Origin of the sequence: Enterococcus pernyi, assembly GCF_045371165.1 — a bacterium.
Lineage (GTDB): Bacteria > Bacillota > Bacilli > Lactobacillales > Enterococcaceae > Enterococcus_B > Enterococcus_B pernyi.
Window position 1 is genome coordinate 1 of sequence record NZ_JBIQDM010000005.1, and the last position, 57,671, is coordinate 57,671.

Annotated in this window: 54 protein-coding genes, 1 rRNA gene, 1 other RNA gene and 1 riboswitch (1 of these 57 running past the window's edge); of the genes, 15 read left to right on the forward strand and 41 right to left on the reverse strand. The window is 38.2% G+C overall.

The features are described from left to right. The 3 genes from ACH0AK_RS07310 to ACH0AK_RS07320 all read right to left on the reverse strand — a co-directional run. Window positions 1-60: ribosomal RNA gene (locus tag ACH0AK_RS07310) — 16S ribosomal RNA — on the reverse strand; the annotation flags it as partial. An 810-nt stretch (window positions 61-870) separates the two neighbouring features. Beyond that, the gene (locus tag ACH0AK_RS07315) at window positions 871-1,233 is read right to left on the reverse strand and encodes a hypothetical protein (RefSeq protein ID WP_010736093.1); all 363 of its coding nucleotides are present in this window, start codon (window positions 1,231-1,233) and stop codon (window positions 871-873) included. 71 nt (window positions 1,234-1,304) lie between these two features. Then, window positions 1,305-1,685 carry a CvfD/Ygs/GSP13 family RNA-binding post-transcriptional regulator gene (locus ACH0AK_RS07320; protein WP_019724010.1) on the reverse strand — a complete coding sequence of 127 codons (381 nt, stop codon included), beginning with the start codon at window positions 1,683-1,685 and terminating at the stop codon, window positions 1,305-1,307. A gap of 90 nt (window positions 1,686-1,775) precedes the next feature. Here ACH0AK_RS07320 and ACH0AK_RS07325 point away from each other — a divergent pair, with 90 nt between their 5' ends. Continuing rightward, window positions 1,776-2,942 (forward strand): MalY/PatB family protein, encoded by a 1,167-nt coding sequence (locus ACH0AK_RS07325; protein WP_499796836.1) that lies wholly within the window; start codon window positions 1,776-1,778, stop codon window positions 2,940-2,942. Between the two features lie 144 nt (window positions 2,943-3,086). Here the strand turns inward: ACH0AK_RS07325 and ACH0AK_RS07330 are convergent, their stop codons facing one another. Beyond that, the gene (locus ACH0AK_RS07330) at window positions 3,087-3,671 is read right to left on the reverse strand and encodes a peptidylprolyl isomerase (protein ID WP_010736096.1); all 585 of its coding nucleotides are present in this window, start codon (window positions 3,669-3,671) and stop codon (window positions 3,087-3,089) included. A gap of 50 nt (window positions 3,672-3,721) precedes the next feature. Further along, on the reverse strand, window positions 3,722-4,834 hold the full coding sequence (locus ACH0AK_RS07335; protein WP_226076643.1) for an SLC13 family permease: 1,113 nt from the start codon (window positions 4,832-4,834) through the stop codon (window positions 3,722-3,724). A 189-nt stretch (window positions 4,835-5,023) separates the two neighbouring features. Between ACH0AK_RS07335 and ACH0AK_RS07340 the strand changes: the two genes are divergently transcribed. Together ACH0AK_RS07340 and ACH0AK_RS07345 are read left to right on the forward strand one after the other, a co-directional pair. Next, window positions 5,024-6,022: an NAD(P)/FAD-dependent oxidoreductase gene (locus tag ACH0AK_RS07340; RefSeq protein ID WP_023519245.1), complete on the forward strand. Its 999-nt coding sequence runs from the start codon at window positions 5,024-5,026 to the stop codon at window positions 6,020-6,022. A gap of 92 nt (window positions 6,023-6,114) precedes the next feature. Beyond that, window positions 6,115-6,624 (forward strand): phosphatidylglycerophosphatase A family protein, encoded by a 510-nt coding sequence (locus ACH0AK_RS07345; protein WP_010736099.1) that lies wholly within the window; start codon window positions 6,115-6,117, stop codon window positions 6,622-6,624. Window positions 6,625-6,729: 105 nt separating this feature from the next. On the opposite strand, the gene ACH0AK_RS07350 is transcribed toward ACH0AK_RS07345, so the two are convergent. The 6 genes from ACH0AK_RS07350 to tadA form a co-directional block, all read right to left on the reverse strand. Then, window positions 6,730-7,377, reverse strand: a complete 648-nt coding sequence (locus ACH0AK_RS07350; protein ID WP_023519244.1) for a TIGR01906 family membrane protein — start codon at window positions 7,375-7,377, stop codon at window positions 6,730-6,732. 4 nt (window positions 7,378-7,381) lie between these two features. Then, window positions 7,382-8,146, reverse strand: coding sequence for a TIGR01457 family HAD-type hydrolase (locus ACH0AK_RS07355; protein ID WP_010736101.1), 765 nt, complete (start codon window positions 8,144-8,146; stop codon window positions 7,382-7,384). Between the two features lie 4 nt (window positions 8,147-8,150). Next, complete coding sequence (locus tag ACH0AK_RS07360) at window positions 8,151-8,834, reverse strand: YutD family protein (RefSeq protein ID WP_019723195.1); 684 nt, start codon at window positions 8,832-8,834, stop codon at window positions 8,151-8,153. 11 nt (window positions 8,835-8,845) lie between these two features. Continuing rightward, a complete protein-coding gene (locus ACH0AK_RS07365; protein WP_041684386.1) occupies window positions 8,846-10,252 on the reverse strand; it encodes a bifunctional metallophosphatase/5'-nucleotidase in 1,407 nt (468 codons plus the stop codon). A 157-nt stretch (window positions 10,253-10,409) separates the two neighbouring features. After that, window positions 10,410-10,494: signal recognition particle sRNA small type (gene ffs / locus ACH0AK_RS07370), an RNA gene on the reverse strand. Window positions 10,495-10,534: 40 nt separating this feature from the next. After that, window positions 10,535-11,029, reverse strand: coding sequence for a tRNA adenosine(34) deaminase TadA (gene tadA / locus ACH0AK_RS07375; RefSeq protein WP_023519242.1), 495 nt, complete (start codon window positions 11,027-11,029; stop codon window positions 10,535-10,537). 131 nt (window positions 11,030-11,160) lie between these two features. Between tadA and ACH0AK_RS07380 the strand changes: the two genes are divergently transcribed. Then, on the forward strand, window positions 11,161-12,012 hold the full coding sequence (locus ACH0AK_RS07380) for a helix-turn-helix domain-containing protein (RefSeq protein WP_023519241.1): 852 nt from the start codon (window positions 11,161-11,163) through the stop codon (window positions 12,010-12,012). Window positions 12,013-12,082: 70 nt separating this feature from the next. Here the strand turns inward: ACH0AK_RS07380 and ACH0AK_RS07385 are convergent, their stop codons facing one another. After that, window positions 12,083-12,418: a hypothetical protein gene (locus ACH0AK_RS07385; RefSeq protein WP_010736106.1), complete on the reverse strand. Its 336-nt coding sequence runs from the start codon at window positions 12,416-12,418 to the stop codon at window positions 12,083-12,085. Between the two features lie 267 nt (window positions 12,419-12,685). Beyond that, complete coding sequence (locus ACH0AK_RS07390) at window positions 12,686-13,231, reverse strand: hypothetical protein (RefSeq protein WP_019723190.1); 546 nt, start codon at window positions 13,229-13,231, stop codon at window positions 12,686-12,688. Window positions 13,232-13,700: 469 nt separating this feature from the next. Here ACH0AK_RS07390 and ACH0AK_RS07395 point away from each other — a divergent pair, with 469 nt between their 5' ends. Then, entirely contained in the window at window positions 13,701-15,176 is a 1,476-nt protein-coding gene (locus ACH0AK_RS07395; RefSeq protein ID WP_499796837.1) for a helix-turn-helix domain-containing protein, read from the forward strand. A 125-nt stretch (window positions 15,177-15,301) separates the two neighbouring features. Here the strand turns inward: ACH0AK_RS07395 and ACH0AK_RS07400 are convergent, their stop codons facing one another. The 7 genes from ACH0AK_RS07400 to ACH0AK_RS07430 form a co-directional block, all read right to left on the reverse strand. After that, entirely contained in the window at window positions 15,302-16,006 is a 705-nt protein-coding gene (locus ACH0AK_RS07400; protein WP_010736109.1) for a zinc metallopeptidase, read from the reverse strand. A 77-nt stretch (window positions 16,007-16,083) separates the two neighbouring features. Next, window positions 16,084-16,416: a zinc ribbon domain-containing protein YjdM gene (locus ACH0AK_RS07405; RefSeq protein ID WP_023519238.1), complete on the reverse strand. Its 333-nt coding sequence runs from the start codon at window positions 16,414-16,416 to the stop codon at window positions 16,084-16,086. A gap of 300 nt (window positions 16,417-16,716) precedes the next feature. After that, window positions 16,717-17,667: a DHH family phosphoesterase gene (locus ACH0AK_RS07410; protein WP_010736111.1), complete on the reverse strand. Its 951-nt coding sequence runs from the start codon at window positions 17,665-17,667 to the stop codon at window positions 16,717-16,719. A 15-nt stretch (window positions 17,668-17,682) separates the two neighbouring features. Continuing rightward, complete coding sequence (locus ACH0AK_RS07415; RefSeq protein WP_010736112.1) at window positions 17,683-19,014, reverse strand: DRTGG domain-containing protein; 1,332 nt, start codon at window positions 19,012-19,014, stop codon at window positions 17,683-17,685. A 9-nt stretch (window positions 19,015-19,023) separates the two neighbouring features. Further along, the gene (locus tag ACH0AK_RS07420; protein ID WP_499796838.1) at window positions 19,024-19,704 is read right to left on the reverse strand and encodes a metal-dependent hydrolase; all 681 of its coding nucleotides are present in this window, start codon (window positions 19,702-19,704) and stop codon (window positions 19,024-19,026) included. A gap of 429 nt (window positions 19,705-20,133) precedes the next feature. Further along, the gene (locus ACH0AK_RS07425) at window positions 20,134-20,484 is read right to left on the reverse strand and encodes a PTS sugar transporter subunit IIB (RefSeq protein ID WP_226076649.1); all 351 of its coding nucleotides are present in this window, start codon (window positions 20,482-20,484) and stop codon (window positions 20,134-20,136) included. Between the two features lie 112 nt (window positions 20,485-20,596). After that, window positions 20,597-22,276, reverse strand: coding sequence for a ribonuclease J (locus ACH0AK_RS07430; RefSeq protein WP_226076651.1), 1,680 nt, complete (start codon window positions 22,274-22,276; stop codon window positions 20,597-20,599). Window positions 22,277-22,749: 473 nt separating this feature from the next. On the opposite strand from ACH0AK_RS07430, the gene ACH0AK_RS07435 reads away from it, so the two are divergent. Together ACH0AK_RS07435 and ACH0AK_RS07440 are read left to right on the forward strand one after the other, a co-directional pair. Beyond that, a complete protein-coding gene (locus ACH0AK_RS07435; RefSeq protein ID WP_226076653.1) occupies window positions 22,750-24,258 on the forward strand; it encodes an ABC transporter permease in 1,509 nt (502 codons plus the stop codon). A 12-nt stretch (window positions 24,259-24,270) separates the two neighbouring features. Beyond that, window positions 24,271-24,936 (forward strand): ABC transporter ATP-binding protein, encoded by a 666-nt coding sequence (locus tag ACH0AK_RS07440; RefSeq protein WP_226076656.1) that lies wholly within the window; start codon window positions 24,271-24,273, stop codon window positions 24,934-24,936. Between the two features lie 60 nt (window positions 24,937-24,996). Here ACH0AK_RS07440 and ACH0AK_RS07445 read toward each other — a convergent pair whose 3' ends face one another. The 8 genes from ACH0AK_RS07445 to ACH0AK_RS07480 form a co-directional block, all read right to left on the reverse strand. Further along, a complete protein-coding gene (locus ACH0AK_RS07445) occupies window positions 24,997-25,218 on the reverse strand; it encodes a CsbD family protein (protein WP_010736118.1) in 222 nt (73 codons plus the stop codon). A gap of 90 nt (window positions 25,219-25,308) precedes the next feature. After that, on the reverse strand, window positions 25,309-26,499 hold the full coding sequence (gene iadA, locus ACH0AK_RS07450) for a beta-aspartyl-peptidase (RefSeq protein ID WP_226076671.1): 1,191 nt from the start codon (window positions 26,497-26,499) through the stop codon (window positions 25,309-25,311). 203 nt (window positions 26,500-26,702) lie between these two features. Further along, the gene (gene yfcC / locus ACH0AK_RS07455; protein WP_019722929.1) at window positions 26,703-28,442 is read right to left on the reverse strand and encodes a putative basic amino acid antiporter YfcC; all 1,740 of its coding nucleotides are present in this window, start codon (window positions 28,440-28,442) and stop codon (window positions 26,703-26,705) included. 521 nt (window positions 28,443-28,963) lie between these two features. Beyond that, the gene (locus ACH0AK_RS07460; RefSeq protein WP_010736121.1) at window positions 28,964-29,569 is read right to left on the reverse strand and encodes an SIS domain-containing protein; all 606 of its coding nucleotides are present in this window, start codon (window positions 29,567-29,569) and stop codon (window positions 28,964-28,966) included. 510 nt (window positions 29,570-30,079) lie between these two features. Then, window positions 30,080-30,454: a hypothetical protein gene (locus ACH0AK_RS07465; protein ID WP_010736122.1), complete on the reverse strand. Its 375-nt coding sequence runs from the start codon at window positions 30,452-30,454 to the stop codon at window positions 30,080-30,082. 63 nt (window positions 30,455-30,517) lie between these two features. Continuing rightward, window positions 30,518-31,399 carry a UTP--glucose-1-phosphate uridylyltransferase GalU gene (galU, locus tag ACH0AK_RS07470; RefSeq protein WP_499796839.1) on the reverse strand — a complete coding sequence of 294 codons (882 nt, stop codon included), beginning with the start codon at window positions 31,397-31,399 and terminating at the stop codon, window positions 30,518-30,520. Between the two features lie 30 nt (window positions 31,400-31,429). Continuing rightward, complete coding sequence (locus ACH0AK_RS07475) at window positions 31,430-32,443, reverse strand: NAD(P)H-dependent glycerol-3-phosphate dehydrogenase (protein WP_010736124.1); 1,014 nt, start codon at window positions 32,441-32,443, stop codon at window positions 31,430-31,432. Window positions 32,444-33,209: 766 nt separating this feature from the next. Further along, on the reverse strand, window positions 33,210-34,946 hold the full coding sequence (locus ACH0AK_RS07480) for a fibronectin type III domain-containing protein (protein ID WP_153830493.1): 1,737 nt from the start codon (window positions 34,944-34,946) through the stop codon (window positions 33,210-33,212). A gap of 213 nt (window positions 34,947-35,159) precedes the next feature. On the opposite strand from ACH0AK_RS07480, the gene ACH0AK_RS07485 reads away from it, so the two are divergent. The 4 genes from ACH0AK_RS07485 to ACH0AK_RS07500 all read left to right on the forward strand — a co-directional run bounded on the left by ACH0AK_RS07485 (window position 35,160) and on the right by ACH0AK_RS07500 (window position 41,254). Continuing rightward, window positions 35,160-36,101, forward strand: coding sequence for a helix-turn-helix domain-containing protein (locus ACH0AK_RS07485; protein WP_062805586.1), 942 nt, complete (start codon window positions 35,160-35,162; stop codon window positions 36,099-36,101). A 612-nt stretch (window positions 36,102-36,713) separates the two neighbouring features. Next, window positions 36,714-37,355 (forward strand): lytic polysaccharide monooxygenase auxiliary activity family 9 protein, encoded by a 642-nt coding sequence (locus ACH0AK_RS07490; protein WP_023519228.1) that lies wholly within the window; start codon window positions 36,714-36,716, stop codon window positions 37,353-37,355. A gap of 406 nt (window positions 37,356-37,761) precedes the next feature. Then, the gene (locus tag ACH0AK_RS07495) at window positions 37,762-39,477 is read left to right on the forward strand and encodes an ABC transporter ATP-binding protein (RefSeq protein ID WP_023519227.1); all 1,716 of its coding nucleotides are present in this window, start codon (window positions 37,762-37,764) and stop codon (window positions 39,475-39,477) included. 1 nt (window position 39,478) lies between these two features. Further along, window positions 39,479-41,254, forward strand: a complete 1,776-nt coding sequence (locus ACH0AK_RS07500) for an ABC transporter ATP-binding protein (RefSeq protein WP_023519226.1) — start codon at window positions 39,479-39,481, stop codon at window positions 41,252-41,254. Between the two features lie 77 nt (window positions 41,255-41,331). On the opposite strand, the gene ACH0AK_RS07505 is transcribed toward ACH0AK_RS07500, so the two are convergent. From ACH0AK_RS07505 to ACH0AK_RS07520, 4 genes are all read right to left on the reverse strand, one after another. Beyond that, window positions 41,332-41,865: a folate family ECF transporter S component gene (locus tag ACH0AK_RS07505; RefSeq protein WP_010736130.1), complete on the reverse strand. Its 534-nt coding sequence runs from the start codon at window positions 41,863-41,865 to the stop codon at window positions 41,332-41,334. Between the two features lie 36 nt (window positions 41,866-41,901). Continuing rightward, window positions 41,902-41,999: riboswitch (THF riboswitch) on the reverse strand. Between the two features lie 154 nt (window positions 42,000-42,153). Next, window positions 42,154-42,585 carry a methylglyoxal synthase gene (gene mgsA / locus ACH0AK_RS07510; RefSeq protein WP_023519225.1) on the reverse strand — a complete coding sequence of 144 codons (432 nt, stop codon included), beginning with the start codon at window positions 42,583-42,585 and terminating at the stop codon, window positions 42,154-42,156. 63 nt (window positions 42,586-42,648) lie between these two features. Then, window positions 42,649-42,975, reverse strand: coding sequence for a type II toxin-antitoxin system PemK/MazF family toxin (locus ACH0AK_RS07515; RefSeq protein WP_010736132.1), 327 nt, complete (start codon window positions 42,973-42,975; stop codon window positions 42,649-42,651). Beyond that, window positions 42,976-43,209, reverse strand: a complete 234-nt coding sequence (locus ACH0AK_RS07520; RefSeq protein WP_010736133.1) for an AbrB/MazE/SpoVT family DNA-binding domain-containing protein — start codon at window positions 43,207-43,209, stop codon at window positions 42,976-42,978. 413 nt (window positions 43,210-43,622) lie between these two features. On the opposite strand from ACH0AK_RS07520, the gene ACH0AK_RS07525 reads away from it, so the two are divergent. Then, window positions 43,623-44,732, forward strand: coding sequence for an ABC transporter ATP-binding protein (locus ACH0AK_RS07525; protein ID WP_010736134.1), 1,110 nt, complete (start codon window positions 43,623-43,625; stop codon window positions 44,730-44,732). Between the two features lie 93 nt (window positions 44,733-44,825). On the opposite strand, the gene ACH0AK_RS07530 is transcribed toward ACH0AK_RS07525, so the two are convergent. From ACH0AK_RS07530 to ACH0AK_RS07550, 5 genes are all read right to left on the reverse strand, one after another. Further along, entirely contained in the window at window positions 44,826-45,452 is a 627-nt protein-coding gene (locus tag ACH0AK_RS07530) for a hypothetical protein (RefSeq protein WP_019722490.1), read from the reverse strand. 251 nt (window positions 45,453-45,703) lie between these two features. Beyond that, the gene (gene rsmA, locus ACH0AK_RS07535) at window positions 45,704-46,588 is read right to left on the reverse strand and encodes a 16S rRNA (adenine(1518)-N(6)/adenine(1519)-N(6))-dimethyltransferase RsmA (protein WP_226076684.1); all 885 of its coding nucleotides are present in this window, start codon (window positions 46,586-46,588) and stop codon (window positions 45,704-45,706) included. Beyond that, window positions 46,581-47,150, reverse strand: a complete 570-nt coding sequence (gene rnmV / locus ACH0AK_RS07540; RefSeq protein WP_010736137.1) for a ribonuclease M5 — start codon at window positions 47,148-47,150, stop codon at window positions 46,581-46,583. Before rnmV ends, rsmA begins: the two co-directional genes overlap by 8 nt. Further along, window positions 47,143-47,919, reverse strand: a complete 777-nt coding sequence (locus tag ACH0AK_RS07545) for a TatD family hydrolase (RefSeq protein ID WP_023519222.1) — start codon at window positions 47,917-47,919, stop codon at window positions 47,143-47,145. Before ACH0AK_RS07545 ends, rnmV begins: the two co-directional genes overlap by 8 nt. 136 nt (window positions 47,920-48,055) lie before the next feature. After that, window positions 48,056-49,378 carry an APC family permease gene (locus ACH0AK_RS07550; protein ID WP_010736139.1) on the reverse strand — a complete coding sequence of 441 codons (1,323 nt, stop codon included), beginning with the start codon at window positions 49,376-49,378 and terminating at the stop codon, window positions 48,056-48,058. A 168-nt stretch (window positions 49,379-49,546) separates the two neighbouring features. Here ACH0AK_RS07550 and ACH0AK_RS07555 point away from each other — a divergent pair, with 168 nt between their 5' ends. Next, window positions 49,547-50,140: a hypothetical protein gene (locus ACH0AK_RS07555; protein ID WP_023519221.1), complete on the forward strand. Its 594-nt coding sequence runs from the start codon at window positions 49,547-49,549 to the stop codon at window positions 50,138-50,140. Window positions 50,141-50,181: 41 nt separating this feature from the next. Here the strand turns inward: ACH0AK_RS07555 and ACH0AK_RS07560 are convergent, their stop codons facing one another. After that, a complete protein-coding gene (locus tag ACH0AK_RS07560; protein ID WP_226076693.1) occupies window positions 50,182-50,943 on the reverse strand; it encodes a Fic family protein in 762 nt (253 codons plus the stop codon). Window positions 50,944-51,283: 340 nt separating this feature from the next. After that, window positions 51,284-53,293, reverse strand: coding sequence for a methionine--tRNA ligase (gene metG / locus ACH0AK_RS07565; RefSeq protein ID WP_010736142.1), 2,010 nt, complete (start codon window positions 53,291-53,293; stop codon window positions 51,284-51,286). A gap of 277 nt (window positions 53,294-53,570) precedes the next feature. On the opposite strand from metG, the gene ACH0AK_RS07570 reads away from it, so the two are divergent. Then, window positions 53,571-53,849 carry a hypothetical protein gene (locus ACH0AK_RS07570; RefSeq protein ID WP_226076696.1) on the forward strand — a complete coding sequence of 93 codons (279 nt, stop codon included), beginning with the start codon at window positions 53,571-53,573 and terminating at the stop codon, window positions 53,847-53,849. A 91-nt stretch (window positions 53,850-53,940) separates the two neighbouring features. Further along, window positions 53,941-54,762, forward strand: coding sequence for an NUDIX domain-containing protein (locus ACH0AK_RS07575; protein WP_010736144.1), 822 nt, complete (start codon window positions 53,941-53,943; stop codon window positions 54,760-54,762). Between the two features lie 124 nt (window positions 54,763-54,886). Here the strand turns inward: ACH0AK_RS07575 and tnpA are convergent, their stop codons facing one another. Continuing rightward, window positions 54,887-55,339, reverse strand: coding sequence for an IS200/IS605 family transposase (tnpA, locus tag ACH0AK_RS07580; protein ID WP_010736145.1), 453 nt, complete (start codon window positions 55,337-55,339; stop codon window positions 54,887-54,889). A 549-nt stretch (window positions 55,340-55,888) separates the two neighbouring features. Continuing rightward, on the reverse strand, window positions 55,889-57,671 hold the 3' end of the coding sequence (locus ACH0AK_RS07585; protein ID WP_347082506.1) for a hypothetical protein. The gene runs 4,973 nt beyond the window's last position; the window shows 1,783 of its 6,756 coding nt (coding positions 4,974-6,756); the start codon falls outside the window, past its right edge — the gene reads right to left on this strand; the stop codon is at window positions 55,889-55,891.

The following is a 57,671-nucleotide window of genomic DNA, read 5'->3' on the forward strand; positions in this document are numbered from 1 at the left end:
TTGCATGTATTAGGCACGCCGCCAGCGTTCGTCCTGAGCCAGGATCAAACTCTCATAATAAAAGTTAGAACAATCTTGCGATTGTTAAGCTCAATTTGTTTGCTAGCATATTGCTTGCTTGTTAAAAATGTTCGTTGTCTTGAATTGAATCAAGACGCCCTACACATTTGGTTTGTCTTACTTTGTTCAGTTTTCAAAGGTCTACGTGACAATTGAAACACAACTGCCTCAACTTATCGTTTGTCATTGCCGTAGCAACTTTTATATCTTAGCAAACTCTCGAATGATTGTCAACTATTTTTTAAAAGTTTTTTGAACTCGTTTTTCACGAGGTCGTTTTAGCAACTCACTTATCATAACTTGTCGTATGTTATTTGTCAACACTTTATTTGGCTTTAAATTCTTACATACAAGCGTCTCACAAAGCGCTGAAATAATTCAACTTCGTTATTTTAACATGGTTTTATCCAGCGGTCAATAGTTTTTTCGATGTTTTTCTGAATATTTTCAAAAGAACTTTTTTTCGAATCAACGTTTTCTAATTTACCATGCTACACACCTAGCGTCAATACTTATTTTTAAGTAAAAAAAAGACAAGGTTTCCAATTATTTTATGATCATTCGGATTATACATGTATTTAAGTGCTTTTTTTATAAAACAGATAAAAAATCAATTGAATCCTGAACATTCTCTTCTACTTTTCTTTTAAAATAGACAAAAAAAAGAAGTTTGAAAGATATTCAAACTTCTCTGAAAGTCCTGCTTGGTTCCAAAAAATGATCTCCTATTTTATTCGTTGATTCTCAAGTAGTCAACGATACACCTGCGAACGGTATTCATTTCTCTTTGGTAGAGGTACTTGAATCAATTTAAAAAATCGGTACACCATCTACTTCATAAATCCCTAGTACCGTACGCATTTGTCCTGGATCTTCCCAATGATAACCTTCGCCTAACTGTTCTTGTTGATTTTTTTGTTCCGTTTCAAAAACAAAAAGTGGAACATTTTCTTGATTGATATGGGTATTCGTCAACTCCATCAAGTTGATTTTACTCACATCAATATGAACGTTTTCTTTTAAGAAACTAAGTATGTTTGCTAAACCAGTCTTATCATTTGAGTGGTCTGCGCATGCGAACTCTAATTTATTCTCTCTTGAATGAACTAAAAATTTTTTAGATCCATCCTCCAAATGCAACATAATTGTACCAGCGACTCTTTTGTTTGCCAAAATTTCCACCTCGATCAACTTGTTTATGGCTTACAAGAGAATTTTAGCATATTTTCAGAAAAAATACACTTTTATTTCCTTGATTCTTTTTTATCTAATTGGATCAATGCTTCCTTGATCCATATAGGTAACTGTTTTTCAATCGTTGCAAACCCGATTTTTTTATTTTTATTAGTGAAGTATCGTTTTCTTCGGTATGGGATCGATGGTACTTTCTTTTCTAAGGTACGTAACGACAGACTGATTTTATTCGAATACTCATCAATATCAATGATTTGTACAGTCACCGGTTGCCCCACCTTCAATAATGTATGAATACTTTTCGTATAACCAGATTGCACTTCTGATACGTGGATCAACCCTTGTGTCTCTTCATCTAATGAAACGAACGCTCCATATGGTTGTATTCCAGTAATTTTCCCTTTGATTATTTCGCCTATTCTATAAGTCATATACTTCCCTCTCTTCGCATTTATCATTATACTGTAAATATTAAAAAAAAAGAAGTTCTGTTCTTGCATCTAGATATGGAGGTCTTATAGATGGAACAATTTGATGAAATAGTTTCAAGACTAAACACAGATAGCGTAAAATGGGATGCCATCTCACAAACTTATCATAGGAATGATCTTTTACCTTTATGGGTAGCGGATATGGATTTTCTTGCCCCTCAAGGAGTAACAACCGCTTTTCAAAACTATCTGCAAAAAGGCATTTTTGGTTGTTCGATCGTACCGGACGGTCTCTACCGATCAGTGATTGATTGGGAAGAAAGGCGCCATCATGTGACTCTAACTAAAGACCACATTCTTTTCACTAGTGGAGTCTTAGCTAGTCTCTCCTTGGCGATTCAAGCATTTACAGCTCCAGGTGATGCAGTGTTGATTCATGATCCAGTTTATCCGCCATTTGGTGCAATTGTTGAAAATAATGAGCGTCAATTGATTCGCAGTCCTTTAAATAAAGCAGCCGATCATTTTGAAATTGACTTTCAAGATATGGAAGAAAAAATCGTCTCAAACAAGATAAAAGCAATGATTCTATGTAACCCGCATAATCCAGGTGGTCGTGTTTGGACTAAAAAAGAGCTCAAACAGTTAAGTGAACTCTGCTTAACATACGACGTCTTCTTATTTAGTGATGAGATCCATCAAGATATCGTCTTTTCCGGACATGGATTCACCTCGATTCAAACAATTGATCCTGCCCTTTCTCGATTATTGATCACATTCACTTCAGCAACTAAGACATTTAATCTAGCTGCAATAAAAAATTCAATGGTTTTCATCAAAGATCATGATTTAAAAAGTCGCTTTACGAAACAATTAGAAAAAAATCAACATCAAGAAATCAATACTTTCGGACTTTTAGGCACTCAAGCCGCTTACGAAACTGGTGAGGAATGGTTAAATGAGTTATTAGTTTATCTGGAAGAAAATGTCCAAGAAGTCATTACCTTCTTTACTAAGCATCTCCCTGATGTCAAAGTGATGAAGCCAGAAGGAACGTACCTTATATGGCTTGATTTTTCTGCCTATACGGACGATGACCGACTACTTGAAAAGAAGTTGATTGAAAAAGGCAGAGTCGTCTTGAATCCTGGGATCAGTTTTGGACCAAGTGGTCATTGCCATATGCGTTTGAATGTCGCTTGTCCAAGATCAGTATTAAAAGAAGGGCTTTTACGTATCCAACGTGCTTTAAGTTAGAAAACGAAAGAAGTCATTGGACAAAAAATGTTAGTCTTCCCTACTTTGTTACCACCCCAACCAAAAAAGCACCGAACAGCAAAAGTATTTTCTGCTTTTGCTGTTCGGCGTTTTTTAAGAGCTTGGTATGTTTAAAATTTTACTTTATTCAGAAATCTCAATCGTTTCGATCACTACATCATGTACTGGACGATCTTGTGGTCCACGTTGCGCATTTGCGATATCATCGACTGTATCCATTCCTTCAAGTACATGGCCAAACACTGTATGACGGAAATCAAGCCATGGTGTTCCCCCATTTTTATACGCTTCAATGATTTCTTTAGGGAATCCTGCTCCTTCTAATTGACTAAGCATGTTTTCTGGCACATTTGTGTTGTTGACGATAAAGAATTGGCTCCCATTTGTATTTGGACCAGAGTTAGCCATTGATAGTGCGCCACGTAGATTGAACAATTCGCGGCTGAACTCATCTTCAAAACTTTCGCCGTAAATGCTTTCGCCTCCCATACCTGTACCGGTTGGGTCGCCTCCTTGAATCATGAAATCAGGGATCACACGATGAAAAATCACGCCATCATAGTACCCTTTTTTTGCTAATTCAACAAAGTTTTGGACTGTTTTAGGTGCTAACTCAGGAAATAGTTTTACTGTAATATCTCCGCGGTTCGTTTTTATAAGAGCTTTAGGCCCCTTCTCATTCATAAGATCAAGTTGTGGAAATGCCATTTTTTCTTCCTCCTAAAAAATTCTGTCTTCCTGTTTAATCATAACATATTCTATTGATATACGGTAAAGATGAGCCACAAGAAAATCAAAAAAACGATGTTGTAGAATGCAAAGACGAATAAATACTTTTTTCTCCATTCCGGATATTGCTTGATGACTAATTTGTAAGAGATCAAACTTGCCATTGAAGCAATCAATGTCCCTAATCCTCCCAAGTTCGTCCCAATGATCAAACCCTTGATATTTTCTGTATAACTTGATAACAGGAGCGCCGCAGGAACATTACTAATCAATTGACTTGCAAAAATGCTTGCACTGACTTCATGATGCGCCACACTTTTTTCAAAAAAGGCTCGGACAACATCTACTTGTTTAATATTCCCGATGAATATAAAAAGAAAAACAAACGTAAATAATAAGGAGTAATCGATATGTTTAAAGAGTCGGCGCTCATTGCCTAGGATACTGACACTCACTAAGACTAATACGACATAATGAGGGATGATGCCACTTACAGCTAGAAGACATATTAAAAATAGACCAAAATAAAAAATGAGTTGTTTTCGCTTTAACATCATCTCTTCTGTATTCGCCAAATCGATGGTATTATTCTTGATTCTCCCATAGATCAACACCACCAATAATATGGCAGCAGCCAGTGTATAGGGAAGCATCAACTGTAAAAATTCGAACAGTTGTAAGTGTGATTGTGCGAATAAATAAAGATTTTGTGGATTACCGATCGGAGTGAACATACTTCCTAGATTACCCGCAATCGTCATCAAAGTTATGACGAGAGGAATCAATGTTCGCATGCCGATCCTTTCTACTATCAATAGACCAAATGGTACAAAAATGATCAGTGCCACATCATTCGTAATCAGCATACTACTGATAAACGTGAGAAACACTAAAATCAAAATAATCCCTCTCGTATTTTTTGTCTGGGTGATCAAATAATTGCCTAGATAATCGAAAAACTGTTGTTGCCGTATCCCTTCTACAATCAACATCAAACAAAAAAGAAGAATCAATGTGTGAAAATCGATATAAGAAAAATAATTGAAGTTTGGCGGGATGATGAACATGGTACCTATTGCTAAAAGAAAAGACAGCGTCAATACTCCGTCTTCTTTTGCATTGCTTGTTATTCTTTTAATCATAAAATTCTACCTCTTAGATTCAAACACTTCGTACTAGTAAAATAACTCTTTTTAGCTAATATTGAAAGTAAATAAACTATATGTTAGATCACTCCTTATATTTTAGTGACTGCTCGTTCCATAATTAAACTATTTGAGAAGAATTCTCAATTAAATTCTGTTATAGTGTCACCAAGGGAGGAATTTCAAATGGAAATTTACGATATTACAATTATTGGTGCAGGGCCGGTTGGCATGTTTGCAGCTTTTTATGCTGGTATGCGCCAAGCGAAAACCAATATTATTGATAGTTTGCCTCAACTTGGTGGACAGTTAACTACCTTATACCCTGAAAAATATATTTATGACATTCCTGGTTATCCAGCAATCAAAGCGGTTGATCTTGTTAATAATTTAAAGAAACAATTGACCACTTTTAATCATACATTTCATTTAAATGAAGAAGTTCTCTCACTTTCCAGAGAAGATGAGATCATCGAGATCACTACTACGAAAGGTATCCATTATTCAAAAGCTGTGATCCTGACGCTAGGAAGTGGTTCTTTCCAACCAAGAAAGCTGAATTTAGAACATGCTGACCGATACGAAAACCATGGGCTAGATTATTTCGTGAACGACTTGATGAAATATGCAGGAAAGAAAGTTGCCATTGCTGGTGGTGGGGATTCAGCAATCGACTGGGCACTGATGCTTGAACCTATTGCGAGTGAAGTTTATTTGATTCATCGTCGAGAGGCATTTAGGGCTCATGAACATAGCGTCAATCAGTTGAATCAATCCTCTGTAAATGTATTAACACCTTATTTGATTGAGCGTTTATCTGGTTTAAATGGAGAGTTGTCAGACATTCGTCTAAAAAAAGCTAAGACGGATGAAACGATTGATCTCATGGTTGACTCATTGATCGTCAATTATGGGTTCACTTCTAATTTAGAGCATTTATCTTCTTGGGGACTTGAAAGTTCCAGAAATGCGATCACCGTCCACTCTGATATGTCAACTTCAATTCCTGGTGTGTATGCTGCTGGCGACATTTGTAGCTATGAAGGAAAAGTGAAATTGATTGCCACGGGATTTGGAGAGGCACCGACTGCTGTCAATAACGCGTTACATTTCATCAATCCAAAAGAACGTACGCAGCCTGGTCATAGTACAAGCCTTTACGATAAAACATTTGGACCAAAATAACTTAGCTGCTTTTTTATAAAAGAAATGATTCTTGCTTTTTGTACGTACTACGTTACCATTATAGATAGAAAGAAGAGACGGAGGAATCAAAAATGGTCATAAAAACAGAAACCTTAGAAGAAAAAGCGCGAGATCTCCTAAAAGAACGTGGCGTAACAATTGAGGATATCGCTGAATTAGTCATGTTTTTACAAAAAGACTATATCTCAGATTTAAGCTTGGAGGATTGTGCGGAAAGTATTAACGCAGTCTTGACAAAGCGTGAAGTCCATAACGCGATCATTACTGGCATCCAATTAGATATCTTGGCAGAACAAAAACAATTGATGAGCCCTCTTCAGCATATCATTGAAGATGATGAAGGATTATACGGAATAGATGAAATTTTAGCCTTGTCGATCGTCAATGTTTATGGAACGATTGGTTTTACCAATTATGGCTATATCGATAAAGTAAAACCTGGGATCTTGAAAAAGTTAAATAGTCACGATGGCAAAAATGTCCATACATTTTTAGATGATATCGTGGGAGCAATTGCTGCCTCTGCCGCAAGCCGCTTGGCCCACCAAGAACCGGAAAAACGGAGCCGTTTGACACAATAATCAAATAAAAATAAAAATCATCCATAAAAATCGCAAAAGGATTTTTATGGATGATTTTTTGCTATATCCGAAAAAGCAATCAACGCGCTACACGAAAGTGATTGTTTAATTGTTCCCCTTTTTCAATTCTCTTTTGCCAACAAGAACCATCAAAGCGAAAAATAATTCGATAAGCACAAAAAACAGAATGAAACAATGCATGAAGTATTGCTCAGGTAACACATTGATGATTGGATCAGTTTGAGGATCAAACAACCAGTCATCATTATTGAAAAATGTTTCGTGAAAAAGAATAAAAAAACGATCAAAACCAATCAACATAAAAAAGCCAAAAACAAATGGTAGGATCATGCCGATTTGGAATGGGCGGATTAGCCGCCACAAACGCTGATTTCTTTTCAACTGGCGAAGGAACAAGCCACTTGGGATCAATGTAAGTAACAACACCGCATAATTGAGCATGAATAATAACTTGACTTCATAAAAATGATGTAAGCCACTCGCTGACATTGGAAAGTCGGGAAGTGCCAACACTTGCTCAAAAGGATTATTCAGATACCTCATCAGTTGATCATAATTTTGGAGTAATGTTGGCTGATCTACGGTAGTGTAATCCAAGATACCTAGATGCCCGATATCAAACACATATAGTGGGCGGAAATTGATCGTTATTGCAATTGCTAAAGTGAGCAACGTCAGGAACAAACTAACCATCCCCGCATATTCCACCCATTGCCATCGTTTATTTTTCATTGTTTTAGAAACTCCATTCATCTAACGATTGCAAAACGAAGGTAGCTGGTGTTGGTAGATCTGGAATGTCTTCTTCTTTGGTAAAACCTGATAACACAAGCAGTGTGTCGATACCATTACGAATCCCTGCTTGGATGTCAGTTTCATAATTGTCCCCTACCATGATGACTTCTTCTTTATTCAATCCTAAAAGTTCCACTGCTTTATCCATAATGATTGCTTCTGGCTTACCAATATAGACTGGTGTGGTTTGTGTCGCTGTCTCTACAAAAGAAACAACCGAGCCAGCTCCAGGTAATAATCCTCTTTCTGTAGGGATATTTTTATCAGGATTTGTACCGATGAACGTTGCTCCCTTTTGGATCGCTAAGGTTGCGGTCACCACTTTTTCGTAAGTCAAGTGATTATCTAAACCTACTACGACATAATCAGGATGTTCTTCTTCCCATACAAACCCTGCCTCCAAGATCAAATCTGTCAAGCCAGCTTCACCGATCACATACACTTTATTTCCTTTAGCGTCTGATTTCATGAAATCAATGGTCGCTAGAGATGCTGTATAGATCGTTTCTGGTGAGACATGGATATCAAACTCAGTGGCTAAACGTTGTGCCACTGTTCCCGGTGTTTTTGTCGTATTGTTGGTTACAAATAAAAAGGGCGTCCCATTTTCCTGTAACTGTTCGACGAATCGTTTTCCTGCCGGTATCGGCTCCGTTCCACGATAGATCGTTCCGTCTAAATCGATCAAATAGCCTTTATAATTCATAGGATCATTCTTCCCTTTGTCTAATAGTAAAATTCTTTTTAGAAGTTGATTTTGTTGGGCGTTCTGATGTTTTTTCAGTTCCCTTTGGTGTTGCCTTAGTAGTTGCTGGTTTACGATTTTTGATCACAGGTTGTTTGCGTACCGATTCAACGGGCGCTTTTTTTTCATCGATATGCGCTTGATTGTTGCGATTCGGATTTTTTTTCTTTTTACGTCGTTGGGTATTTTTTTCTTTTTTTCCACCAATGCGTTCAATGACAAAATATGCACAGCCAAAATTACAATATTCGTATAAATAGTCTTCTAATGCATCAATTCGCTGATCTGGGTGAGCACGTCGATTCGTGGCATCAAAAAAGCCTTTCAAACGTAGCTGTTCGTAACCCCAGTCACCTACGATGTAATCGTATCTGGAAAGCACTTCGCTATATCTCTCACCAAGCTTCTCAGCATTGAAACCTTCCCGGTAATCCGTTACGATACGATAAGGTCTATCACCAATCAAAAGATTCGTTTCATCTGTCAATGTGACGATTTCTCCTTTGACTTTCTCTGGCTTCGTTTCCTCGATTATTTCTTCTAAAACTGCCGTCACTTCTTCGGTCACTGTTTGTTCTTGTGAGCGATCGACCGTTTCTTGACTCTCTTTTTTGTCACTGTTGTGTTGTTTATTTTGTTTCGTCGACATGCTTTCACCACCTATTTCTCTATTATACCTTCTTTTTCATTGGTTGGGTAGTGAGCATTTAAGTAGTCTCCCACTACTGTACGAATAAATTCGGGAAATAAAAAATCGACCTGTCCAACAATTTCGATGGTTGGGAAAAAAGGAACAAACATCAGATGGTCGACCGTAGTAACGGTATAATTCTTTTCCTCTTCGATTGGTTGTTTTTGCCACAAAACTTCTCGATTGACCGCATCATACGTGATCCCACTATAGAAAATCTCACCGAATATCTGACCACGAAACCCCATTCCCCTGATAGGAAAATTCCGTAAAAAAAGGCGACTTTTTTCGATTTCCAACACTAAGCGAATCATATCTGACCCTTTCAGCGTGACGTTGATCAAATGCATCGGATGTGGCAGTGCACTATGGAGTTGATCTTGGTCAACCAGCCCCTTAGGTACGCTATTCAAAAAAAGACCACTATTCAGAAACGATGCTTCTGTGTTCCCTCTTTCTTTTACCGCTTCTAAAGCGATCTGGATAAAGGAATGTTCATCAAATAAATCAAGTGATAAGTCAAATGGTAGATCTGCCACTTTCTTTTGAGCTAAAAGACGATGTCCTTGTTCAAGATAACCGGCGATTTCTTTCTCATCCTCTACGAATGCAGTCATTGTATCTGTCGGAATCGCTTTAGCGTAGTGTCCGACGATTTTTTTATTTTCCAATGAAAGATGTACTTCCCCTACATATTGCCCAAATTTTCCGGCAGCGGCTAATTGTACCTCATTCACGACTTTCCCATCAATAAAAAGATGATGGGTATGTGATCCTAAAATCACATCGATTGCAGGGATTTCTTTTGCAATCTGTAAATCATCTTGAATGCCTAAATGACTCATTAAAACAATTACGTCTACCTGTGGACGTAATTGCTCAACTAACTCTGGCAACAGATCATAAGGCTGACGGATATCCCAGCCATTTGGATTATACGTCAAAGGAAATGGTGCAGTAAAAGCAATTAACCCAACTTTTGTTCGTTGCTTTGTTTCGATGATTTTATATGGCTTTGTCCATACTGGTGGTTGCAAAGTATTTTTATCGAATAAGTTGCTCAGTAGCACATCAAAATTCGCGTGATCATATAAATGATTCAACTCATTCTTGGAATTACCTACACCTTCATTATTCCCTATAGTTGCTGCATCATAGCCGATTTGATTCATTAGTTCAACATTGGCATGGCCATTCGTTGCTTCTGACAAAGGATGCCAACGATCAACGAAATCCCCAAGATCGACCGTGAGAGTTGTCGTATTATTTTTTTTCTCATTTTCACGCTTTTTTTGCTCAAGGAATCTTCTGATCCGTGGCCAGTTTTCAAGATGAGAATGTAAGTCATTCGTGTGTAAAAGAACGATTTCTTCCACTGTTAGTTCCACCTCACTTTTTTTCATCATACCATAGGGTTCCCCTTTGTTCACATGGAAAGTTTTTGCACAAAAAAAGGTACTTAGACTTTTTTACAAAATCTAAATACCTTAAACTTGCCTCTAATAAAAAAAGCCCTTTAGGCTTAATAAATCCAATCAATCAGACACATGGCGGCACCTGCTTAGTGCTGCTTCCTTCCGGATCTGACACGCTTCACAAGCCCACCATTGTCCTAGCCTTTCGGCAAGGAATAGTATACCGCATTTTGTTATCCTTGGCTAGTCCTTTTTTAATTTCTTTTTCTTTGCTCGCAAATTTCTGAAAAACACAGATAAAAGTTCACCACATTCTTCTTCTAATATCCCGCCCTCCACCTCGGCCTGATGGTTGAAACGTTCATCCTCAAGTAAATTCATCAATGTCCCTGCGGTTCCTCCTTTTGGATCATAGGCACCAAAGTAAACTTCTTTTACGCGAGAAAGAATCATGGCACCGCTACACATTGGACACGGTTCTAACGTGACATATAATTGTGTTTCTTCTAAACGCCAACTTCCGATGGCCTTGCATGCTTCTTGGATCGCAATCATCTCAGCATGTGTTGTTGCATTTTGTGTTGTTTCCCTCAAATTGTGTCCACGCCCAATAATCTGTCCTTGGTGAACCACGATGGCGCCGATTGGTACTTCTACTAACGCTTCTGCTTTTTTGGCTTCTTCAATAGCCACACGCATCCATTCTTCTTTTATTCGCTGTTGTTCTGTTTCTTCCACTTGTACTCCTACCTTTTTTAGATTTACTTATCTTCTCTATCAAACATAGTATAACTGGCTTTTTAATGAAGTACAAAGAGTTTTTCCTTATCGCCATGTCCTATGGTAAACTAGGGGATGAGGTGAAGTAAATGAACACAGAAAAGTTACTTGGATTATACCCAAATGCACAAAAAAAGAATTCTCCTTCTTCTGATGATCGAATTCTTTCACTGGTTGTAGAAGATTACTTCTTGTGGATCGATAAAAGTTCCTTGTCCGTTCAAGAAGAAAAACTTTTGAAAGCGTTATTCCAGAAAACAAACACCTTAGACAGCCATCCTTGGTATCAATATTTATTTGAGGAAAAGGTATATGTATGTGAAGAAAGCTGCCGAATCATTCAGTTACATTTTGAAAAGAGATCAGATTTCTTACAAAAAGAATGGCGAGAAACAATTTCCGGATTATTTCCCGAAGCTCTTGATTTTTTTCTTTACACAGAGACAGATGCGTTGATCATCGAAAGAAAGCATGCCAATTATTTGAGTACGGCAGATCTTAAAGGCATCTTTTTATCTCTTGATGTCGATTTTGATATGACGACACAAGCCTTTGTCGGTTCATTCCATTCAGCTGGACAAAATCTAACCGCTATGTTCAATGAAGAACGAAAAATTTTCCTGAATAAACGAACACACATACAAGTAGCCGACCAAACGACTTCCATACAAGAAATTGCCTTATATTATTATACAAAAGAATTAGTTACATCCAGTCAGCTAACAAATGAATATCAAGAAATAATCCGTAGTTTTAAAATGGAAGACATCATTATCGAACTGTGGAAAAATTTCGGGAATATCAGTTCAGCGGCTAAACAACTTTTCATGCATCGAAACACTCTCCAATATCGGATCGAAAAGTTTGACGAACAAACAGGCTTCAATTTAAAAAAAGCAGATGACTTACTCTTTTGTTATCTCCTTTTGTTACACATATAAAAAAGGAACAAGCAGCAATAAACATCGCCTTGCTTGTTCCTTTTTTCGATCAATTCAAAGAGAATCGTTTTTAGATCATTTTCTCAACAAGTGACATCAGACGACCTTTTGCATCTTCTGTTGAGTCTTTGATAGAGTCACCGTAGACAGAAATTTTCTTTTTGCCAGATTTAATCTTTGCTAGCATGCCCATCAATGAATCTAAATCGCTATCTGATAAATGGTCGACGACATCTAATAACTTTTCATTCCCATCAAATTTGTCATACACGAATTTTTTTACTTTTGTGCGGTTACTTAGATGATGGATTTTTTCGATCACTTTGCCAGAAACAACTACAGCTGTTGCCACACTTGCTGCTGCTACGACACTTAATCCAATCGTTACTTTTGTTGATGTTTTCATAATTATCAGCTCCTTTTTATCTACTACAATCATATCACAGTCAAATAGATAAGCGAACTAATTGCTATGAGCCCTGCCCGATGAATAGCAAAAAAATTTACAAAAAGCACATACTGTCTTGTTTTATTATTTACTTTTGTACGACGCCTCATTTGGCATTTTCGGTTTCAAGCAACCTTAGTTTGATGCGTTAAAAAAAGCACCTCCTTTTTGGAGATGCTTCATACGAACAACTAAAGTAAATCATCCATACTAAGAAATGTAAGATCAATTAACCGGAACGTATTGGATATTTGTTAGCATTTCAGGCAAATCATCTTCTAATTCTGCTAACTTATTCCAAATCAATGTCATTGTCTCAAAAAATTCCTTTGATGATTTATCTGAATTTAAACTTCCTAGTGCGTTCAGCCAAAGAAGTTCTAATAAATATGCTTCTTTGATTCCCGTATGTTCTCTGACAAATTCTGAGAACGTTCGTTTGAACAACGAGGCCATGTCTAATTCGGATTTGATAACTACTCCTCTAATACTCTCATGAATCGAGAAAAACTCCTTCAATAAATGAACGACACTGAAAAAATCGTCAATAACGTATTCAGCTAAATATCGATCAAAACATATCGTGATCTCTTCGATAATTTTTTCTTTTAGTATACGGATTGATTTAAAATGTGCATAAATCGGGTAAGTAGAACAGCCACAAAAAGAAGCTAAACTTCTCGCTGTGATTGTCGATAACCCATTTTCTTCAGCATATACCATACTCTTAAATAGTAAATATTCTTTACTAAAATTCGTCACTCTTCCCACGAAACCATCCATCCTTTCCGATTATCTTATTCATATCCGGCAATGATTCTTTTTTTAATTTCCCATGACGATCCAGCGCATTCGCTAGTAGGAAAAACTTATGTAAACCATGAAGAAACAAGTTTTGATAAAAAAAAAACGATAATAACATATTTCGGGGGTTAAAATATGTCTCTTTGTAATAGAAGCTTGATTTATCTAATGCTTCGCCAAAAATAAGATTTAAAAAATAACGATATCCTCAATTAAATAACATTGTATTCCCTTATCCAAGATTATTTAAATGATTCCAACTTGACAAAATAAGCAAAGAAATAAACAATAGAATAGATAACTGATTATCATTTCTTAAAATAACAAGTTATATAATCAAATTCTATTACTATGTGAGAATATCATACATTGAAAACACTTTCCACTCACATTTTATGTCACCACTAGTACACTAATTGTCAGAAAGGAGTCCATCATGTTAATCGATGCAAAAAAGAAAGAGTTATTAGTCCTCTATACGATCGCTCAAAAAAGTAAATGTACGTTAAAAGAACTTGCGGATGAACTGACTATACCTAAACGGACAATCAAAGAATTGATTCGAAAGTTGAACACTACGATTGAACAGCAATTGAGCATTTCTACTTTTATTTTCTCTACACACAAAGGAGAAATAACTATATCCGATGAACACCAAGAAATAAAAATGATGATTTATCACAAACTCAAACTTTTTTATTTAAGAGAATCCAATCGTTTCAACTACTTATTACTTATGGTCAATTATCCCAAAGCGTATGTTCCGAAAAAATATTTATTGGAGCAATTATACATATCCCACTCTTACTTAGAAAAATTAACACACCAATTGAATGAAACACTTCAAGATTTTGAAATCGAGATTGTTTCATCTCAGGGCTGTTATTTGTTCAAAGGAAACGAATTATTTATCCGACTCTATTTGTTTTTTATTCTATCTGATGCTTTTCAAGGGTTGGAATGGCCTTTTGACAAATTCAAATTGAGCCAACTAAAAAGAGAGCGGCGATTATCCAAAAAATTGCTCGTTTCAAAGCATTCATTGAAATATCAAGAAAACCTGTATTTGCTGATTGCTATCTTTACGCTTCGTACACAACAATCATCATTGATCACCTCTGAATCTAGTGAGGTCTATGCTATTTTAGAATTGCTACAACAGGTACAAGATGTCTCCGGTAGTTTTAAACATCATTTGTTTCATCTTTTACCATATGAAATCGCCATTGATGAACTATTGCATTTCAATTTTTTGATTTATTGCTTTTTTCCTAATCTCATTTCAAGCCAGCAGAAGAGTTTGATTGGTTATACTTTGACGAATAAACGTAATCATCTATGTATGAAAATCACCTCACTAACAAAAGAGTTAGCTCAAACCTTTCCAGTGATCGCATCATCTGAAAAAAGGTTTTTCTACAATTACTATCTTATGCTTTCTTTAATTTCTATTTTGATGTTGGGAAATACAACTCCCTTTTTCTACTCGTTGCATTTTCCTAAACCAGCACTTGAGATTGATGAATCGAATGAACAAATACAACAAATCCAACAAATTATCTCTGAAGTTTTTCATGACCACCCAAAAAAAACATTGATTATTTATTATTTGAGTAACTTGATTTATAACCTCTTGCAGTCGGAAACAAATGAAAAATTATTGATCTATGTACAAATGAATAAAACGCTGACAGGAAATTATCATATCCAAAATCGATTACGACAAGTATTTGACGAAAAAATGATTCGCTTGACAGAAAATCCAGAACAAGCAGATTTGATCGTCACCGATTGGTTTGATAAATTTCATCAAACGAGTAAAATTTTTTACCTTGATCCTAGTAAAGAAAAAGATTTATGGGTAGACTTAGTCACAAAAATTCAACAACTCTATGTCAATAAAATGATTTGATTTAAAGAAAAGATAGGAGAAGCAAGCGGTCTCCGTCTGAACTTTTAAATTAATACTAATTTTTCCAAAATAAAAAGTGAGTGGATCAGTCCAATCGACTGTCCCTCACTTTTTATTGGTTTGTTCTAGTCTCGACGGTTACCGCCAAAAATCAAAATCAAACGTAGCAATTGTAAGAAAGTAGATAGCGCTGCAGCAACATAGGTCAAAGCCGCCGCAAATAGCACATGTTTCGCCATTGGTACCTCTTCTTCTGTCAGTAAGCCACCTTCACTTAAAATTTGGATCGCTCGTCTTGACGCATTGAATTCTACTGGTAGCGTAACAAGTTGAAACAATAGTGCCAATGAAAAAGCGAAGATACCAATATTGATCAACGTCGTATTCCAACTAAATAATACACCTACCATGATCAACGGAAACGAAATCATCGAGCCAAAATTAGCGACAGGCACTAATGAAGCTCTGATTTTCAACGGCGCATAACCAACGGCATCTTGCACTGCGTGTCCGCATTCATGGGCAGCTACCCCAATTGCAGCGACTGATGTAGATTGTGCTGTAGCTTGCGATAAACTCAACATCTTGTTCCCTGAATTATAATTGTCCGTCAAATCACCGGCGATTTGTTGGACGCCAACGTTATTGATTTTCTGACTTTGTAAAATGAACTGGGCGGCTTGTGTACCAGTCACATTATTTTTGCTTCTGATTTTGTCGTATTTACGAAAAGTACTATTGACGTAAGCAGAAGCGATTCCGGAAATAGCTAATCCAGCAATAACTAAAAGAAACGTTGGATCTAAGCCATAAAAACCATATCCATACATAATCGTTTCACCCTTTCCTCATTGCTTTTATTTTACCATTGTTCGAGTAGAATAATTGTGAAAAGAGATTGAATATTTTAATTCTTTTTGACAAATTCTGATTTCAGCTTCATCGGACCAAACCCTTCGATTTTACAATCGATATTGTGGTCTCCTTCAACTAAACGGATATTCTTCACCTTTGTTCCTTGTTTGATAGGTGAGGAAGCTCCTTTAACTTTTAAATCCTTGATAACGGTCACACTGTCGCCATCTGTTAAACGATTGCCGTTTGCATCAGTTACTACTAGGCCTTCTGCTTCTGTTTCTTCAGATGGTGTCCATTCGTTTCCACATTCAGGACAAATCAATAATCCCCGATCTTCATAAGCATATTCTGAACCACATACTGGGCAATTTGGTACTGTCATGTTGTTTCTCCTTTTTGTTCGTTATTGAGCAATATTATAACGGAAAAATAACAGTTTGAAAAGAGCAACTTCTTATCGGAGATCCTAAACTGCCTACGCTGATTCAATCTCACTGACCTTGATTGCACATACACCTGATAAAAAGACAATCAACTTCGATGAGTAAAAGGTCAAGGCAGAAGTAACCTGATTGCCGAAGAGGTCACTTCTGCCCCCACCATTTATTCGTGCCAAAGGGAATAGATAAAAGAGCATGTAACGTTTGCTTAAAATTCTCGATTGACTACTTGGAGTACACTTTTAACGTGCATAATTGGTGCAAGCTTCTTGTATTTCTTTGTAGATCTCTGCTACTTCTTGCAGGTCTTTTGCATTTGCGCCACTTGCCAAGGGATGGCCGCCACCATGATGTCGTTTGGCGATCTCGTTGATGACTGGTCCTTTTGAACGTAAACGTACACGATAATAGCCCTCTGGTTGTTCGACAAAAATCGCCCAAGCTAACACTTCGTCAATCACACCAGGTAAAGAGACGACAGCTGCGGTCTCTGAATCGACGATGCCATACTTGCCTAACAATTCTTGTGACAAAATTACTTTTCCAGCACCTTTTTCGTCAACTACGATCGTTTGATAGACACAACCGGATAATTTCGCTACTTTCATGGTGATTTGTTCAATTTCACGATTCAATTGGCTTGCATCGAAAGAATACTTTCTTAACTCTGCTGCTAGTTCTAACGTACGACCTGTTGTTGAAGGATACAAGAACCTACCAGTATCTCCAACGATTCCCGCATACAATAAGCGAGCAGAATCGCTGTTCATTTTCAGCTCATTAGGAAACATCAAAGCAAACTCAGCGATCATTTCACTACAGCTGCTAGCTTTCGTATCCACCCAAAGTAAATCGCCATATGGTTCATCATTCGGATGATGATCGATTTTGATCACTTGATCCCCTAAGGAATAGCGATTATCATCAATACGCGGCGCATTCGCTGTGTCTGTCACGATGACTAATGCTCCTTGATAGAAAGCATCGTCGATTTCTTGCATTTCTGTTAAATAACGTAAGCCTTCAACGTCTTTTCCAACTTGACGAATTTCTTTTTCTGAAAAACTATTACGTAATAACTCGGCTAATCCTACTTGTGAACCTAAAGCATCCGGATCTGGCCTTTGATGTCGGTGGATCACGATTTTTTGATATTTTTTGATTTCATTCAAAATCTCTTCTTGTATGGTCATTTTCTTTCCTACTCTCTACGAACGTTCCATCACTTGGCAGACGACAATGGCTTTAGCCACGATCGTGTTTTCTATAAATACTTCTACATCAAGTTTAGCGGACCTTCTACCGATTTCTAAAACTCTTGGACGAATATCTAACTCACTTTCGATCTGGATCAGACGAAGGTAATGTAGATTCATTTGCTCCAACAAGATATTTCTTCGTTGATTCATGATCATTGTTTTTTGCGCAACATCTGAAATGATTTCACTTAACACCCCAAAAGAAATCGTTCCAACACCTGTTACCATTTGTGGTGAAACCTCAAATTTGAACTTAGGCGTCGTCAATCGATTGCCTTCACGATCTGTATCGATCGTTTGGATGGCTCCTGAAATCTGATCAGAAATCGTATCAGCAATTTGCGGTTGACGTTGCACCAATTGCATCGCCTTCATGACATCTTGCCGTGTGATCAATCCTTCTAACGTCAAATCATCGGAAACGACTGGCATGACTTCTAAACCATCCCAAATCATTTGATGTCCGACAGAAGCGACGCTCATCGATTTCTTGACACTGATTGGATCTTTGGTCATGACCCGATCAATGACTTGTGTCGGTGCTTTACCTACGACATCTTTTGCCGTAATGATCCCCATCAAACGCATGTGATGATTCACCACTGGGAAACGAGAATGTTGGGTTTCTTCTGAAATCCGTTGATAATCAGCCACCGTATCCGACTGTAACAAATAATGTGTTTTCTGGGCAGACAGATAAATATCACCGACGAGCATGATATCTTTTTTGATCAGTTGGTCACTAAGCGCTCGGTTGATCATCGTTGCTACAGTAAAGGTATCATAAGTCGTACGTAAAATCGGCATAGCTAATTCATCGGCTAATTTGGCAATCTCAGGCGTCGTATCAAAACCACCCGTGATCAACACTGCTGCGCCATCCTCAAGTGCTAACTTTTGCACTTCTGTACGGTTACCGACGATCATCAATGAACCTGGAGTGATATAGCGTTCCATTGCGTGCTCGGTCATCGCACCTATGACAAATTTATTCAAAACTTTATCTAGACCGACTGCCCCGCCTAAGACATCGCCTTCAATGATCCGCACGACTTCGCCAAACGTCAATCGTTCGATATTTTTCTTCAACTTACGTTCGATCCGTATCGTTCCTACTCGTTGGATCGTTGACACTAACCCTACGTTTTCAGCATCTTTAATTGCTCGATAGGCCGTTCCCTCACTGACATTCAATTCTTTGGCTATACTACGGACAGATATTCGATTCCCCACTGGTAGGCTTTCGATATATTCTAAAATCAAATCATGTTTTGTCGCCATCTCTTTCCCCTACACTTCCAGCGTTTCCGAAACGCTCATTATTTTTCCTTCGGTATCTGCTAATAAATCGATGAATACTTGCGGATCTTGTTCAATGACAGGAAAGGTATTGTAATGGATCGGCACGACTTTCTTCGCTTTGATTCGCTTCGCCGCACGAGCCGCATCCTCAGGTCCCATTGTATAATTGTCGCCAATCGGTAAAAAGGCTACATCGATCATAAACTGTTCACCTAAGAGCGCTAAGTCGCTAAAATCTGCGGTATCACCCGCATGATAAATCGTCTTCCCATCTGCTTGGATCAGAATACCACTAGGCTCTCCCATATAACGCGAAACACCATCGATTTCAATACTTGAACTATGCTGTGCATGGACAAATTTGACTGTGCCAAAAGGAAACTCCCTTTTGCCACCGATATTCATCCCAAAAGAGTTTGCTCCTTGCTGTTGTACATAATCAGCGATTTCGACAATACTGATGATGGTCGCCTCATTGTTCTTCGCAATCGGCAACATGTCTCCAATATGATCAGCATGTCCATGGGTGATCAATATCCAGTCCGTCTGGACTTCATCCACTTTTAAATCAGTCATAGGATTCCCAGTAATAAATGGATCTATCAGCACTTGCTGGCCATTTTGCATTTCAAGAGAAATACAAGAATGTCCATGATAAGTAATCTTCATCTTCTCACTCCTCAACATTTTGGTCACTGACTCTTTCGTTTTCGTTTCGAACATTTACACAATTAGTAGTACAGTATATCCTATTCAATTGTAACAGATAATACAGGTTGTACCAAGTATCAAGTGAGCGTGTACTTACGACTGAATCCCCAGATAAAAGAATGTTTCGTCTATAATTGACAGTTTCTGTTTAGTGTTTGATTTCTGTGAATAAATCTAGAATGACTACGAATCTGTAATAATACTCAAAATAAAAAATACCCATAGTAGAAACTAAGACGCCAGTTTCTACTATAGGTATTTTTATTACAGTTTAGATGCCTTATAAGGCTTACAAGATTGAATAAATCCGCAACACTTTTTTAGATAGAGGAGTGATAAAAAAAAACGAAGTTTGCTAACTATTTTGATAATTTCTTCTTTTCCAGTTTAGTGATGGAGAAATTTTTTTAAGATATTCTCGGCATTTAGCAGACCATAATCTTTCATTTCTATCACTTCAATAACCTTTGTAGGATAATCTTTTACGATACTTTCTCGCATAGAAGAAAGCTCTGGAGATAATAGAATAACATCGGTAGCCTTTGCATACTGATCTAACTTAGAAATGCTATGCATGTCAACATGCACAAGTAAATGTTGTTTTTTTGCTAGGTTGTTCATCTTTGTTATTAACAAATTGGTATAAAGGGTACTATCTGTACTCATTGAAGTTACGCCAAAAACGATGATCTGTTTCTCTTTCATTTGATTATTTTCCAAAACAAGTTCCTTTTCCATTACAGACACTTCCACCTTTCCATAATATATCCAATGCTCTTACTGCTATAAAATAAAAGCTATACCAAACATATTCATTATCTGAACATCTTTTGATACAGCTTTTCATTTTTTATCTTTTGCCGCGACGTTGTGTCGCTTCCATGATGACTGGTAAAATCACTGGGCGGCGTTTGGTTTGTTCAAACAAATAGCGACCTAATTGATCACGTATTTCTTGTTTCAGCTTGCTCCACTCGAAATCATCGCTTTCTAAATGTTTGCCTACAATGGTTTCGATCATGTTGCTACTTTCATTGATCAAATCACGACTTGCTTTGACATAAACAAATCCTCGTGAAGTGATTTGCGGTTTTGAGACAATTTTCTTTTCGCGACGACTAATTGTCACTACTGCAACAAAAATACCGTCTTCAGATAAGATTTTACGATCGCGTAAGACGATGTTTCCAATATCGCCAACACCTAGTCCGTCGATCATGACATTTTCAGCACTTGTCGTACCTGCCACACTCATCCGCTTGTTTTTATATTCTAAAATATCCCCACGTCCTGTGATATAGATATTTTTATAGGGGATACCTACTGCATGGGCTAAGTCTGCATGGGCAGCTAGTTCACGGTATTCTCCTTGAACTGGGATGAAATATTTAGGTTTCATGAAGTTCAACATCAATTGTAAGTCATTTGGATTTGCATGACCGGAAACCCGCAGGTTGTCAGAGATTTGTTTGACTATTCCACCTGCTCGGTAAATGATGTCTTCTGTCTTAGCAACCATTGTTTCCATCGCAATACTTGGTGTCGTTGTGATATAAACAAGATCGCCTTCTTTGATCTTGATATGGCGATGCACGCCATTCGCCATTTTTTGTAAAGACTTGATTGGTTCACCCATCCGGCCTGTTTCCAAAATGATCAGTTCTTCAGGCTCATAGTTTTTCATATCTTTTAATGTGACCAATAGGTCTTCACTTGGTAATTGAAGTTTTTCTAAGCGCATAGCTGTTCGGATGATCCGTTCAAAGTCTTGCCCAGTCAACACAACCTTACGTCCTGCTTTAGCAGCGGCGTCTAAGATTTGTTGGACGCGTTGAAGATTACTTGCAACACAAGCAACGATGATCCGTCCTTCCCAATATTTGATCGTATCAAATACTTCATCAGCAATTTGGAACTCAGAAGCAACAGGGGTCGCGTTTTCTGCATTTGCTGACTCACTTAGTAAAGCTAACACGCCTTCTTTCCCAATCTCTGCTAAACGAGCGTAATCCGTTTGGTACATTGGGATCGCCATTTGGTCAAATTTGAAATCACCCGTATAAACGATATTTCCTTCTTGGGTTTTTAAATTGATCCCAACTGAATCTGGAATCGTATGGGTGGTGCGGAAGAAGCTAACGATCGTTTCACCGAAATCGATCTCTGTATGCTCATCTACCACATGAAAATCTTTGAATCCTTTTGCAGCATCATTGCGATTGACATTCAATTTTGCCAATTCGATCGTCAATTCAGTTCCGAACACAGGTACAGAAATCTTTGACAATAAATAAGGCAACGCCCCAATCGCATCTGCGTGACCATGTGTCAGAAAGACACCTGCTACACGATCGACATTATCTTCTAAATACGTAAAATCAGGAATCACAACGTCAATCCCTAATAATTCGTTTTCAGGATATTTCAGACCACAGTCTAAAACAAAAATAGCTTCCCCTACTTCTGCAATGTACAAATTTTTTCCGTTTTCGCGTACACCGCCTAAAGGGATAATCTTAATGGTACTCACAAATTTCACCTCTTCTTATGACATCTTCATTTTGACGATGTCGATTCTCTATTTTATTTAAAACGATCCAATTTCTGAGTGCCTCGTTTTCGGATGATTTCATTAGATAATCAAATCTATCTTAATCTTACAGGCGTTTAGGATCTTTTTTTGACACAAAAAAATCGGGATTGCTTCAGCTGCTCGATCAACTGCTCCACATCATTATACAACAAATCAAACAAATCGCTAGCATGTACGATTGTTTCTGTCTTCATGTTTTTCCCAGACCATTTTTTCTTCTTTTGTTTTAGAAGATACTTCGTCTATTTTAACATAAATTACTCAATAACTATAGAATGTTTTTCATTTCCTGCTCCATTTGATCTGTTTTTAGCTTTCAACTGTTTGTATTCGTGGCCACTTTTTAAGGTAGGCTTAAGCTACTCCCTTTATTCTATTTTTTGTACTCATTTCGAAAGGAGATCGAACCAATGAATTTTTTCAAACGAGCATTAAAAAGTACAAAAGTAAAATGGGGGCGTTCTTTACTATTATTAGCAGTTTTTACAGCAATCCTTGTCTTCGTTCTTGCTGGACTAACCATACGTAGTGCGGCACAAGAAGCAGCAGAGCAAGCTCAAAAAGATGTCGGTGCGACGGTCACTTTAAGTGCAAATCGTGAAGCGGCTTTTCAAAAACAAACAGAGGCAACTGATACTGAATCCGGTGGACGACCAGATCCTGGAAGTTTCTCCCTCACACCTATTTCAGTCAGCGATGCAGAAAAGATCGCAGCACTAGATAATGTAGCAAGTTTTTCCTTCGAAAGCTCTGCATCAGCTTTAGCCAATAGCGGGATCACTGCCATTTCAAGCTCTGATACCTCAGAAACATCCGAAGAAACTGATACTGCAACTGATGCTGCACCAAACGGTGAAAACATGGGTGGAGCTATGGGAAGTGGCAAACCCCAAATGATCCAAGCAGATTTTCAAATCAGCGGGGTATCCAATACAGCCCAAACCAGTGGCTTTACAGATGGCACAGCTAAAATCATCGAAGGAGAAGGAATCACTGATAGCGACAAAGATACGAACAATGTTGTGATCGACTCTACTTTAGCTAGTGCGAATGACTTATCCGTAGGAGATACTTTCATAATTACTAGCACGGAAGACGAAGAAACAACTTATGAAATGACGATCAAAGGAATCTATGAGTCAAGTGAAACAAGTAGTAGCATGGGAATGAATTTCAATTTCATGAATCCAGCGAACACTTTGTATACTTATTATACGTTTGCCAATACATTGAATGGCTCGACAGAAGATGACACAATCGATTCTGCGGTTTATACGCTGACCGATCCTAATAAAATGACAGACTTTATCAATGAAGCAGAAAACCTGATCGATACTTCAACGTTCAGTCTTCAATCAAACGATACCATGTTCCAAGCAATGCTTGAACCACTTAACAACGTGGCCAGTTTTTCACAAAATGTCGTTTTACTCGTTGCGGTTGCTGGAATCATTATTTTGACTTTGATCATCATGATCACGATTCGTGAGCGTCGCCATGAACTAGGGGTATTGCTTTCATTAGGTGAATCCAGAAGCAAAATCGTCCTTCAATTGTTTGCAGAAGTGGCCATATGTATGATCGTCGCGTTAGGTGTGGCTTCATTCAGTGGAAATGTCGTTGCAAATGCTGTCGGTCAACAGTTGCTTGATCAACAAACTGAAACGTCAACCGACTCACCTGCCGAGCAACAAGGAGAGCAGATGCCTGGTGGTGGCAATCGTGGACCTGGCGGACAACTAGGTGGAACTAGTAATCCATTTACCGTTTCGGAGCAAGTAAGCGACCTTGAAATCACTGTTCAACCAGCTCAACTTGGCCTACTAGCAGCTGTTGCATTTGGGATCAGCTTACTCTCAGTTTTTCTAGCCTCCATCGGCATACTACGATTAAATCCACGAAAAATTTTATTAAACTAAAGGAGGAATTGGATGTTACGTACAGAAAACTTGGGCTTCTGGTATCAGAATCCAACAGAAGCACTTTATAAAGATATGAATCTATCCTTTGAAAAAGGAAAAATGTACGCCATATTAGGGGCTAGTGGTTCAGGAAAGACGACCTTTCTTTCGTTGATTTCAGGACTTGATACACCAAAAGAAGGGACTGTTTATTATGAAGAGCGAGCTTTAGCTAAAATAGGCCTACGGAATTATCGCAAAAATGATGTATCCATTATTTTTCAAGCGTACAACTTATTGCCTTACCTTTCCGCTCTTGATAACGTCATTACCGCCATGGAAATTTCAAATACTCCTCAAAAAGAGTATCGCCAAGTAGCACTTGATCGCTTGGCACGCGTTGGGATAAATGAAACACTTGCAAAACAACAAGTCACTAAATTATCTGGGGGACAACAACAACGCGTAGCGATCGTCCGAGCGATTTGTTGCGAACATCAGTTGATCATTGCGGATGAACCAACAGGAAACCTTGATGAAACGACTTCACAAGAAATCGTTCAACTCTTCCAAGAAATCGCCCATGAGCAAGATCGCTGTATCATCATTGTGACACACGAACTAGAAGTGGCTAAAAAATGTGATGAAGTTTTTGAATTAAAAAATAAAACATTCGCGTCCATTGCCATTGGATAACCGCTAAAAAAGCGTCCACCTTATTGGTAGGACGCTTTTTTTTAAGAATTTACAAGTAGACTATTTATGATCTTTTTTTGAAAATTTTTCTTTTACATCTTCAAAGCCTTCTTTGATTTCATCGCCGATATTACGAGCTTTACTCTTGATATCCGCACCTACAGATTGGGCTTTACCTTCTGTTTCTTTACTTCTATCGCCTGTTGCTTTTCCATAGGCTTCTTTGCCTTCACCTGCAACTTTGTCTTTCAAATCTTTAGAGCGTCCTTCTAAATCTGCCATGATATTTCCTCCTCTAAAATTTGTCTTTGTAACTACTTTTAGAGTAACACCAATTATAAAAACAAACAAACAGAATGCTTATTGTGTTATTTAGTTGTTAAGAATTTGCTCAAATGTTCCCCAAACTTTCACTTGTTTTTCTTGGACCATGATGGTGCCATTAGCGATCACCGTATCGATTTCTAAGGTTTCTTTATCAAGTAGACAAAGATCTGCATCTTTACCAACAGCGATTCTTCCCTTTTGGTCCAGTTTAAGGACTCTTGCAGGATTGGACGTCACAGCTCGTAAGGCAATCTCTAAAGGAATGTCTTCTTTTTGAACGGCTTCTTTGATGCCCACCAGTAAGGATTTCGCACTACCGACGCCCATACCGATAAAATGGTTCTCTTGGTCAAAATATGGGAGACTACCTTGTCCATCGGAGGTCAAGGTGAAGTTATCAAGAGAGACTTGTGCTTCCAATAACTGCTTCAATGCTTTACTGAAACGAACTTCACCATCGGTCTTTTCCCAAAAATCAGGATCTTCACTTGCAGTGAAATCGATCGTTCCACCTTTTTTCGCAAATTCGATACATGCAGCTAATAATTCAGTTGTCCGATTCGCATGCGTCGGATAAAACTGAGTAATAGGGATTTCTGTTTCTTCAACCACACGATTCAATAGTTCCAATTTTCGACTTCCGCCACCTAAATGGACATTCACGATCCCTGCTTTACCTGATAACATGCCCCCAACACGAGCATCCGCCACTGACCGAGCAAACTCATCGAATGTTGGCTGAGAAGAGCGATGATCAGAGACAGCGATTTCTCCGATCCCAATGATCTTATCAATGGTAAGAAAATCTTTGATCAATGAATCAGTCACCGTTTTGACCGGCAACCGATAAGAACCAACATAAACATACGTAGTCAATCCTTCTGCCTCTAACCCTCTTGCTTTACTGATCAAAGCAGTCATATCTCGACCCTCGCCATCTGTCCCGATACAACCTACGACTGTTGTCACTCCTGCTGTCGTTAATTGACTAAGTGTGACTTCTGGCGTGCGATTATGATAGCCTCCTTCGCCGCCGCCACCTAAAATATGGAAATGGGCATCAATAAAACCTGGGGTCAAGAGTTTTCCTTCTCCTGAAATTTCTTCCACGATCAATTCTTCGTAACCGCCGGATAGTTGATCTTCCAAGGCAACAATCTTATTTCCTGCCACTAATACGTCCTTCTTACCAAGATATTCTGGTGCATAGACATCGATTTGTCGAATGAGTTTCATATCTGATCTTCTCCTTTATAAAATAGTCTTTACCTTTTAGAACACTCAAAAGGTTGTTTAATAAGCAATCCATCGCTCTTTCGGAAATAAGCGAGAAAATCCAAAAATATGAAGATACTTTCGGGTTTTCTCGCTTATTGTCTCAGAGTTACGTATCGGTTAGCATAACTTCTTTGATTGCTATAAATCAGTTCTTATTTGTTTTATTGAAGTCCGATCGCGATTGCAATCATAATGAAGATCGTTCCTAAAACAAAGAAGAATCCTTGCATTTTGATTTGGAATCGTGCCCATTTTGCCCATTCGATCCGTGCCACACCTAAGACACCAATCAAGCTAGCAGAAACCGGCGTGAACGCATCCATGAATCCTGAACCTAATTGATAAGCTAATACAGCCACTTGACGAGAGACACCTACTAAATCAGCCAACGGTGCCATGATTGGCATCGTCAATGCCGCTTGTCCAGAATTTGAAGTGACGACTAAGTTGAACAAACTTTGGAATACGTACATCGCCCATGCCCCGATAACTGCCGGCACACCAGTCAGTGCTGTTCCAATACCATGTAAGATCGTATTAAGCGCAGAAGGTACAGAAGCATCTGATCCACCTAATACAAGTAAGATTCCTTTTGCCATCCCAACAACGATCGCTGTTCCAGCTAGATCTGCTGCTCCAGATTGGAAAGAAGAGGCGATATCATTGACCGTCATACCGTCCAATTTGAATAAAACAGCAATGATCCCTGCAACGAGTCCCATAACAAAAAATTGAGAGGCGATTTCTGGGATATAATAGCCTTTTTGTGTGACTCCCCAAACGATCCAAACTAAAACGATCAACATTTCGCCTAAAATCAATTTATGGCCTAGTGTAAATGGTTTTTGTTCATCGGATGTTTTCTTCAAGTGGTTACGGAAGTATTCATCAGATTTATACGTTAATGAACTTTCCGGATTCTTCCGAACTTTTTCGCCATAGATCATTAAGTAACCAGCCGATAACGCAGTCACGACGACCCACATGATCAATCGGAAGGTGGCGCCTGATAAGACTGGAATACCTGCAATCCCTTGAGCAACGGCGACACTGAACGGACTCATCCATGACGTGGCATTCCCGACTTGTGACGCCACATAGGTGACTGTGACGGCGACGATTGAATCATAGCCTAAGGCAATCACAAAAGGTACCATGACCATTGAGAATGGAATGACTTCTTCAGCCATACCGAACGTTGCGCCTCCAAATGAAAAAGCAAAGAATAAGAGCGGTAAAGCTAAACGTTCTAGACCACGTGTCTTATTGATAAAAGCATAAATACCTGCATCGATGGCACCCGTTCGCATAATGATCCCGAATGCACCACCCACGACTAAAATAAGTGCAGCAATCCCGACTGCTGAACCATATTTATCACCTGATACTAGACCTTCAAAAACGAAGTTTAAAAAGCCGAAACCACCGAAATCATCGGTCCCCCATAGTTTTGCTGTTTTATGCAATTTCTTTGAGGTGTCATAGATGTCTTCACCATATTCATCGTATAAAACATCATCTGTCAGTGAGATTTCATCTAGTTTCTCCTGGGTCAAGTTTTTCTCACCAGCTGCCAAGACTTCTTCTAATCCTTCTTCAGGAACAGCTAGCTTTTCTCTTTCCTTTGGATCATTTTGTAATTCTTCCAGTTGATCAAATACAAAAGCCTTATCTAATTCATAAGCATAACGAAACGAATCTTGGCGTAATACTGTTCTGGTACTGGTTTCTCCATTTGCATCTTTGTATTCTATATCTTGCGTACTGAATCTCCCAGCTGGTACGATAAATGTTAATAACCAGGCAAGTACAACTACACCAAAAATAATGACATACGTATGCGGTGTCGTCATTTTGGTAAAGTCTCGTTTTTTCTTTACTGAAGAATTTTTTCTCTTCAAAACTCGTTCTTCCTTTCTTGCTACGTTTTTGTCAATAATGAATAAGCAAATAGATTATACAGTAAAATGTTCTATACCACATGAATAAACAATTAAAATAATCTATTGATTTTAGTTATCATCAAGACACATTTTAATAAAAACGCTGGTTTCAAAGCCATAGTACCTATAAAAATGGATTAAAATTCTTTTTTTATTTTTACAATGTCGCTATTTCCGACTATTTATTTTCATTTCTAATTACGTATAAACAAAGATTTTTTAGCGATTAACAAATATTTATACATTTTCTTCCTCGCTCCTTTCCTATTTGAATCGATGTTTTTGATTGAATTTCTGCCTCTCTCTTCCTCTCTTTTTATTTTCATTAGGTATCTTCATTGCAATATTCATAACAAATGTACTATAATTGGAGTGTAAAGAGTTTTGGGGAAGACTCTTTCATCAACGTGTATAAAGAGACAAGAAAGAATCTTCATGATTCTTTCTTGTCTCTTTTTCGGACTCTTAACCTTCTCGCTTTAGTGACTCTCCAACAAATAATACACTGAAAAATAAACGATCTGCTGTAATAGGATTAAGGTTGCTAAGGAAGCTGCACCACATATAGCTGGCTCAAATTTAGGAACCGTAAGGACGGCATCATCTATCGTTGCATAGTTATCTAATACTAGATCTGCATATTCATATAAGCGCAAACCACTACTATGTCTTGACTTGATACTTCGGGATAAGTCAAATCCGGTGATCACGATCAATAGATACCCTTGTTCTTTGACCCATTCCGCCAGTTCAATGATTGCAGGATTTCTACCTTCATTTGATAAGAAAAGAAAAATATCTTCGGGTTGCGCATTGATTTGTTCAATGATTGCTTGGCCAGTTCCTTCCAGCGACTCATAAATCCCCGCTGCGGGATGTTCAATCAACTGAGTTGGCAAGATTTTTGGACATTGTTGCCAAAATTCATAGGCAGTGCCTTGTAAGGTACGGCTAGCAAAAATATGTAAACATCCTCCTCGATGAATCTGTGTAGCGATCCAACGACCCGCTTGTTCCATCAAGGGTTCCTCGATCCTTAATTTTTGTTCAAGTTTTTGACAATAATCAAAATAGGGTAAGCTCATTCTTTTCTCCTCTTCTTCTGCTATTTCAGAATAGAGATAACTATCAAAAAGAAAAATACAAAAAGATGAGACGAAGCAATTGCTCAGTCTCATCTTTACCTTAACCACTTATTCATTACAATCAAGCAAAAGATCTGATGTACCAGCATCTTGATGTTCTTCGGCTTCAGTGTAAAAGATAGGAACGATGTATCGCTAAAAGCAAGTCTTTAAAACGGATTAAACAAACTTCTCGCTTGAATATACATCTGTTTTGACATAGTAAATAAAATGCCCCGCTTCCTCCGCTTTTTAGATTCATAAGGTAGAAAATCTTCCTTAAATCAGGTACAATAAATGCGGTCGGTGCGCTGCATCGACTATGGCAAAATGATCGGTCAGGGTGTATACGTGTGACTGGTCATTCCTTGATAGTTAGTTGCCGCTAACTATCAAGGAGCCTTTTTTTTTAGTTATTTCTATCTGCATCTATTGTAAGGAAAGTGCGAAACAAGTGCAAGTATCAAAATATCAGCGGTCAGATCTTGTCCGTCTTTCTGAGACATCCTTTGAGCGGTTCGGAGAAGCCGCATGTTTGCCTTTTTTGACGACATGAAATCTTTTGAGTAGATACGGGATATAGGCAAAAAGGTACAGCAAAAGAAAAGCTGCCGCAAAAAGAAATGCCTGTTGATCTCCCCACAAAAGAACGATGATCAAACTACCGATCGCCACTGTTGCTAAGTACCAAATAAAAATCAAAAAGGTTTCTTTTATTCTGACCATATAAAACATCGTAAACAAACTAATAAATAATACTGGCAGTAAAAACAGCCAATTATTTCCCTCCATCAACCATTTCAATCCATCAAGAAACGTTTGTGCAATGTTGATTAGAATCCCCATGTAAGCAATACACCTCATTTACTATTCTTTTCTCAAGATTTTATTTCTCTAATTGTTAAGTTTTTAGTCCAGAGAATGACTTAGATCAATGAGGTATTGTTTCAGCTGCTCGCTGATTTCAGGATGACCTAAACCGTATTCGATACTTGTTTTTAGATAACCAAATTTATCACCGACATCATATCTAGAGCCTTTGAATACTCTCGCATATACGGGTTGCTTTTTATTTAATTCATCAATTGCATCCGTCAATTGAACCTCATTTCCAGCTCCAGGTTTTTGTGTTTCTAATAATTCAAAAATTTCTGGTGTCAATAAGTAGCGTCCAATAATCGCTAAATCACTCGGAGCTTGTTCAGGTGTTGGTTTTTCGACGAATCGTTTCACTTCATACAAGCCTTCAGATTCTTTTGTTTCTGGATCGATGATCCCATATTTTGACGTGTCTTCATGAGGAACTTTCATGACTGCTACAGTCGAACCTTTTGTTTTCTCGTAATCTAAGATCAATTGTTTTGTCAGTGGAGTCTCATCTTCCATCAAATCGTCCCCAAGCATAACGATGAATGGTTCATCTCCAACAAAAGTTTTCGCTTGTAATACCGCATGACCTAGTCCTAAAGGATGGGACTGACGGATAAAGTGGAGATTGACATTCGTTGTTTCTTCGACTAATTTTAGCAAGTCGATTTTATTTTTTTCTTGTAGATTCAATTCTAATTCGATATTCGAATCAAAATGGTCTTCAATCGGTCGTTTTTCTTTTCCGGTAACGATCAAAATATCTTCGATCCCCGAAGCTAAAGCTTCCTCTACGATAAATTGGATCGTTGGTTTATCAACGATCGGCAACATTTCTTTTGCCATTGCCTTTGTAGCAGGTAAAAAACGTGTACCTAGACCTGCTGCAGGAATGACTGCTTTTCTTACGATTTTATTCTCCATATGCGTATTTATATACTCCATTCTGTTGATTTACTGAAATTCGTTTTCCATCTTGCCATCACGCAACATGATTTCTTTCGCTGCTTGTTTGATATCCTTCCCTTGATAAAGGACCTGATAGATTGTTTGAGTGATGGGCATTTCTACACCTAGTTGATCAGCAAGTTCAACCGCCGCTTTTGTTGTCGATACACCCTCCACGATCATTCCCATATTCTCTAGGATTTGGTCTAATTTCTGTCCTTCACCTAACATATGACCCGCGCGCCAATTTCGTGAATGGACACTGGTACAAGTGACGATCAGATCACCAACACCGCTCAATCCAATAAAGGTCAAAGGGTTCGCGCCCATTGCTACACCGAGACGACTGATTTCAGCTAATCCTCTTGTCATGATCGCCGCTTTCGCATTGTCACCAAAACCAAGACCGTGGATCGCGCCGGCACCGATTGCAATGATATTCTTCAATGCTGCACCTGTTTCCACACCGATCACATCATTATTTGTATAGATTCGGAAATAATCATTCATAAATAATTCTTGCACATAAGTAGCTGCTTTTTGATCAACACTTGCAGCAGTAATCGTTGTGATATCGTGGACTGCCACTTCCTCTGCATGACTAGGTCCCGACAAAACAACGATGGATTGACGTTTTTCTTCTGGGATTTCTTCAGCAATCACTTCTGAGATCCGCTTATGCGTGTCTTGTTCTAATCCTTTACTTGCATGGATGATCACTGGTTTTGTCGTTAAATGTTGTAGCAATTCTTGTGCTACAGCACGGATTGCTTTCGTCGGTACGACAAATAATACTGCATCTACCTCTTTGACAGCTTCAGCCAATTCTGTGTAACCGATGATTGATTCTGGTAAATGTAACTCAGGTAAATAGTGTTTATTCGTATGATACGTATTGATTTCTGTGATTTGTTCTGGAACATTCCCCCAGATACGGACGTCATGTCCATTTTCTGCTAAGGTTTGAGCTAAAGCAGTTCCCCAAGAGCCAGGGCCTAATACTGCAATTTTTTGTTTCATGGAAATTCCTCCAAAATTCATAGTTAGTTTCTATTATAGTATAGATTAACAAAATACTGGACTTATTTTCATTGTTTTTAGCTTTTGTTTAAGAAGAGGTCGAGATATAAGTGTTTCGAAGTGGCTACTTTTTAGATGGTGTGAGAGGTCAAATGCCCCAGAAACATTTTATTCAGCCATTTTATTTCTTGATCTACCTTAAATAGAAATTATAATGTTGCAATACCATACAAGATGTTTTTTGGTCTATTCCAATGATATAGTCTATTTATCAACAGTCGAACTAAAGGAGGTGCATCTTATGTGGTCAGTTACTCCACCAATGTAAGTGCAAGTTTCAAGAATAGACAAAATCCTCAAGAATAAAAAACGAAAATCGTCGTTTAACAAGCGATTTTCGTTTTTTTATTTATTTTTCTAAAAATCAGCTGTCTCTATCCATCTCTTCTATTTGTCGTAATTCTTTCTCGATGATTTTTTTATACATAGCAATATCATAACCAAACAATTATGTTTCTTAAAAAATAAAAAAAGCCCTCTAAAAAGAGGACTTGGAATTTTTATAATAGTTGTTATAATATATGTTTTTTTCATGTTCTGTTATACAAACATAAATAAATAATTGAATTTTTATCATGCGTTTGCCCAATTGCTAAGATTCTCGTTATACATGCACGAAAATCTTAACAATACTGAGCAAATCACTTATTCGTTGATTGATTCAGCATCAACGATTGCTTCATTAATAAAAACGGGTATGGATCGATTAGCCAATCAATTCCCAAGGTCCCCATTGTTCAGTTCCAGGCTCATTGCCTCGTGTCCACCATTTTGCACGATATGTGTTTCCTTTGTGTGTCACGATATCACCTAAATCATAAATTGTATCTGCATCCCATGCTTCTGCTGATGGTGCATCCGCCGTTGTCACAACTAATGCTTTGCTTTCTTCTGAAATGTTGCCCGCTTCGTCAAATGCTTTTACTGTATAAGAATACTCCGTATTAGCTGTTAATCCTGCGTCACTAAATGTATTTGTTTCTGTTTCTCCTACTTGCTCACCATCACGGTAAACATAGTAACCTACTACACCCACGTTATCTGTTGATTGTGTCCATGATAAAGAAACACTCTTGTCACTAATTGATGAAGCCGTAATGTTCAATGGTACTGATGGAGCTTCTAAGTCTGCTGGTGGCTCTTCTAATGTAGAGATCACTAATGCTTTACTTTCTTCTGAAACGTTACCAGCTGCATCAAATGCTTTCACTGTATAAGTGTATTCTGTGCTGGCAGTCAATTTTGTGTCTGTATAAGCATTGTTTGTTGCTCTACCAATTTGTTCGCCATCACGATAAATGTAATAACCTGCTACGCCACGATCATCTGTTGATTTTGTCCATGATAAAGCAACAGTTGAATGTGTTGCTGTGCCTGCTAGATTTGTTGGTTGTGATGGTTTTTCTGTATCAGGTGTTTTTTCTTGGAATAGATCCTGATAAGACTTCGCAAATGATTCATTGTACTCGACACCAGCTGAGTTTCTTCCTTCATCCCAGTTGATACTCCAAGTCATCAAACCTTTTAATGGTGTTTGATCTTTTTCCATTTGTTCGAATACATCGTAAACTTTTGATGGTTCTTTTACAAAACCATTTGCTGCTGCATCTACGTTTGCTGGAATACCTAAAGCTAAGCGATTCGCTGGGATTTGGATAAACCCACCGCTTCCTTCGTTGAAAGCTTTTGAAATTCCATATAAGAATTCAAATTTTTTGCTATCATTATTTTGAGCGATCCATTCAGTTCCAACACTTATACCGTCACCTGCTTGGTTGTATAACTGTGGTGCAATAAAATCATATTCTTGTTCTAAAGCAGTAATGTATGGTACATATTTACCTTGTGTTCTTAAATATGGAAACTCTGGCGCCATGGAGATAATGAAATGTTTTTGTTCTTTCTCAAAATGCGCACGGACAATCTTCAAAGCATCTGGAATTACTGTTTTATTGTCGCCTGCATCTACTGCGGTTTGTTCTAAATCGATATCTAAGCCATCAAATCCATAAACTTCAACCAAACGGATGATTTCATCGGCAAAGGCTTGTTCTTCCCCTTTATGTAATTCAATATGTGAATCTGCACCACCAAGTGAAATAATGACCACACGATTTTCAGCATTCAAAGTGGCTACTTTTTGTCTAAATTCAGTATCTGACATATTGTAAGGTTTGAATGTTGGGATACCTTCTCCTTTCATGAATGACACAGCAATCACATTATAAAAAGGATTTACTTTTGCCAAATCAGTATCTGCCGGACGGCCACCTTGGTAACCAGCACCTTGTTCAGGCACCCAATTATGATAATAACCTACTGAAACTTGGCGATTTGAGATATCTGGCATCGTATCTGCTGCATCTGCTGCAAACACATCTGTTCCGCCTCCAAACAAACAACCTAAAAGACCAACTGAGAATAATAAACTTTTCTTATTCATTTTTTTCCCTCCTAAATTTGTATTACAGAAGAGATTAAAACATATTTTATCCTTCAAAATTTTTTTTGTTTGGTATTGCAACAAAATAACTTTCCAAACAAAAAAATCGCACTTTTTTAACAAAAGGGCGCACATATGAAAACATAACATCCACATAACTATATTATGCTATTATAACCATGTACAAAAAAACAGCTTCTGGAGGAAATGAACATGACAGAACATGCTGCTCTAATTCGAAAATTAAGAAAAGATCGTGGATTGACACAAGAACAACTAACTTCAGGTATCTCACAAAGAGGAACCTTAGCAGCTTTTGAATCACGTGGAACAAAAATCGGCTTTGAACTAATAGTAAACTACCTTGATCGGATGAATATCACACTTGAAGAATATCAATTTTTATTGAATAGTAATTCGTTGTCTAATAAACAAAAATTAACGAATTATTTAATCACTTCAAAAACCATTACATCTGCTCAAGAACAAGAATTGCTCAACGAATTTGAAAAAACAGGAAACATTTATTATCGTTTGATCTACGCCCAAAGAAAATTGATTTCAAATTATCTGTATAGTAGCTCTTTTACCGCATCAATGAAAGAAGAAATCAGTGTTATAAAGAAGTATCTTGAAAAGATTGATACATGGGGGCACTTTGAATTGACTATTTTTTCGAATTGTTTATTTATTTTTGATGATGAATACATTGCCTATTCGTTCCAAAATAGTGTCACAAAGATGAAAGCCTACATAGATAATACCTATTATTCGGAGCTTCTTTCTAACTTTATTTTGAACGGCATACGTCTTTCTTTTAACCGTGAATCAACCACATTACGCAAATTATTTCTAGCACAATTAAAAAAAATCGCGACGACACACAAACAAACACTCGATCTTGCACATTACAAAGTGTTTACTGCTTTAGATAAACTAGCTGATGGACAAAAAACAGCTTTAAAAGAAGTGGAAACGGGTATTGCGTTTTTTGAATGGTTAGATCTTTCTACGAGTAAAGACTACATGATCAATCTAAAAGAAAAATTTTGCGCTGAAGTATGTGATTTTCCGAACAATGATCATCACACAAAAGTCGTTGTCAAAAGTACGTGCGATCGCCTCTCTCCACAACGCCAAGTGAATACTGCCTAAAATAACCGCGTATCTCCTCACTCCCAATGAGAAGATACACGGTTTTTAAGTCTCTCTGTTTATTCTCGATTGATTCGATAGGTTCCACTGGAATGGCGTGCTTGATACGAGAGTTTCTAAACAGTTCATTGCACATTTCGTAGTCAGACGATTATCGATCAAAGAACTATCAGAAATGCAACGCATTGAAGAAATGCGTCTTCGTGTATTCCTTTCAGGGGCACCGATTACTAAAGTCAACAAATCCTGGCCAGTCATATGGACCACCTACAAGGGCGCACCAGCCTACTGCCTGTGTAGGTGCATAACGTTGCTTCCTTCATTTTCTGATTCGTTCTCTACATTTCCTCTCAATAAATTCTTTTGTTACTTGTTTTATCCCCATGTCTCCCCTTTCTATACTGTGCAAACGCGACTCCTTCAGTGGCAGTTCCTTCTCCAGCGAACATTTGCGTTTCACCTAAAAAATGACTAAATAGTATAATTTCTAATAACACTCGCGATGAACGAAATTTTTTTGTTGCAATAACATACATAATTTTCAGATTAAAAATATATCAGTTATGATAACAATCGTACATTACATAAAGTAAAAATATCGGAGGAATTATTATGAAAAAGAGTACATTAATTGGTTTAGGATTCATTTTGGCAGGTATCGGAGCAAGCACGCTTACTTCTGTTGATGTTGCTGCTCATGGTTATGTTTCTGAACCAGCAAGTCGTGGCTACCAAGGAAGCCTTGACAAAAATACAAACTGGAATGCTGCATTCAAAAAATACGGAGCTGTTATCAATGAGCCACAATCCCTTGAAGCACCAAAAGGATTCCCAGCTGCAGGACCTGAAGATGGTCAAATCGCTTCTGCAAATGGTACGGTAGGTGATTTCTTATTGGATCAACAAACAGCCTCATTGTGGACAAAACAACAACTGACAGCTGGTGCAAATGATTTTACTTGGACATTCACTGCCAACCATGCAACAACGAAATGGCATTACTACATGACGAAAGCCGGTTGGGATCAAAATGATGCGTTGACAAGAGACGACTTGGAATTCATTGGTGAAGTAGGCAATGATGGACAACTAGCTTCTACTAATCCGACACATTCGATCAACATTCCCAATGACCGATTAGGTTATCATGTGATCTTAGCTGTTTGGGATGTCGCTGATACTAAAAATGGGTTCTATAATGTCATTGATGTCGATGTTAAAGGTGAAACAGTTTTAGCTGACTTACAAAAATAAAAAATTATTAATGACCGAAAGAGACCGAGGCAGGAATCTTTAGCCACGGAAATAAGTCACCATCTACGAGAGTTGTTCGTCAATTTTTTGTAGATGGTGCTTTTTTGTAATTATTTTTTTCTATGGTTTATTCAATTATAGGCGTTGCAAGAGCGACAACGCGTTAAGCGTTATGGTGTGATTTCTTAAGTTTTACTAAAATGTGCGGATTATGAAAAGGCTTGTTCTCTTTTCATTCTAAATTTCATAAGCTACAATATGAGAGTACCTAGTTATATCATCGTTAGATTTCTCGCTGCAAGATATTTTTGTTGCTTTAAGGATATCTATTTATCATAAATCGGTTGTTTTTTGCCGATAGACGTTCGAACAATATTGGGTAACTTGTTTTTAGGAGGAAATTTTTATGATTCAGTTATTGCGCTATGCGAAAGACTATCGAAAACAAATCATCCTAGGTCCTGTATTTAAATTTTTAGAAGCAGTCTTTGAATTGATTTTACCTTTACTGATGGCTTCGCTGATCGATAATGGGCTAAAAATGAACAATCGTGAAGTGATCATCAATATGGGTATCTGGATGATCGCGATGTCGGTGATCGGATTGATCTGTGCCATTATTTGTCAATATTATTCATCCATTGCCTCTCAAGGGTTTGGAACAGAACTTAGAAATCAACTCATCAAAAAAATCAACTCTTTCTCCCATAGTGAATTAAATCATTTTGGGACGGATACATTGATCACGCGGATGACCAATGATATCAATCAGCTACAACTTGCACTCGCAATGGTTATCCGTTTATTGATCCGAGCACCTTTTTTAAGTATTGGATCAGTAGTGATGGCGTTTGTGATCGACTGGCAAGTCGGGCTATTCTTCTTAGCTTTATTACCAATTTTTTCAATCATTTTATACTTTATTATCCGTAAGACGATCCCCCTCTATCAAAAAGTCCAAGAAAAGTTGGATGGTCTAAACGAGACTGTTAGCCAAAACTTAAGCGGGGTTCGTGTGATCCGAGCATTTTCACGTACCAATAAAGAAATCGAAACATTTGATGAAAACACAGATGTCTTAGCAAAAAATTATTTACGTGTTTCCAATATCTCCGCTTTGCTCTCTCCGGCAACGACATTGATCATGAATGTCGGAATCATTTGTCTATTGACTGTCGGCGGGGTCAAGGTAAATATCGGTTCCTTACAACAAGGACAAGTTTTAGCATTGATCAATTACATGAACCAAATGTTATTAGCCTTGATCGTCGTTTCCAATCTTGTCGTGATTTTTACTCGTGCAGAAGCTTCTGCTCAGCGGGTCAAAGAAGTCTTAGATACCGAAAATACCATTACAGATGCTGAGACTCCTAGTGAACCAGTCATGGATTCTGAAACAATTCTACAATTTAAAAACGTAGATTTTCGTTATACGCCAGAATCTGGTCTGTCATTACAAGGAATCAATTTCACTTTGAAACGCCAAACTGTCTTAGGGATCATTGGTCCGACCGGAAGTGGGAAGACGACATTGACACAATTGATCCCACGTTTTTATGATGTTAGTGAAGGCTCTGTGCTATTTGATGAACAAGACGTTCGTGACTGGCCCTTAGATACATTACGAAGTCAGATTTCGCAAGTACCACAAACGGCTGTCTTATTCACCGGTACCATTCGGGAAAATCTTCAGTGGGGAAAACCTGACGCGACAGACGCAGAGTGTTGGGAAGCTTTGGCAATTGCCCAAGCGGAGGATTTTGTTCGCCAATTACCCAAAGGTTTAGACACAAGAGTCATGGAGAATGGGAAAAACTTTTCCGGAGGACAAAAACAACGGTTGACGATTGCTCGTGCATTGATCGCCAAACCCGCCTTATTGATCTTAGATGACTCCTTGAGTGCCCTTGATTATCAAACGGATCTAAACTTACGCCAAGCACTACAAACTTCCCTCAACACAACGGTCATCATTATTTCTCAACGCATCCGTTCGATTCAACAAGCAGAGCATATCCTCGTCATGGATCAAGGAAAAATCGTGGCCCAGGGTACGCACGATACATTGCTTAGTCAATCTTCTGAGTATCGTGAAATCGTGGCATCACAGGAGGAGGAATAAAATGAAAACAAAAAAACTATCTTGGCAAACGCTCAAACGTTTTGTTCCTTATCTGACGGCCCATCCACGTGAAATTTGGTTAGCTGTCTTGTTGGGAATCGTCAATGGTGTTGCTACCGTCGTAATGACCTTACAAATCGGTCTAAGTATCGATCAAATGGTTGGTGTGGGACAAGTCAACTTTACTCGATTAGTCCAACTTCTGGTGATGTTTGGCGGGATCGTTTTACTTAATGTCATCAGTCAATGGCTGATCCAAGTATTAAGTAACCGATTGGCTTACCTCTCCGTTGCGAATCTACGAAAAGATGCCTTTGCTCGTTTGAATCTTTTACCTTTAAGATACTATGATCAAAATTCACATGGGAATATCGTCAGCCGTTTCACAAATGACATGGACAATATCTCCATCGCGATATCAGCGGCGTTCAATCAATTATTTTCTGGGGTAGCGATCATTATCCTCTCACTGATCTTCATGCTCAACTTGAGTCCGTTATTGACACTTGTCGTCATTTGTTCGACACCAATCATTTTCTTAGTCAGCTGGTTAGTCGCACGGGCTTCTCAAAATGATTTTGATAACCAACAAAAAATCATTGGGAACATTTCAGGATTCGTTACGGAACGTATCGGTAATCAAAAAATCATCAAAGCGTTCCAACAAGAAGAAGTCAATCAACAGCAATTCAGCGCATTGAATGCTGACTTATATGAGAAAGGGCAGCGCGCGCAATTCTCTTCTTCATTAACGAACCCATCTTCTCGTTTTGTCGATCACTTAGCCTATCTCTCCATTGGTTTGATTGGTGGTTTACTTGCCTTACGAAGTGATTCAACGATTACTGTCGGGATCATTTCAAGCTTTACGATCTATTCAAGTCAGTTTTCAAAACCTTTTATTGAATTATCAGGGATCACGACACAGATCCAAACAGCATTTTCTGGTTTAGAACGAGCATTTGAATTGATCGACCAACCGGAAGAAACGCCAGATGAACCTTTTGCGTATCAACTTGATCCTCAAACGATCAAAGGCGAGGTCGCTTTTAAACATGTTTCTTTCTCTTATGAGCCACAACAACGGTTGATCGAGAATTTCAGCTTTGTTGCCAAACCAGGTCAAACAGTGGCAATCGTTGGTAAAACAGGAGCTGGTAAATCCACATTAGTGAATTTATTGATGCGGTTTTACGATGTCAATTCTGGGACGATCACGATCGACGATTATGATATTACCCAAATCGCCCGTGATTCCTTACGTAAAAGCTTTGGGATGGTTTTACAAGATACTTGGTTATTCGACAGTACGCTACGAGAAAACTTACGTTACGGGAAGCCAGATGCCAGTGATGAAGAAATCAATGAGGCCCTAAAATCAGCCTATATGTATGAATTTGTCCAACGCTTGCCACAAAAACTAGATACACGCATTGGTGGACAGGGATTAAAAATCTCCGATGGGCAGCGTCAATTACTGACGATCGCTCGTACGATGATCAGTAATCCACCCATGTTGATACTTGATGAAGCAACAAGTTCAGTGGATACATTGACAGAGAAGAAAATCCAAAATGCCTTCCTAAAAATGATGGAAGGAAAAACTAGTTTTGTGATTGCCCATCGCTTGTCCACGATCAAAAATGCCGATCAGATCCTCGTGATGGACCAAGGGGCAATCGTTGAGATAGGAACACATGATGAATTATTGAAAATCGAAGATGGTAGCTATCGTCAACTTTATCAAGCGCAATTTACTGGATCGGTTGAAAAATAGTGAACATCGAATCAGATGATTTTTCTGATCTATGCAAAAAACAAGCAGTCTTCTGGGATGGGAAGACTGCTTGTTTTTTATTTTGTATGCGTCGTTAAACTCCGCAAAATTCTTTTATATGGCATGGCGCGCCCAATCACGTAGATCATCGTCGATTGGATCGGCAACCAGATAATGGCTTTTAATAAACGTGGTCCCCAGAATACCCAGTTCATCGGTACTTGATACATGATGACCAACCATAATGGTGTCAGGATCAAGCTAACGAACACTGTCACACTGAGCGTGGCTAAGATTGCATTTTTCCAAGTGATCTCTTTGCGATAGAAAAAGAACCCATAAATCGCTCCTTCAATAAAAGCATTCAACGTGAAGCCAATGAAAAAGACAGATTTAGGAAATAATGCCATACCCACCACATCAGCTAACACAGAACCGACCCCTGTCCAAAATGGGCCAAATAAAATACCCATGATTACTTGGGGAATGAACGTTACACTGATTTTGAGTAATGGTGTTTCAAATGAAACTAAGCGAGACAACGTGACCATCAATGCGATCAGCAGTCCCATGATCGTAATCATACGAGCATCTAAACGATTTTTCTTCATTTCTAGCATCTCCTTTAAGAGCTGCTACATGTTTCATGCAGCGAATGCGAAAATAAAACCGCGAACTTACGTCCTTCGTCCTAGAGGCAACATCCCATCCTCTAAGCACTTAACGCTTTATTTTCTACTCTGTTAATAGTGGGAACTTATCCCAGACAAACTATAGCATAGAAAAGGAAGAACTGTAAATAAAAAAACCTAATGTTCTAAACGAAAACGATTCCTAAGTTCGTAACATGGCAGACATTCGCCTTGATCAACTGTCTCTATCCTCATAAAATCCGAATTTTAAATCTTATTAGGAAAAGGGATCTTACTTCCTTCTTCATGGATCACTTGTCGGAACTCCAAAAATCCGGCTTCAAGCCCTCGTAATAAAACTTCTGCGGTACCGATATTCGTTGCTAAAGGAATATCATATACATCAGCCAAGCGGATCAACGCAGTGACATCAGGTTCATGAGGTTGAGCTGCTAAAGGATCACGCAGGAAAATCACTAGATCCAATTCATCTTCTGAGATCATCGCGCCAATTTGTTGGTCACCGCCTAAAGGTCCTGAATTGAACCGATGGACCAATAATCCTGTGGCTTCTGCAATCTTTTGTCCGGTCGTCCCTGTCGCGAATAGTTCATGTTGTTCCAGTATCGTTTTGTAAGCAGTGGTAAATTTTATCATCAATTCTTTTTTGCGATCATGTGCAATCAATGCTATCTTCATCCGTCCTCACTCCTTTTTTACCAGTGTACCAAATTTCTTTGTGGTTTGATATTTTTCAAATTTCTATAAAAACATATCAAGGACTTCTAGTACATCCACCCATGTGAGAATATCACATTGTTCAATTTTTATTATGTTTCTAGCGGTGTAGTCAATTGAACGCAATTGATGTGTAACAACTTGTCCAGAAATGATTTGTGGTTCTTTGATCTTAATATATGTATCAAATTTTCTTTCAGTTGATGTGATTGGGCAAATCAAACAAAAACCAGTGTATTGGTTGAAGTTATTCTTACTTACTACCAAACCTGGTCTTCGCTTCTTTATTTCCTTTCCTCTAGCTGGATCAAAATCCAGCCATACAATATCTTTTTGCTTTGGATAATCCATTTATAGTTCCTCCCCCTCAAGGTTCATCTCATCCCACTCTTTATCTTCTTGGGTGATTGAATCTCTAAAGCCTGCCCATGCCTCTGGAGTCTTAAAAATATCTTCTTTTTTGGGCTTTAATACATATGTTTCACCTATTTTAATAATCGTATATATTTTTCCAACTTCTGGAGAAATATCTTTGGGAAAAATTGCTCCTACAGAATTTCCAATCTTTCTAACAGTCGTTTCCATTATTATCATCTCCCAGCTTATGTTAAATCGAGTTTAACTTAATTTAACATGAAAATCAAATTTTGTTTTCTTGGTTGCCTCCTTTTTTATATCTCTTAATATCTACAAAGTATTATACGCTCTAAGATAGTGAATACACGGTAAATCTTTGATAACTCGAGCAGTAAAAACAAAAAAATAAATTGCCATATTGCTGGAGTTTGCTCTCATTGTTGAAGGATCTGTTTCATGAACATCATTTATTCTATTTTATAGGTGGCAGATTTAGTAATCTCACGCACTTTCCAATTATTTTGTACACATTGACGAAAGTTCCTACGAATTCTTGTTCATTGTGACATTGAATATAGATAGCGCTTTCAACTATACTAAACACATCAAATAAAAGAAAAAAAGAAAGCGTGGTTTGTACGATGGTAGAAATGGCTCTGAAAAATGTATACAAGAAATATGATAATGCAGAAAACTATTCTGTTACTGACTTTAACTTGGCAATCAAAGATCGCGAATTTATCGTATTCGTTGGTCCTTCCGGTTGTGGGAAATCAACAACTCTACGAATGATCGCTGGTCTTGAAGATATTTCCGAAGGAGAATTGAATATCGGAGGCAAAGTAATGAACGATGTTGCTCCTAAAGACCGTGATATCGCGATGGTATTCCAAAACTATGCCTTATACCCTCACATGACGGTATTTGACAACATGGCGTTTGGTTTGAAATTGCGTAAATACGATAAAGCAGACATCCAACAACGTGTAGAAAATGCTGCAGAGATCCTTGGTTTGACTGAATACTTAAAACGTAAACCTGCTGCTCTTTCTGGGGGGCAACGTCAGCGTGTGGCTTTAGGTCGTGCCATCGTACGTGATGCGAAAGTCTTCTTGATGGATGAGCCATTGTCAAACTTGGATGCCAAACTACGTGTAGCCATGCGTGCCGAGATCGCGAAGTTGCATCAACGCTTAGAAACAACAACCATTTACGTTACCCATGACCAAACAGAAGCGATGACGATGGCAGACCGTATCGTCATCATGAAAGATGGATTTATCCAACAAATCGGTTCACCGAAAGAAGTTTATGACACACCAGTCAACATGTTCGTTGCTGGTTTCATTGGTTCGCCTGCCATGAACTTTTTCAACGTAAAATTAAGCCAAGGCGTTATCTCAGATGGTCATGGACTAAAATTGAGAATCCCTGAAGGTAAAAATAAAGTACTAGTTGAAAAAGGTTATGAAGGCAAAGAACTTGTCTTTGGTATTCGTCCTGAAGATATCCACAGTGAACAAGTTGTCTTGGATGCCTCACCAGAAACTGTTGTCAATTCAGAAGTCGTTGTTTCAGAATTACTAGGCGCAGAAACCATGCTTTATACTCGCACTGGAACAACTGAGTTCATTTCAAAAGTTGACGCGCGTGACTTCCATAAACCAGGAGAAATGATCGACCTTGCCTTCAATATCAATAAAGGCCATTTCTTTGATAAAGATACAGAAGATGTCATCACGATCCCATAAACGAAACAGAACTTGATGATACGTAAAAGACCCAACGATCGTTCGATCTTGGGTCTTTTTTTGGTTATTTTTAAGTCTTTATCTGTGGCATTGCTAAACGACTTTTTTGATCGTTCCTTGCACGATCTCTTTCTTTTGCTGTTTCTTGGCAGCAGTGAAAACTGGGACATCAAAGAATTTACTCAATGTTCCGGCAATGAAGTAAGCGATATTGTAATCCACCAAACTATGGATCAAGCCACCGATCCCCATCAAGATGAATACGGTATAGAAGTAGCCTTCTGCATAGTATGTTTCCGGCATATTCCCAATGAAGAAGAACACACTCACCACTAGCATTTCGATGATCGAGTGGATCACGCCGATCAATAAGTTAAACCCTTGAAAACGCCAGTTCATTAATGTGAATTGCCCGTCTTTTAAGACGATCCCTGGTTTTTTTTGTAAATACCATGCACCGATTAGAGCGAATACCAAATGAGACAATGCACGAAGCGCAATAATCACAGGTGTCGTCAAGAAGAAACCAAATGTTGTACCTAGCGCCACTGCCACAGCTACACCGGGTGAAAAAAACATTGCGATAAATAATGGCACATGTGAAGCTAGTGTAAATGAAGCAGGCGGAATTACGATCTTAGGCATGATCATCGGAATAAGAACGCCCATCCCGATCAATAAAGCGGAAATTGTCAATTTTCTTACAGAATTTGTTTTCATTTTTTTACTCCCTTGATGTGTCTTGACACATTTGTTTTGACCTATTGTACCGCTAACTTTCTAATGTGTCAAGACACATCAAGAGGAACAAGGCGCCTGAAATACCACCCTCTTTAAAATCCAAGAATTTGATTTGGGATCTTGTTTCCTAAAATAGTCAGGCATCACTTGAAGAATACCCAAAATGGTTTTCTCAAGTGATGCCTTCAGACTTAGAGCGAAAAGACTTTTTCAGCCTTCTATTCCTCATTTTATTTTTTTAGATGTTCCATAGCATTGCTCAAAGCAGCAAATTCTTCTAAAGAAAGTGTTTCTCCTCGTCTTTTCGGATCGATTCCTGCCTCTGTTAGACTTGCGGTTAACCAACTTTTAGTTTCTTCGTCTTTCCCATAGGCATGTTGCAAATTATTCCATAAAGTTTTTCTACGCTGTTGAAACGCAGCCTTTGTCAGACGGAAAAAGGCTTTTTCATCCGTTACGGAAACTGCTGGTATTGCGCGTCTTGTCAGTTTCAAGATTGCTGAATCCACGTTTGGTTGTGGCACAAATACTGTTTTTGGCACAATAAACGCCAAACTTGCTTCCATATAGTATTGCACAGCGATCGATAAAGAACCATATGCTTTTGTTCCCGGTTTTGCTGAGATGCGATCAGCGACTTCTTTTTGCATCATCACGATCATTTCGTCAACCACTACTTCTGATTCAAGAAAGTGCATCATGATCGGTGTCGTAATATAATAAGGCAAATTAGCCACCACTTTCAATGGTAACCGCTCATTGAATTGAGTATTGACTGCCTCTGCTAAATCAGTTTTCAAAATATCTTGGTGGATGACTGTGACATTCGGATAAGGTGAAAGGGTATCTGCCAAGACAGGAATCAATCGATCGTCGATTTCAAATGCGACTACTTGTTTGGCATGACGCGCGATTTGCTCTGTTAATGCACCAATTCCTGGCCCTACTTCGATCACATTAGTCTGCTGATCGATTTGACCAGTTTCAATGATTTTTCGAAGGATATTCAGCTCTGTCAAAAAGTTTTGTCCTAAGCTCTTCTTAAAAGAGAAGCCGTGCTTCAATAAAATTTCTTTTGTTCTAGTGGGTGTTGCAATATCCCGATATTCACTCATAATGATCCTCCACTTTTTTCATTGCCTGCTTAAACTCAGTTAACGTAATTCGGAACATGTTCAATCGTTTTTCCAATTGTTTTCCGTTCGTATAGCCGATGCGTAATTCATCACCTAGCATCTCACGTTTTTCTTTTGCATGTGCTCCGGCAATCAATCCATATGCAACCAGCATTTGTCTAGTGATCTCCGGTACTTGGGTCTCATCATCGACTGGCGTAACGACCTTTTTCAACGCTTCTAATATCGCTTCATCACTCGCATGTTCGACCCCTAAGCTTCCCTTTTTTTTCGGTACGGCTTGGTTCCTTGGCAAAAATGCATGTTTTGCTTGTGGTACCACTTCCATGATCGTTTTACGGATCTTCTCACCTGAGAAATCTGGGTCCGTAAAAATAATGATTCCCCTAGTTTCCTGTGCATGTTCGATCTGCATCAAGATTTCTTCATTGATCGCTGAACCAATCGTTTCTATCGTATCGGCTTCAACCACTTCTTGTAGCCTTCTCGTATCGTCTTTCCCTTCGACAACAATGATTTCTTGGATCTTTAACTTAGTCATGCTCTGATAATCCAAATAAATGATGGGCGTTTTTCCATGTTTGTGCCGCAACTTCTTCCATTGGTAGTTGACGAAGTTCAGCGATCTTTTCGACTGTGTAACGAGTATACCCTGGTTCATTTCTTTTTCCTCGATAGGGCACTGGCGCTAAATAAGGAGCATCCGTTTCCACTAATAGACGATCCATTGGGACGTTTGTCGCTGCTTCTTGCACATCTAACGCCTTTTTGAATGTCACGACACCACTAAAAGAAATGTGCATCCCTAAATCAAGGAAACGTTGTGCCCATTCATAATCACCACTAAAGCTATGCATGATTCCGCCAATATCACGAATGTCTTCTTCTTTTAACACCTTATAAGTGTCTTCCAAGGCATCTCTCGTATGGATACTGATCGGTAGACGCATTTCTTTTGCGATGGCGATCTGTCTTCTAAAGATTTTATCTTGGACTTCTTTGGGATCTTCCATCCAATAATAATCCAGTCCGATTTCACCTAAAGCAACCACTTTTGGTAAAGTCAGTTGTTCTTGTAGTTTGTTTTCGATTTCTTTCGTATAGCTACCAGCTTCTGTAGGATGCCAGCCGATGATGCTATAAATGTTTGGGTAATCTTGACTAAGCATCAAGGACTTTTCGATCGTTGGTGTATCAAAGCCTACAACGGCCATTTTAGTCACACCTAGTTCTTCTGCACGCTGGATCGTTTCAGGAATATCATCATTGAATTGTTCCGCGTTCAAATGAGTATGAGAATCAAATATCATCTTTATCTCTCCTTTTCATTCATTACTTTAGCATATAAGCAGGCGTTAAAGAAGTCTCAAAGACTAAAAAACATGAGATATCGTACAAAGAAAGACAAGAAATGACTTGATTCACTTCTTGTCTTTTCATTATCAGTTAGTTACTTTCAGTTTGTCTTTTTTTGTAGTAAAACACAGGTACACCTAACAATGTGACTAAGATTCCGATCAATGCCAAATTCGTTTGTGTGATCAGTGTCATCCCTAAAATAAAGATGGCTCCTAAAATCGCAATGATCGGTATCACTGGATAAAGGGGTACTTTGTATGGACGAGGCATCTCTGGGGCTTTCTTTCTTAAAATAAATACGCCAATAAAAATCAATAAGCTAAATAGCCACATGACAAAAATCAACATATCTGTCAGAAAATCAAATGAACCCAAGCTCATCATGATACATGCAATCGCTAGTTGGAACAACGCAGGGACATAAGGAACGGTGAATTTTTTTGAGAGCTTTGTCAACTGGTTACTGAACGGCAACTCATTTTCTAATGCCATTGCATATGGAACACGAATCCCAGTCAACGTATAACCATTCAGTGCGCCGTAGACAGAGATCAAAATACCGATCGTAACGATTTTTCCTCCTAGTTCACCGAAGATGACCGCTGACGCATCAGATGAAGCATTCAAGTTTCCAGCAATTTGATCAATCGGTAATGTTTTTAAAAAGACGAAGTTGATCAATAGATAAACGAATGTCACAAAACTCAATCCTAAAATAATCGCTTTTGGTAGATCCTTTTCTGGACGTTTCATTTCTCCAGCCATGGCTCCGACACCTAACCAGCCATCGTAAGCGAATAGTGTCGCCAACAAAGCACCACTAAGTCCTTCTGCCCATGAAACACCTTGTCCGGCTTCTACTGGAAATAATTGAACAGTACCCTGTCCGGGTGTCAGAAGCCCCCAAATAATGATCACTGCAATTGGGATCAACTTGACTACCAATGTAATCGATTGAACGTACGCACCAACTTTGGTCCCTAACAGATTCAATCCAGTGATAGAAAGTGCTGTAATAATAGCAATCACCAATAAATAATCAGGAGATAGCTGTAAGAGATTGATCAGCTGTGTTGCAAAGATGATCGATAATGCCGCAATGTTGGCTGGAAAGTAAATCAAACTTTGTGCCCAGCCTAACAAAAAACTTGGTAACTTACCGTAAGCTGCTTCAATATACTTGACAGCTCCACCTGTTTCAGGAATGGCAGTGGCTAATTCAGCTACTGTTAGCCCCGCACAGATCGTTAAGAATCCCCCTAACAACCACGCGAGTAACGTCAAACTTGTTGATTGTGTACTTGCCACTACCGCTGCTGTTTTAAAAAAGACGCCGGCGCCGATCACAGTTCCCATTACTGTGGATAATGCACCAAACAAATTGATCTCGCGTTTTAATTTCCCCTTCATCCTCTTCCTCATTTCGTATTTCTTTTTTATTTTTTTCAGTATAACCGAGAACTTTTCATTTTACCATTCTTTTCAGAAATTTGTAGTGAAAATATCCCTCTAAAGACGGATGTATTCTTGTCTTACTTCTTATAGAATGAAGCTACTTGAAATGTCAGGAGGTACCCTATGGATTTTCAATCGATCGATCCAAAACTAGCATCTTATCTAAAAGATAAAGGTACTACTTTCTTTCCACAAAAAGAACAAAAACAATCCAAGCTACATTGGTTATTGTTGATTTTATTTGGCTGGCTAACAATTGCGACATTGACACAGCAATTGCTATTGATGGCTAGTTTTCTTCTCATTGCCGCCTTGATCAAAGGGCCTGGGATGTTGTTGTGGGGAATCGTCTATTCCTTTCTCGTCGGCTTGTTTCCGCCCATTGCTTTTTTACTATCGGTCATCTTTTTACTATTGAATGTTCAAACGATCGTCAAAAATTGGCGCGTCACGATGGTCGGGATTTTTTTCTACGGCTATCCTTTAACCATGAACGCCTTGCGCCACTTGACTGATTGGGATACAAGATGGTTCTTTGCGATCAGCTTGCTCCTAGGGCTGGTGATCCTTCACTCGCTATTGACCAAGATTTATGTACGTTACGGCAATAGCCGCCTGATTGCTTGGTATATTCTATGTATTCCATTTTCAATCGTCGCAGCATTATTGCCAACGAAAGTCAAACAACGGCTAAAACTAAAAAAAGTCGGACGATGATTATCATCGCTCGACTTTTTCAATATATCTATAAAGCTATTTTATTGATGAACCGATCCTGTGAATTTCATTTTTTTTAAAAACTGTTCATACATATCTTGACTCATACCTAAAGTATCAAGTAAATAACCATTCTCGGTTCCCCAATTACTTAAACCTCTGTAGTAGAACTCACGATGGACAACTTTGATCACGAAAGGCATGATATTGTGCCTCAAGCATTCTTTGAACATCATCAAACGTCCCATACGTCCGTTGCCATCTGCAAATGGGTGGATGCGTTCATATTTCACATGAAAATCTGCAATTTCAACTAAGCTTTGTTTTTTTGAGTTCTCATAGTGAGCAAGTAATTCCGTCATTTTTTCAGTTACTTCCTCGGATGCTATGGTTTCAACCTCATCATAACCAAAACCAATCATATTTTGAACAAGTTTAAATTCTCCGACAGGTGTTAGCGGATTGTTTCCATCAGTTGTTCCTCGTTTCAAAATTCGATGTAGTTCTTTGATAAAATCATTCGATAACGGTTCTTCGATATGATCGATCACGTAATCGAAACCTTTGAAATGATTTTCTGTTTCTTTGATATCATCTAGTTTCGTTGCCTCGCCACTTTCAGCAGGAGGGAGAATATTATTTTCAAATATTAAGGCGGTTTGCTTCTCAGAAATTCTCGACCCTTCGATTCGATTGGAGTTATACGCCATTTCTACTTGAGTCAAATGGTAAATTCCGCCATGCAGATTTGCTTTTTTTTCCAGTACAAATCGGGTAACTAAATCTAACTCAGCCACATTCATCTTTCGTCTCCTTCCAATAGATAGCATAGTTATCCTATTTCTTATCAAGCGCTAACTAAGCCAATGACCTGCTCATTCGGCTTGGATCGTTTACTTACTCACTTTTCTTTCTTATTGTAACATGAATGAATGGTTTAATACTGCAGTTCCAAAAAATTTGTCACTCAATCAAAGTTATAAAAAAGCCGAGGAGATTCGTCCTTTCGTACCCCCTAAAAACAAATAAACGGTGTTCGCACAACCTCGTTAGTTTTATTTTTATAGAGCCATGAAAAGTAAGGTTATCAAAAAAGAACTATTCTAAGCTTATTTGCTTAGAATAGTTCTTAACAGTCATTGATTAGCCAACTTCAGAACCGTTTGGCATACCTTTTGGTGCTTCGATCACTTGTAATGAACCATCAGCTGCTTCTGCTGAAAGAATCATTCCTTGACTGATCAGCCCGCGCATTTTGCGTGGTTTCAAGTTAGCAACGATCACTAATTTTTTGCCGATCAATTCACTTGGATCAGGATAAAATTCGGCAATACCGGATAAGATTTGACGGTCTTGGTCATCTCCTGCATCTAGACGGAATTGCAATAATTTATCTGCCCCTTCGACTTTTTGGCAATTGATGACTTCTGCTACTTTTAATTCGACTTTTTCAAATACATCGAATTTGATTTGTTTTTCTTTAGTCGAAACAAGCTCTGTTTCTTCTGGGTCCCATTTGACAGAGTCCTCATTTGTTTGAGTACCTTCTGACATTTTTGCTTGGATATACGCAATTTCTTCTTCCAGCTCTAAGCGTGGGAAAATCGGTGTACCTTTTGCAACGACTTTTGTCCCAGATGGGAATTCACCGAAGTGTAATCCTTCAAGGTTCATCGTCTCGGCATCCAACCCTAATTGATTGAAGATTTTAGTTGGTGTTTCTGTCATGATCGGTTGTAAGAGGATCGCAGTGATACGTAACGATTCAGCTAAGTGGATCATCACGCTCTCTAACTCTTTTTTCTTCTCTTCGTCTTTTGCTAAGACCCAAGGTTCTGTTTCATCGATATATTTGTTGGCACGAGAAATCAATACCCAGATTTCGGCTAAAGCAGTGTTGAATTCCATTTTTTCCATTGCGTCATGATAACGACCAACCACATTCGCAGCAGTTGTTGATAACTCACTGTCAAACGGTGTCACTAATGACGCATAGTCAGGAACCATGCCATCACAATATTTATTGATCATTGCAATCGTTCGATTCAAAAGATTCCCTAAGTCATTCGCCAAATCGTAGTTCACACGTGACACAAAGTCTTCTGGTGTAAATACGCCATCTGAACCAAATGGTACTGCACGCAATAAGTAATAACGCAAAGCATCTAAGCCATAGCGTTCTACGAGCATTTCTGGATAAACGACATTGCCTTTCGATTTAGACATCTTGCCGTCTTTCATCAACAACCAGCCATGTCCAAAGACTTTCTTTGGCAATGGGATATCTAATGCCATCAACATGATCGGCCAATAGATCGTATGGAACCGAACGATTTCTTTTCCAACCATATGGACATCTGCGGGCCAATATTTCTGGAATAATTGATCGTCTTCTGAACCGTAGCCCAGTGCGGTGATGTAGTTCGACAACGCATCGATCCAGACATACACTACATGTTTCGGATCATTTTTAACATTGATTCCCCAGCTGAATGTCGTCCGTGAAACTGCTAGATCTTCTAAACCTGGTTTGATGAAGTTATTGATCATCTCATTTTTACGTGATTCAGGTTGGATAAACTCTGGGTGTTCTTCGTAGTACTCTAACAAGCGATCTGCATACTTACTCATACGGAAGAAATAAGACTCTTCCTTGACTAGCTCAACTTCATGACCACTTGGCGCTTTCCCGCCGATCACTTTGCCGTCTTCATCTTTGTATACTTCTGCAAGTTGAGTTTCTGTAAAGAATTCCTCATCAGAGACAGAATACCAACCTTCATATTCACCTAAGTAAATATCGCCTTGTTCAAGCAAACGATCAAAGATTTTTTGAACTGCTGCTTTATGATAATCATCAGTTGTGCGAATGAATTTATCGTAGCTGATATCTAATGTTTTCCATAGTTTTTTGACATCTGCAGCCATTTTGTCTACATATTCCTGTGGCTCTACGCCTAATTCTTCTGCTTTTTTCTCGATTTTCTGTCCGTGTTCATCTACCCCAGTTAGATAAAACACATCAAAGCCCATCAAACGTTTATAACGTGCAACAGCATCACATGCAATCGTTGTATAAGAATTGCCAATGTGCAGTTTGCCACTTGGATAATAGATGGGCGTAGTGATATAAAAAGTTTCCTTTTCTGCCATGGGGTACTTCCTCCTTTATCGCATGGTGCGAATTCGTTTCCTTGCTAGTATACCATAAAATGAATACGCTGTTAGCTTTTTTTGATAACTCCCGAAATGTAAAGATGTCCTTTCCCTTCAAGAAAACATTTATAAAGAACCTACGTTATCGTGATGAACCACTTCCTTCTCTACCCACACTCTCGCTCCTTTTTCTTCAGGATCGTCTACTCTCTCATTTTTACTTTACAAACATGCTATAATAAGCAATATCATATAAGAAAAGGTTTTGAGACTAATGACAAAAAAACACAAACGAATGATTATCAGCATTGCTTTACTTTCTCTCATCCATCTATTATTTAGTTTTTACTATTTACATCTGTATGGTTATTTCAATCTACATGAGCAATTAAATACTTTTCTTTTGCTCACTTTGATCCTTCGAGTGATCCTAGCAGGGTATATCGTCCTCTGTGGCTTTTTCGCCATTCGAGAAGAAAAACAGAAGCTTCCCCCTTTTTATTTGCTTTTCTTCCTATTTAATCTACTCTTACCGTTTCTTTTTCAACTCTGAGTTGGATTTATTTGTCTAGAAATCTTTGGTTTTCAGAGAGATTCTGCTACAATAAAGTAAAAAGTACCTTAACATAATAGGAGGTGAGAAAGTGGAACATTTTCATTCAAAAGAAGAAGAAAAAACATATTATGAACAAGAGGCCTCTGAAACTGATTTCTTATCTTGGTACCAAGACCAAGAACGTCCTGAATATGAAAAACCTTCCTTGACCGTCGATATCGTTTTACTCTGCTACAACAAAGAAGAAGATCAATTAAAAGTTTTACTTATCCAACGTAAAAGCCATCCTTACCGAAATTCTTGGGCACTTCCCGGAGGATTCGTCCAAAAAAATGAATCGACTGGTGCCAGCGTATTGCGAGAAACAAAAGAAGAAACAGGCGTCATCATATCCGAAGAAAATATTGAACAACTGCATACCTTCAGTACACCGAATCGTGATCCTCGTGGCTGGGTCGTGACAGTCAGCTATCTCGCCTTTATCGGTGAAGAACCTTTGATCGCTGGAGACGATGCCAAAGAAGTGCAGTGGTTTTCACTTGAACGCAATGCAAACAAACTGCATTTATCGAGTGGGGATGTAGCAATCACTCTAGACTTGACGACGAGCGAGTCTTCTGGCAAAGACACATTAGCTTTTGACCATAGCGAGATCATTGTCAAAGCCTTCAACCGTGTCGTCAACAAAATGGAACATGAACCCCAAGTGCTTCAAGTGCTAGGAAAAGACTTCACGATCACTGAAGCACGCAAAGTATTCGCTAAATTCTTAGGGATCGATTTTAAAATGATCGATCATTCCAATTTCAAAAAAGCTATGTTACAATACTTCGATGAAATCGGTGAACGTCCTGTCGGTATCGGACGTCCCTCAAAGATCTATCAATTAAAACCTGGACATACAGAGTAAATATCCACCCGTGAAAACGGGTGGCTTTTTAACAGCTCTAGAAGGGCTCACCACTCGCTAGCCCCTTAAAAGGGGCTTTTTAAATAACCACCAACCGCTCGCTCACAGCTCTATCTCTCTTTAACTATTTAAATGGATCTACATACTCTTGTTTACTTATACTATCTCTAATTCGATCATCTGCTTCTTGTTCTCGAATATATTTTTCAATTGTTTTTTGATTTAACCCAACCGTACTCACGTAGTATCCTTTGGACCAAAAGCTTTTATTCCCATACTTATATTTCAAATTCGCATGTTTTTCATGGATTAAAGTTGCACTTCGTCCTTTTAAGTAGCCCATAAAACTAGAAATACTAATCTTTGGCGGTATTCTTACTAACATATGAATATGGTCAGGCATTGCATGTGCTCCAATGATTTCAACATCTTTCATCTCACACAATTTTCTTAATATCTGACCAATACTTACTCTTAACTTTCCATAAATCACTTTTCGTCGATACTTCGGGATGAATACTATGTGATACTTACAATTCCATCTTGTATGTGCTAAACTTTTATCATTGTTAGACATAAAAAAACTCCTTTCAATCTGATATGCGGTTGGTAGCCACTATTAGTATATCGAAAGGAGTTTTTTATCGCTAAAGCTATTTCGTCCACGCATAGAAACGCGCGGTTTTTTTATTTCGTACGCTACGCGAACGAAACTGACTAAAGTCAATAACAAAAAAACTGTAGAACAAAGAAATTTTTTCTTTGTCTACAGTCTGATTATGTTTGGTTCCTATTTGTGGGAGTTGCTTTTCATTACTCGAGCCTTTTTCATTTAAATATGAAGGGGGAACTGGCAAGACTTTTATGAACAAAAAGATAAGTTAATTTTGTGAGGATGGACTTCCAATTTTTTGAAACAATTTGGACAGGTAGTCCTTCATCCAAGATGAATAAAAACCGCTTATCGTTTGAATTCTTGTGTAAATGGTCCATGTTTCATAGTAATTTCCCCCACAAACTCTCTTAACTTGGTGTCTACTTTAATATAACTCGTCCATCACTCCTCCTTAATTTTTTGTTTAGTTTATTATACCAAGCCCATATATTTTTGAATGACCTACTTGAATTAATATTGTGGAGTTACTTCTTGCAGATGGTTTGTTCGTCTCTTCGAGACATTTTGTCGAAGTTTATTACTTTTTTCAATACTACTAGTTACAAGGTTCGAGAAACTTAAAGTCAATGAAGGGTGTGTTGGGCTCATTACTCCTTGTTCTTTTATAATATATTCAGTTGTACTGTTATTACTTTTTATCATACTAGCCGTTAGAAGGTCTGAGACTTCCTTTTTCAACATATCTTTTGCTTTATATTTTAGTATTTTTAAAGATTCCGTGTGTACAGGCATTCTTGTTTCTTTCGGCATTTCTTTACTTGGGATATCTGTACTTACATTATCCATTACTTTTGTTGTGGTCTGTTCTTTCATTTGGTTTAACTGATGATTTACCTCTAAATTTGAATTTCTAGACAGATAAGCCATTGCCGTATAGAGGAACAGAAATTTTAGTTTCATTTTTTTATTATCTGTGCTTCTTGGGACACGAACGATTTCATCCACCTCTCTTCCTTCGATAATGTCCCTTAAAATCATTGTAAAGAATTCTGCATCTGTCAATAAAAAATTATAAAGCAACACATCATCTTCACACATTCTCCTTATAACCTCAGACTTGGATAAGGTAGGTAAATTCAATTCTTTCGCTAAATGATCCACAAAAACACCGAAAGGTTTAGAATCTACATTTACTATGTTTTTTAATTCCTCGTAAAACCGGTTTATTGCTTGTACTGTAGTCAATTCCGTCCCTCTTGGAGAATAATATTGAACTGCCAGATCGTTTGTATTTGAAACAAGATGTGATCCTTCATGAAAGAGCACTGAAGAAGGTCTTGCTGTTAGCTCATATTCTGGAAATTTTTGAGGATCCAAATGAAAACTATCTGCATAAATAATGACCCGACATTCTCCATCAACTGGAAAAACCTCTGCTTTCGGAATATTTATATCAGCTGTTGATACATAAACATCTAATCCTTCTTTCTTGGTGAATGAATCACTCCAAACGAGCAAAATATTTTCATAGTCCCATTCCTTTGATTGCTTATAGAAGTTTTTGATTTTTTTCAACCTATTCAACAGTCTTTTAATCGTTTCTGTTATGATGAGTTCTTGGCTAGGAGTCTCACCTATTGAAAATAATTTTATTAAATATTTCCCTTCCTTAGATTGTGAAAGAGTTTGATCAAACTTAACTAGTTCAATCGCTTTGTCAAGTTCAAATTGTGCCTGCTCTGCTTTTGCCATAACTTCTTCTAGCTCTGCTTGTGCAATAGCTTTGTCAAGCGGAGATTCTGCAAGCTGAACTTTTGCCACAGCATCGTTAACTACAGCTTTTGCCACAGCGTTTTCAACCTCAGCGTTTGCCACGGCTTTATTAAGCTCAACTTTTTCAGTAGTTTTGTCAAGCAATAATTTTTCAAATATGGCTATTCCAGAATCTGCAAAATCCATTAATTGTTCAAGACCATATTCCATATCTTGAACAAACGGTTTGAGAAAGTCTGGCACTTTATCAGAAGTAACTCCTGCCACTGTTTTAAAAGTAGAATTGGGCGGCAAGTTCACTTTAATTGTTTTCAAAATACTCTGTCTTATTTCCTCGTCACTAAAATGATATTTATTAGGCAAATCTGAAACAAATTCAGTTAACGGTGCAAGTCGAACATTAGGATCTTCTATTCTTGGAATTACACCTTTAGAAAGCTCTGCTTCTCTAAGTTTACTCCATAAATCATATTTTCCCGCGGATTTGGGAATATCATTATTTTCCACTTGACCAACCAAT

What these genes read in the sequence shown, in the direction of transcription:
- ACH0AK_RS07320 (WP_019724010.1), bottom strand. Translation starts at nt 1,685, where the DNA reads ATGACTTATAGAATAGGCGAAATAATCAAAGGGAAAATTACTGGAATA.
- ACH0AK_RS07325 (WP_499796836.1), top strand. Translation starts at nt 1,776, where the DNA reads ATGGAACAATTTGATGAAATAGTTTCAAGACTAAACACAGATAGCGTA.
- ACH0AK_RS07330 (WP_010736096.1), bottom strand. Translation starts at nt 3,671, where the DNA reads ATGGCATTTCCACAACTTGATCTTATGAATGAGAAGGGGCCTAAAGCT.
- ACH0AK_RS07335 (WP_226076643.1), bottom strand. Translation starts at nt 4,834, where the DNA reads ATGATTAAAAGAATAACAAGCAATGCAAAAGAAGACGGAGTATTGACG.
- ACH0AK_RS07340 (WP_023519245.1), top strand. Translation starts at nt 5,024, where the DNA reads ATGGAAATTTACGATATTACAATTATTGGTGCAGGGCCGGTTGGCATG.
- ACH0AK_RS07345 (WP_010736099.1), top strand. Translation starts at nt 6,115, where the DNA reads ATGGTCATAAAAACAGAAACCTTAGAAGAAAAAGCGCGAGATCTCCTA.
- ACH0AK_RS07350 (WP_023519244.1), bottom strand. Translation starts at nt 7,377, where the DNA reads ATGAAAAATAAACGATGGCAATGGGTGGAATATGCGGGGATGGTTAGT.
- ACH0AK_RS07355 (WP_010736101.1), bottom strand. Translation starts at nt 8,146, where the DNA reads ATGAATTATAAAGGCTATTTGATCGATTTAGACGGAACGATCTATCGT.
- ACH0AK_RS07360 (WP_019723195.1), bottom strand. Translation starts at nt 8,834, where the DNA reads ATGTCGACGAAACAAAATAAACAACACAACAGTGACAAAAAAGAGAGT.
- ACH0AK_RS07380 (WP_023519241.1), top strand. Translation starts at nt 11,161, where the DNA reads ATGAACACAGAAAAGTTACTTGGATTATACCCAAATGCACAAAAAAAG.
- ACH0AK_RS07385 (WP_010736106.1), bottom strand. Translation starts at nt 12,418, where the DNA reads ATGAAAACATCAACAAAAGTAACGATTGGATTAAGTGTCGTAGCAGCA.
- ACH0AK_RS07395 (WP_499796837.1), top strand. Translation starts at nt 13,701, where the DNA reads ATGTTAATCGATGCAAAAAAGAAAGAGTTATTAGTCCTCTATACGATC.
- ACH0AK_RS07400 (WP_010736109.1), bottom strand. Translation starts at nt 16,006, where the DNA reads ATGTATGGATATGGTTTTTATGGCTTAGATCCAACGTTTCTTTTAGTT.
- ACH0AK_RS07405 (WP_023519238.1), bottom strand. Translation starts at nt 16,416, where the DNA reads ATGACAGTACCAAATTGCCCAGTATGTGGTTCAGAATATGCTTATGAA.
- ACH0AK_RS07410 (WP_010736111.1), bottom strand. Translation starts at nt 17,667, where the DNA reads ATGACCATACAAGAAGAGATTTTGAATGAAATCAAAAAATATCAAAAA.
- ACH0AK_RS07415 (WP_010736112.1), bottom strand. Translation starts at nt 19,014, where the DNA reads ATGGCGACAAAACATGATTTGATTTTAGAATATATCGAAAGCCTACCA.
- ACH0AK_RS07420 (WP_499796838.1), bottom strand. Translation starts at nt 19,704, where the DNA reads ATGAAGATTACTTATCATGGACATTCTTGTATTTCTCTTGAAATGCAA.
- ACH0AK_RS07425 (WP_226076649.1), bottom strand. Translation starts at nt 20,484, where the DNA reads ATGGAAAAGGAACTTGTTTTGGAAAATAATCAAATGAAAGAGAAACAG.
- ACH0AK_RS07435 (WP_226076653.1), top strand. Translation starts at nt 22,750, where the DNA reads ATGAATTTTTTCAAACGAGCATTAAAAAGTACAAAAGTAAAATGGGGG.
- ACH0AK_RS07440 (WP_226076656.1), top strand. Translation starts at nt 24,271, where the DNA reads ATGTTACGTACAGAAAACTTGGGCTTCTGGTATCAGAATCCAACAGAA.
- ACH0AK_RS07445 (WP_010736118.1), bottom strand. Translation starts at nt 25,218, where the DNA reads ATGGCAGATTTAGAAGGACGCTCTAAAGATTTGAAAGACAAAGTTGCA.
- iadA (WP_226076671.1), bottom strand. Translation starts at nt 26,499, where the DNA reads ATGAAACTCATTCGACAAATCGATGTCTATGCACCAGAATATCTTGGT.
- ACH0AK_RS07460 (WP_010736121.1), bottom strand. Translation starts at nt 29,569, where the DNA reads ATGAGCTTACCCTATTTTGATTATTGTCAAAAACTTGAACAAAAATTA.
- ACH0AK_RS07465 (WP_010736122.1), bottom strand. Translation starts at nt 30,454, where the DNA reads ATGGGGATTCTAATCAACATTGCACAAACGTTTCTTGATGGATTGAAA.
- galU (WP_499796839.1), bottom strand. Translation starts at nt 31,399, where the DNA reads ATGGAGAATAAAATCGTAAGAAAAGCAGTCATTCCTGCAGCAGGTCTA.
- ACH0AK_RS07475 (WP_010736124.1), bottom strand. Translation starts at nt 32,443, where the DNA reads ATGAAACAAAAAATTGCAGTATTAGGCCCTGGCTCTTGGGGAACTGCT.
- ACH0AK_RS07480 (WP_153830493.1), bottom strand. Translation starts at nt 34,946, where the DNA reads ATGAATAAGAAAAGTTTATTATTCTCAGTTGGTCTTTTAGGTTGTTTG.
- ACH0AK_RS07485 (WP_062805586.1), top strand. Translation starts at nt 35,160, where the DNA reads ATGACAGAACATGCTGCTCTAATTCGAAAATTAAGAAAAGATCGTGGA.
- ACH0AK_RS07490 (WP_023519228.1), top strand. Translation starts at nt 36,714, where the DNA reads ATGAAAAAGAGTACATTAATTGGTTTAGGATTCATTTTGGCAGGTATC.
- ACH0AK_RS07495 (WP_023519227.1), top strand. Translation starts at nt 37,762, where the DNA reads ATGATTCAGTTATTGCGCTATGCGAAAGACTATCGAAAACAAATCATC.
- ACH0AK_RS07500 (WP_023519226.1), top strand. Translation starts at nt 39,479, where the DNA reads ATGAAAACAAAAAAACTATCTTGGCAAACGCTCAAACGTTTTGTTCCT.
- ACH0AK_RS07505 (WP_010736130.1), bottom strand. Translation starts at nt 41,865, where the DNA reads ATGAAGAAAAATCGTTTAGATGCTCGTATGATTACGATCATGGGACTG.
- mgsA (WP_023519225.1), bottom strand. Translation starts at nt 42,585, where the DNA reads ATGAAGATAGCATTGATTGCACATGATCGCAAAAAAGAATTGATGATA.
- ACH0AK_RS07515 (WP_010736132.1), bottom strand. Translation starts at nt 42,975, where the DNA reads ATGGATTATCCAAAGCAAAAAGATATTGTATGGCTGGATTTTGATCCA.
- ACH0AK_RS07520 (WP_010736133.1), bottom strand. Translation starts at nt 43,209, where the DNA reads ATGGAAACGACTGTTAGAAAGATTGGAAATTCTGTAGGAGCAATTTTT.
- ACH0AK_RS07525 (WP_010736134.1), top strand. Translation starts at nt 43,623, where the DNA reads ATGGTAGAAATGGCTCTGAAAAATGTATACAAGAAATATGATAATGCA.
- ACH0AK_RS07530 (WP_019722490.1), bottom strand. Translation starts at nt 45,452, where the DNA reads ATGAAAACAAATTCTGTAAGAAAATTGACAATTTCCGCTTTATTGATC.
- rsmA (WP_226076684.1), bottom strand. Translation starts at nt 46,588, where the DNA reads ATGAGTGAATATCGGGATATTGCAACACCCACTAGAACAAAAGAAATT.
- rnmV (WP_010736137.1), bottom strand. Translation starts at nt 47,150, where the DNA reads ATGACTAAGTTAAAGATCCAAGAAATCATTGTTGTCGAAGGGAAAGAC.
- ACH0AK_RS07545 (WP_023519222.1), bottom strand. Translation starts at nt 47,919, where the DNA reads ATGATATTTGATTCTCATACTCATTTGAACGCGGAACAATTCAATGAT.
- ACH0AK_RS07550 (WP_010736139.1), bottom strand. Translation starts at nt 49,378, where the DNA reads ATGAAGGGGAAATTAAAACGCGAGATCAATTTGTTTGGTGCATTATCC.
- ACH0AK_RS07555 (WP_023519221.1), top strand. Translation starts at nt 49,547, where the DNA reads ATGGATTTTCAATCGATCGATCCAAAACTAGCATCTTATCTAAAAGAT.
- ACH0AK_RS07560 (WP_226076693.1), bottom strand. Translation starts at nt 50,943, where the DNA reads ATGAATGTGGCTGAGTTAGATTTAGTTACCCGATTTGTACTGGAAAAA.
- metG (WP_010736142.1), bottom strand. Translation starts at nt 53,293, where the DNA reads ATGGCAGAAAAGGAAACTTTTTATATCACTACGCCCATCTATTATCCA.
- ACH0AK_RS07570 (WP_226076696.1), top strand. Translation starts at nt 53,571, where the DNA reads ATGACAAAAAAACACAAACGAATGATTATCAGCATTGCTTTACTTTCT.
- tnpA (WP_010736145.1), bottom strand. Translation starts at nt 55,339, where the DNA reads ATGTCTAACAATGATAAAAGTTTAGCACATACAAGATGGAATTGTAAG.